Genomic DNA, 45271 nt, shown 5'->3' with positions numbered 1-45271 from the left:
TTCACGGCACGACGACCAGATCGATTCAATCGTTCAAGCGCTGGACTATGTTCCAGAAGAGCCTGGAGGCGTAATGCTTTTTCGGATGGGGCCGAAGGGATTTCAGTTTGTGAAGTAGCTTACCTACCCGGCCGACAAATGCGGTTTGGCACAACAATAGAACTTTGCCACGATATCAGATACCTATCAAATATCGGGCAAGACGATTTATGGAACTTACTTAATCCCGATCGGTGGCGGTTCCTGCGGTACCGTGCCTTGTTCCTCTCGCCTCGCACTCAATCCCAAGTCGAAGTATGTATCTGCGTCTACTTTGCTGGAGTTTGCCCATCCAGTGGCTCCAGGTTCGCTATTCTATGCCGTCGGACTAACTCGTTTCGAAAAATCCTCCGTGCGTCTTTCAAGTTGGATCTCCCGAGTATCTTAACAAATCTCGTGATCGTGCCTACGGAAACCCCGGCTTGAGCCGCTATTGCCACGGCGGATTCGAAAGCAAATAATTCCGGTCGGGCGAAGCATACCGCCGCAAGCTTCTGTGCCTGCGGCGGAAATCTAAACTCGCGTTTGAGGATGCGTTCTCGAATGTCGCGAAACTCACTGTCAGCCGGCGTAATATCGTTTGATATCGGCATGGCTTGCAAACCAACTACAGCAGGCCCGCAAGCTTCACGAATTCGCCGGATCTTGCGGAGCGTGTTGCGGCTTCCGCCAGTGCCAGTGCGTTGACGCCGTCGTCGAGTGTCACCGGCAGGGCTGCTCCGGCATTGACCGCCTGGACGAAAGCCGCCCATTCGGCCTGATAGGCGCGCATGTAGCGTTCGAGGAAGAAGAACTCGGGCTTCGCGCCGAGCACCCCTGACGCCGTGGCTTTCGAAACGGTGTTCTCCAGCACATTGCCGGCCGATAGCAGCCCTTCGGAACCGAGCAGTTCCACGCGCTGGTCATAGCCGTAGACGGCACGGCGACTGTTCTTGATCACCGCGACCCGCCCATCGGCAAAAGACAGCGTCACCACAGCCGTATCGACATCGCCGGCGGCGCCGATTTCGGGATCTATGATCGAGCTTCCGACGGCCGTGACTGTCTCCGGCAAGCCGCCCATAAGCCAGCAAGCCATGTCGAAGTCGTGGATCATCATGTCGCGGAAGAGGCCACCCGAAACCTTCACGTAGGAGACCGGCGGCGGCGCCGGATCGAAAGAGGTCACGGAGAGAAGCTCACTCTTGCCGATTTCGCCCCGGTCGGCGGCAGCCTTGAGGGCTGCGAAATTCGGATCGAAGCGGCGGTTGAAGCCGATCATGACAGGGCTGCCGGTGGCGGCCGCCACTTTCTGGCATGCGCGGGCTCGTTCCAAGCTGAGATCGACCGGCTTTTCGCAGAGGACGGCCTTCCCGGCCCTGGTTGCGGCTTCGATCAGGTCGGAATGGGTGTCGGTTGAGGTGGCAATCAGCACCGCATCGATCGAGGCATCATTGATGATGCGATCCGTAGCTTTCGCCTCAGCGCCATATTGCGCCGCGAGCGTCTCGGCCGCGTGCATATTCACATCAGACACGGCCACCAACTGGCTGCCAGGATGAGTGGAGATCGCCTTGGCATGCACATTGCCGATCCGGCCGGCACCTAAGAGGCCAATTTTGAGCATTTTTTCATTCCTTTCGATACGATGACTGTCGCAGCGCTGGCGGCGCTGTTGGCCTCTGAAACTTAGAGTGTGAAAGCTTGGCGGAAGCGGCTGAGTGCAAGCTCATCGTCGCCGGAAGGCCAGGCCTCCATGCCGATGGCACCGCGATAGCCCATCTCCGCGAGCGCGCGCGCCACGGCGGGGTAGTTGATCTCGCCCGTGCCCGGCTCCGTGCGTCCGGGAACGTCGGCCACCTGGATCTCGCCGATGTGGGGCAGCGCCTGCCGGCAGAGCTCGATCAAGTTCCCCTCGCCGATCTGGGCGTGATAGAGATCAAGGTTGAGCTTGAGCGAGGGCCGGTTGATTGAGGAAACGAGGGCAATCGTATCGGTCGCCTTGGCGAAGGGTGTCTTGGGGTGATCGACGGCCTCGTTGAGGTTCTCGAGCACGAAGGTCACGCTCTCCTTCTCGCCGAGATCGGCGATCCGGTTAAGCGTATCGCGCGCCTTTAGCCACATTGCGCCTGTCACCACCTCAGTCTTGACGACCGGCAGGCCCTGGCCATCCAGACCGGTGCCATGAAGGTTGAGCCTCGGGCAGTTCAATTCCTTTGCAATCGGAATGGAAAGCTTGGCCGTCCGGATCAATTCGTCCGCACCCGCATCGTCGGCGAGCGTACCGGTCACATAGCCGGTCATGGACGAGAATGTCGCGCCGGACTTTGCCAGCGCCGGAATATCGTGCTTGGTCCAGTCCCATATTTCGGCGACGAAGCCGAGCTTAGTAATCCGCTCGAGGCGTTCGAGGACCGGCAGCGATCGGAACACCATTTCCGCGCAAACGGCCAAGGTGAAGGGTCCCGTGGTTTCAGGGTTTGTCATCATTTCATTCCTGGTTCAAAGCTAGATCGTGCCGCCGAGTTCGCTGGACAGTGCCTGTAATTCCTTGCCGCCGGCCATCAGGTTTTGCAGTTCATCGATGTTGATCTCGCCCTTGGCGAACGTACCGAGCGTCTTGCCGCGATTGAGGATGGTGAAGCGGCTGCCGACGGCAAAGGCGTGGCGGACATTGTGGGTGATGAAGATCACGCCGAGCCCTTTCTGCTGTACCTGGTGAATGTATTTTAGCACCATCGATGTCTGCGCTACGCCGAGCGCCGAAGTCGGCTCGTCAAGGATCAGCACCTTCGCCCCGAAATAGACGGCGCGCGCGATTGCCACGCATTGCCGCTCGCCGCCCGACAGCGTGCCCACCGCCTGGTTCGGGTCGCGGATGTCGATGCCGATCTTCTTCATCTCTTCGCGTGTTACCGCGTTGCAGTGCTTGAAATCGACATAGCGGAAGGGCGGAATACCGCGGCGGGGCTCGCGCCCCATGAAGAAATTGCGCGTCACCGACATCAGCGGGATCATCGCCAGATCCTGGTAGACCGTGGCGATGCCGGCATCGAGCGCGTCACGCGGACTGCTGAACGCAACCGGCTTGCCGTTGACGAGAAAGTCGCCGCCGCTGGGGCGCACCACTCCGGACAGCGTCTTGATCAGTGTTGATTTTCCGGCGCCGTTGTCGCCCAGCAGGCAAAGAACCTCTCCCTGCGACACCGTCATCGATACGCCCGAAAGCGCGATAACCGACCCGTAATGCTTGACGATGTTCTTGACTTCGATGACCGGTGGCGTGGTCTCTGTCTTGCTATCGGTCATGATCAGCGTTCCCCTGTCACCTTGCGGCGGATGAAGTTGTTGAAGAGGACTGCCAGAAGCAGCATCGAGCCGAGGAAGACCTGGAACCAGTCGGAGTCGAACTGCGTATAGGTCAGTCCGATCGAGACCAGGCCGAAGATTATGGCGCCGAAGAACGCGCCGATCGCCGAGCCATAGCCGCCCGTCAGCAGGCTTCCGCCGATCACGGCCGCGATGATTGCCTCGAACTCCTTCTGGAAGCCACGGCGGGCATCCGTCGAGCCGGCATCGAGAACCGTGATGATGGCGACTAGTGCCGCGGCACATGCCGTGAGCGCAAACAGACCGGTCTTCACGCGATCGACCGGCACGCCGGAGTTTCTCGCCGCATTGGGATCGCCCCCAACGGCGAAGATCCAATTGCCCGCGCGCGTGCGCAGCAATATCCAGGTAGCGACCGCGGCAATCCCGACGAACCAGAGGACGGAAACCGGTACGCCGGTTACTTTTGGAACGCCGTTGTCAAATTTTTCGATGAGGTCATTCTCCGCCAGCCAGCCGAACAGGGACTGGAAGGCGACGCCGGAGAACATGCCCTTCAGGCCACCGTCGCTGACGACACTTTCGATGCCGCGCAATTGCGTCGATCCGCCCGTCGCCCATTTGAGGCCGACCAGCGTCAGGCCGCGCAGGATGAAGAGGAAGGCAAGCGTGACGATGAAGGACGGCAGACGGGTTCTGATCACAATCTGTCCGTTGATTGCACCCATGATGGCCGCAAGCAGCAAGGTCACGATGATGGCGATCCAAAGCGGCTGGCCGAAATTGATCAACAGCACGCCGAAGATCAGGCCTGCGAAGGCCACCATCGAGCCGATGGACAGATCGAATTCGCCGCCGATCATCAAGAGCGACGCGGCGATGGCGAGGATTCCCAGTTGAGACGCTGGCGCCATGATGGTCATCACGCCGGACAGTGAGAACATCGAGCGGTCGGCGGTGAAGAAGAAAAAGGCCACGACCAGAACAAGCCCGGCGACAGCGCCGAGTTCGGGTCGGCGCATCATATGGGTCAGAAAGCCCACCTGCTTTATGCGTTCGTCGGGCTTTGCCGCAACGACGGCATTCTGTTCGATCGGAGCCATAGTTCCTCCCCAAGGATACAATTTTCTCGCAGCGCTCAGGCGAGTTTTGATTTTGCCAAAGACCAGGCCGAATGCTCTCCCCGGAGCCGGGGAGAGACCATCGAAAATCGCGCCGTCGGCAGCTGTGGATCAGCGGATGCCCTGTGCTGACAGATCGACCACCTGCTCTGCCTTGTCCTTGGTGATCAGGTTCGGGCCGGAGGGCACATTGCCGCCGGGGATCAGACCATATTTGGCGTCGTTGGCCAGGAAGACCACCGACAGGTAGCCCTGCAGGAACTGTTGCTGATCGATGGCAAAGGCAGCGTCTCCGGCAGCGACCGCTTTCAGAAAGCCCGCAGAGAGATCGAAGGTTGCGACATGGATCTTGCCAAGCTGGCCGACATCTTTGACAGCGTCGAGCGCGGGTTCGCCCGCGGTGCTCGCTCCGAGCGCCATGATCGTATCAATCGCGGTATTCGAGCTGAGCGCCGCCTTGACCTTCGCACGAACGTCCGCCGGGTCGTTGGAGACAGGAAGCACCGTTACCGTGCCGCCGAAGCCATCGGCAAAGCCCTTGCACCGAAGATCGAGCGAGACATTGCCGACTTCCTGGTTGATGCAGATGCCGGTCTTGCCACCCATCTCCTTCAGCTTCTCTCCAGCCGCCTTGCCGGCGCTGTATTCATCCTGGCCGACATGCAAGAGAGCGCCGAGTTCCTTTGAGACGTCCGAACCCGAATTGATGGAGATGACAGGAATACCGGCTGCGACCGCCTTCTTGATCGACGGCCCGAGAGCAGAAGCATCCGGGATCGAAACGATCAGCCCATCCGGCTTCTGGTTCACAGCCGCGTCGATCAACTGGCTCATGGCCACCATGTCGAACGTCTCTGGCGCACGATAGTCGACCTGAATGCCGGTATCCTTGGCGCCGGCCGTCACACCGTTCTTGACCACGGACCAGAACGGATCATTGGCCTGGCCATGGGTGACCGCAATAATCTTGATGTCCTTTGCCGAAGCGATTTGTCCACCAATCGTAAGGCAGCCGAGTACGGCGACGCCCATGGCGAGCGTCTTGAATATCGATTTCATTTGATTCCTCCACAATGGGCGCGGCTTTGCGACGCCCCTCCTCGACCTGAGGCACACTCCCATGTGCCATCTCTTCCGTTTGCGACCGAAAATCTATTTGCTACCGGTAGCAAGCATGAATATTGATAATACGAAGCCGATAAATGTCAATCGTTCATTTCATTTTTTTCACAAATGGAATAGGCGTTCCGCCAGGACCAGGGAGGGAGCAATGGCAAAGAGGCCGACTTCACAAAATGTCGCCGACATGGCCGGGGTTTCCAAATGGACGGTGATCCGTGCGTTCACGCCGGGAGCTTCGATCACGGAGGAAAGCCGGGCCAAAGTGATGGCAGCTGCCGGACAGCTGAATTATCGGCCGAACCTTCTCGCGCGCAGCCTCGCAACCAACCTGACCCATCAGGTCGCAGTTCTGGTGGACGACTTCGAGAATCCAAGCAAGCTTGGCTATCTCGGGAAACTCACCCGCGCGCTGCAGGCCAATGGGCGGCTTGCCCTGCTGATCAACATAAATGATCAAGACGGCCATATCGACGCGCTGATAAACGCGGAGCAGCGCCAGGTGGACGCCGTCATTCTGTTTGGCACCGCCTTCCGCAACGACATGCTGATGGACAAGCGGCTTACGGGTGCGGCACCGACATTTGTTCTGGCAAGAGGCTCGCAGATCGAAGGCGTTCCGGCCATCAATTGCAACACCGACCAAGCAATGAGTGAGATTTGTGAGTACCTCTACGCGAAGGGTTACAGGAAGCCCGCCTTCCTTGCTGGCCCAAGGGTGCTGTCCACGGCTCTGGGTCGCCGGCGGAGTTTTCGTGAGCTATGGCAGGAGAAGAACATTGAACTCGTGTCCGGTGTGGTCGCAGAATCCTATAGCGAAGTGTCTGGTGCCGCCGCCGCACGCGCGTTCTTTTCCGCCCCCGAGGGCGTTCCCGACATTGACGTGTTGATGTGCGAGAATGACGCCCTCGCTTTCGGCGCGATCAGCTTTCTCCGCTACGAGCTCGGATTGAAGGTACCGGAAGATATCGCGATCGTGGGTTTCGACAACACAGCATTGGCGGCGTCTCCCGCCTTTGAGCTCACGACCTATGAACAGCCCATGGACGAAATGGTCATGGCGGCAGTCGACATGATCCTAGGGCGCCGGCCCGTGGAGACGGTGAGCTTTCCAGGCTCGTTGGTCGCTCGACGCTCGGCTTAGTCTGGTAGCGTACAAATCCCCGCATGCGTGCATGTCGCGCTTGGGAGCACTGCCGAGTTCGAACTCGTGCCGGTCATCGGCGGCAACGGGGTTATGGCTCCCCAACCCGTTCTATGGCGATTGCGGTAGCCTCGCCACCACCGATGCAAAGCGACGCGACGCCGCGCTTAAGGCCGCGGCTTGCCAGAGCGTGCAGCAGCGTGACGATCAGTCGTGCGCCCGTTGCGCCAATTGGGTGGCCAAGTGCGCATGCGCCGCCGTGAACGTTCAGACTGGCGCTCGGAATGCCGAGTTCCTTCGCCGCAGCCATCGCGACGACCGCGAACGCCTCGTTGATTTCGAAGAGATCGACATCGGCTACGCTCCAGCCAATCTTGTCCAGCAATTTGCGGATGGCAGAGATCGGGGCGGTGGTGTACCAACGCGGTTCCTGGCTATGTGTGGCGTGCCCACTGATCAGGGCAAGAATAGGAAGGTTCTCCCTTTCCGCGACGGAGCGGCGGGTCAGTACGAGCGCGGCTGCGCCATCGGCGTTGGCGGACGCGCTGGCGGCCGTGATCGTGCCGTCGGGCCGGAACGCGGGTCGGAGGCTCGGAATCTTCTCCGGCTGCACCTTGAGCGGATGTTCGTCCGTGTCGACAATCTTCTCGCCGGTTTTTAGCGTGACCGTCACAGGCGCGATTTCCCTGACGAACAGCTTGTTCTCGATCGCGGCGCGGGCGCGGGTCAGCGTCTCGATCGCATAGGCATCCTGATCTTCCCGTGTGAACTGGTACTTTTCCACGGCGAGTTCGCCGAAATCGCCCATCGCCCTGCCGGGCTCGTATGCGTCCTCCAGGCCATCCAGCATCATATGGTCAAAAATCTTGTCGTGGCCTGCCCGATATCCACCGCGGGCCTTGGCAAGCAGGTAGGGCGCGTTGGACATCGATTCCATGCCACCCGCAACGACGAAAGCAGCACTTCCGGCACGTATCAAGTCATAACCGATCATGGTGGCTTTCATGCCGGAGCCGCAAACCTTGTTGATCGTCGTGGCTCCGATCCCATCCGGTAGGCCCGCGCCACGGGCTGCCTGGCGGGCGGGCGCTTGTCCTTGGCCCGCCGGAAGCACACATCCCATCAGGACTTCATCAACACGATCGAACGGCAGTTGAGCGCGCTCCAATGCTGCCTTGATGGCCACCGCGCCAAGGGTGGCCGCTTGCACCGGGGCCAAGTCTCCGAGGAAGCGGCCAAGTGGCGTCCTGACGGCGGACACGATGACAATCGGGTCGTCGGATTGAGTCATGAGAGTTTCCTTTCCAGAGGCGGTTAGGCGCGGCCCGATCGGGTTTGCAGGTGGCTCAGGGCGGATTCAAAAGATTCGTCCGCCAGGGGCTTGCATTTTTATATTTAGTTTGACATCTAAAAGCAATATAGAAGTTGATCAACATCTATTTTGTCGAAGTGGCATGCACGAGCTTCGACCGCGGGCGGCACAAAATTCGAAAGAGAGGCTCACGATGGCTGGACAAAAAGTGATTGTAATTACAGGTGCATCTTCCGGCATCGGCGAGGCGACCGCCCGGCACCTGGCAAAGGCCGGGTATCTCGTTTACGGTGGCGCCCGCAAGGAGGGCACATCGTCGGTGCCCGGATTGAAACGCGGCGTCGTCGATGTCACCGATGATTCCTCCGTCGCGAGCTTCATCGACTGGGTGCTGTCGGAGGCTGGGCGCATCGACGTTCTGATCAACAATGCTGGTGCGTCCCTGATAGGGCCGTTGGAGAACACCTCTCCCGAAGAAGCGGCCGCCCTGTTCGACACCAACGTCCTTGGCCCGCTACGGTTGATCCGCAAGGTCTTGCCGGCAATGCGCGCCAAACGGAGCGGCCTCATCATCAATGTCAGTTCGGTACTCGGGTTCCTGCCGGCCCCATTCATGGGCGTCTATGCTGCCACCAAGCATGCGGTTGAGGGGATGTCGGAGAGCCTCGATCACGAGGTTCGCGATTATGGAGTGCGCGTTGTTCTGCTCGAGCCGACCTTCACGAACACGAAATTGGATGTGAATGCCGTCCATGCGGCCGCACCGCTCGGGGACTATGCGGCACAGTTCCAGGCAACCATCAACGCCGTGCAAAACCATATCAAGTCCGCACCACCGCCGCAGTTCGTGGCAGAGAAGATCTCCAAGGTCATCGACGGACCCTACAGGCTGCGCCAGCCTGTCGGCGGTGAAGCGGCCCTTCTCTCGCGGTTGCGCCGGTTCATGCCTGCCAAAGCCGTAGATGGCAGCTTGCGCAAAACCTTCGGCTTCGCCAAGCGCAAGTAGCCACAGCCTTTGGTACTCGGGCGGGCGCACAGGCCCTGCGGCCCTGCGCCAATGCTTCAGCGACGCCGCGGCCTAAGGTCGTAATGAGGGCTTCCAGCTGCTGTTTGGGCAATCTAAATAAGAGCGGAGGCCCTCTTTAGATTGCGCCAGAGTCCGCCCTCGCTGAATCCCGTCCTTCTCGGAGAATGCGACGCTCGTTACTCGTTTCAACCGAAAATGAAGGTGAGAGCTACTTGCTCGCAGACTGTCGCAAGCCACCATGCCGCAATTGATGCTCCATGCTCGAAGGCTTCTGCAAAAAGCCCAGCCACTACGCCGGCCGTTGACAGAATTAGAATGGTCGTCAGAAGGCCGTTGAGGTTCATTCCATCGTTCCTTGCCCTGGACCGCCTTCGGCACCGCTTCTTGTGCTTTGTCTCAGCGCCGCGGCTGCTATCGATATCAGTCGACATCGACAGCAGCGGCGGGCAATTGGTTCGACCGAAACCCGTTCGTCAGTGCCCGTTGGAATGCGTGACGTGCTTCACCGCGTTCGATGTAGCTCAAAAGGTTTGGGCTGCCCTCTAGAACATCATCGCCGCGTAGCGCGCGCAACACTGTCACCATCAACAGGTCACCAACACTGAATTGTCCCTCGAGCCAATCCTTGTCATCAAGCGCCGCAGAAAGTTCACGAAGTCGCTGATGCAGATGACCCACGTGGCCGGACGCAAAGCAGGGCTCGATGGTGTTCAATGCGGCAAACATCCACATGACTGCCCGCGACCTGGCATTCGGATCGAGCGGCAACAGACCGGGATGAGCCTGCGCAATGTGATGGACGATCGCACCAGACTCGAAAAGCACCAGGTCCCCTTCCTCATAAGTCGGCATTTGTCCAAAAGGGTGAAGCGCCCGGTATTCAGGACGACGCATTTCGGAGAAGGAAAGCAATCGCAGCCGATAAGGCTGACCAACTTCCTCGAGCGCCCACCGCACGCGCATATCGCGATGAAAACCTCGGCCACCGTCAGGAGGGTTCTTAAAAACTAATACGATCGGATACATTTCGATCCTCATTTTTCTTACAGTGTCGACAGTTGGCGCTGGGTCTCCGCATGAATGCGGGGAAGAACCGTCGTCGGTTTCCAGGTTCGAGCGTCCGCCGTTCCTTTGGACAGGACGGACTGGTGGTCTGGACACTCTCCGAGGCATCAGCGACCGCCCAGGAGAGTGTCGCCTCGCTATTCCGCTACCAGACGGATCATTGGTGCCGGCTCGGCAGCTTCATGGTCGTGCTGTCCCTCCTGCTCGTCCGTCGGCCTGATCCTGAACCAGGCCGCATAAAGTGCCGGAAGGAACAGGAGGATCATCAGCGTGCCGACAGCGGCACCGCCGATCAGCGTGTAGGCCATCGATCCCCAGAAGACGGAATGGGTCAGCGGGATGAAGGCGAGCACCGCTGCCAATGCCGTGAGGATGACCGGGCGTGTTCGCTGAACCGTCGCCTCGATCACGGCATGATAATCGTCGAGGCCTGCCGCCTGGTTTTCCTTGATCTGCTCGGTCAGGATCAGGGTATTCCGCATAAGGATGCCAGCCAGACCGATCAGGCCGAGGATCGCGTTGAAGCCGAAAGGCTGGTTGAAGAGAAGCAACGCCGGCACCGCGCCGGCGAGGCCGAGCGGGGCTGTCAGCATGACCATCGCCATGGTCGATAGGCTACGAACCTGGAGGATAATGACGATCAGTGTCGCAGCGATCATCAAAGGAAAGATCTTGAAGAGCGCGATGTTCGCCTTCAGCGACTCCTCGATGTTGCCGCCCATTTCGATGCGATAGCCGGCGGGAAGCGAGGCTATCAGCGGCTGCAGCGCCTGAAGGACTGCTTTGGAGACTTCCGGCGGCTGCGTGGCCTCGTTGATGTCCGAGCGGATCGTGATGACCGGAACCCGGTCGCGTCGCTTCATGATCGGCTCCTCGAAGCTGACTACCGAGTGGCCGATCTGGTCGAGCGGGATTGCCCTTCCGTCCCTGCTGATCAGGGAGAAGTCCGACAGCCTCGACGGATCAAGACGGTTTTCCCCGCCGCTGCGGGCGACCACCGGCACGTTGCGGATGTTCTCGCGCACTTCGGTGATGGGAACGCCGCTGAGCAGCAGTTGCAACTGTTGAGCCGCTTCGGCTGGAGAGAGACCGATGAGGTTCAGTCTCTCCTGGTCGGGCACGAAGCGGACAACGGGCGTACGGTTGCCCCAATCCCGGCTGGCCTGCCGGACGTCAGGCACGACTCTCATGATGGCAAGTGCCTCTTCGGAGATCTGATAGAGCGTCTTGGGATCCGGCCCCATGATCCTGAACTCGACGGGAAATGGCGTGTAAGGGCCGAATACCAGCTGGCTGACGCGCACGGATGCTTCCGGCGCGAGACCCTCGGATACCGCCGTCCGCAGACGGTGTTTCAGCGCCTCGCGCGCTTCGGCATCAGGGGTCAGGACGACGATCTTCGCGAATGCCGGGTCCGGCAATTCAGGTGCCATCGCGAAGAAGAAACGCGGAGCACCCTGGCCGATATAGCTGGTGACTATCTTCGATTCCGGCTGATCCTGCAGCCAACGCTCCAGCTTCGCGACCGTTGCCTTGGTCGTTTCGATGCTCGTACCTTCCGGCAAGCGAACTTCGATCAGGACTTCGGGCCGGTCGGAGGTCGGAAAGAATTGCTGCTTGACGCTTCCCATTCCCACGGCGGAGACACCCATGACCACGACGACGACAGCGCAGGTCAGGAGCTTGTGACGGACCGCGAACGCGATGAGAGAGCGAAGGCGCTGGTAATTGGGCGTGCCGTAAATGGCCGCATGGCCTCCGCTGACCGGCTTGATATCAGGCAGCATCTTGACGCCGAGATAGGGTGTGAAGACCACTGCGATGATCCACGAGACGATCAAGGCGAAGCCAACCACCCAGAAGATGTTTCCGGCATATTCACCGGCGGTTGATTTGGCGAACCCGACCGGCATGAATCCGACGATCGTGACGAGCGTGCCCGACAGCATCGGCGCGGCCGTGTGGCTCCAGGCATAGGCTGCCGCCTTGATGCGGTCCATGCCCTCTTCCATTTTGACCACCATCACCTCGATGGCGATAATCGCGTCGTCGACGAGGAGGCCGAGGGCGAGGATCAGCGCGCCCAGAGTGATACGGTCAGAAAAGCGGCCGGTTTCAAGCATGATCAGAAAGACAACGGCAAGCGTCAGCGGAACGGCAAGCGAAACGACGATACCGACGCGCCAGCCCAGAGCGATCAGGCTGACGAACAGCACCACGCCGAGCGCCATTGCGAACTTCATCATGAATTCGCCGACTGCCCCTTCGATGTTGACTGCCTGGTCACTGACCTTCGCCAGCGTCATGCCGAGGGGGAGAGACTGGCCAATGGTCGCAGATCTCTCCTCAAGCGCCTTGCCAAGCTCGAGGCCGTTCCATCCCGATTGCATCACGGCGCCCAGCATGATGGCCGGCTCGCCTTCGTGCCGAATGATGTAGGTCGCCGGATCCTGGTATCCGCGGCGGACTTCCGCGAAATCGGATAGTTTCAGCGTGCGGCCGCCCGCCACGATCGGCGTGTCGGCGATCGCCTGGATGTTGTCATAGGCGCCGTCGAAGCGAATGAAGACCTGCGGACCCTTGGTGTCGATGGAGCCCGCGGGTGTGACACTGTTCCGGTTCTGCAATGCCGAGGCGATGTCCTGAGCCGAGATGCCCAATGTCGCGAGCTTGGCGAACGAGAACTCCACGAAGATCTGTTCGGGCCGCTCCCCAAGAATGTTGATCTTCTTGACACCGGGTACGTGCAGGAGGTCCTGCCGGATTGTTTCGGCCTGACGGACGAGATCGCGCATTGGCATGCCCTTGGCCTTCAAGGCATAGAGGGCGAAGCTCACGTCCGAATATTCGTCGTTGACGAAAGGCCCGAAGACTCCCGGTGGAAGGCTCCTCGCCTCGTCGCCGAGTTTCTTGCGCGCCTGGTAGAATTCTTCCTCGACCGCGCTGGCTGGTGTACTGTCCTTGAGGGTGACCGTCAAAAACGCATAACCGGGGCGGGTCGTCGTCTCCACCCGATCGTACCAGGTTAGTTCCTGTATCCGTTTCTCAAGCGGTTCGGCGACCAGATCCTGCATCTCCCTGGCCGTTGCGCCCGGCCACACGGCCGTGCCGGTCATCGTCTTGATCGTAAAGGACGGATCTTCCGCCCTTCCGAGGCTGAGGAACGCGTAAACGCCCGCGGCGGCCAGGAGGACGATAAAGAACAAGGTGACCGCCCGCTCGCGCACAGCAAGTGCTGAGAGATTGAACGACATCAGTTGGCAGCCTCTGTATTCTCGCGATTGGTCCGGATGTTCTGGCCGTCAGTCAAGAGATGCGCGCCGAGCGCCACAACCGTCTCGCCAGGCTTTAACCCCGAAACGATCGCGTCTTCTTCACCAAGCTGTTCGACCTTGAGCTCCCGGAAGCGGACCTCCGAGGACTTTTCGTCGACGACCCAGATGCCCGTGCGCGTGCCGTCGTCGAGCAATGCGCCAACCGGGATCTTGGCATGCGCCTGGGTGTCTTTGTTGGGCATTTTTATCGTGACCGTCGCTCCCAGGGGTGCGTTCGCCGCCGCCCCTTGAAGCACCCAGCGGGTTTCATAGGTGCGCGTTCTCGGATCTGCGGCGGCAGACATTTGGCGAAGCACCGCTTTTTCTTCCACATCCCGGCCGTAGACGGTGGCTTGCGCAGTCGCACCAATCTCCGGGCGGAGGTTTTCCGGCATCCAGACAATCGCCTCACGCGCTCCCGCCTGTGCAAGCCTGACGACTGTCTGGCCGGCCGCAACGACCTGGCCCGGCTCACCGAGGGTCTCGACGATTATTCCGTCGGCGTCGGCCACGAGCACAGAGTAGATCGCCTCGTTCTCAGCGACCTTCGCCTCGGCCTCGGCCGCGGATAGCTGTGCCGTCGCAGTGTCCAATGCGGCTTTGGCCTTCTCGTACTGCTGCCTGGACGCAGCTTTGCTTTTCATCAGGCCGGCAAAGCGCTTTTCGTCGGCTTGAGCCTGCACGAAGATCGCATGTGCCGCCGCGACGTTGTTCCGCTTGGCGGTGAGTGCCAGCCGAAGATCAGTTTCATCGATCTTCATCAGTGGTTGCCCGGCCTTCACTTCCTGGCCGAGATTCACGAGCCGTTCGACGATCTTTCCCGGAACGCGGAAGCCGAGGTCGCTCTGGACACGCGCCGCCGTGGTGCCCGTGAAACTTCTGGACACCGAGTCGGGGGTCTTGGCCGCGACGATGCTGACGAGCGGCGTCCCCATTCTCGGATCGGCTGCGGCGGACACCTTTTCCTGAGGCCAAAAAGTGAAAACAGCGGTCGCTGTGGCCACGATCAGAACTGCGCAGGACAAGAGGAGTTTCTTCTTCATGTGCGTGGCCCTTTTTGACGGTCAGTATGTTTCAAGATAGATTGCACTCTAACTCTAAATCTGTTATAGATGTCAAGTCAAATCTAAAAGGAGACAATGATGCGCGTGAGCCGAGCACAGGCCGAAGCCAACAGGGAAAATGTTATCAACGTGGCAAGCCGCCTCTTTCGCGAGCGCGGATTCGACGGCATCGGCCTCAAGGATCTGATGAAAGGGGCCGGCCTTACTCAGGGCGGCTTCTACAAGCAGTTCGAGTCCAAGGACGATCTGGCCGCCCTCGCCGCCAGACGGGCGCTTGAAAGCGCAACACGCCGATGGTCGTCTGTCGCTGCCTCGAGCCCCGATCCTCTGCAGGCGGTGATTGATCTTTACCTGTCGGCCGGTCACCGCGGGGAGACGGGAGACGGATGCCCGCTCGTCGCTTTGGGCGCGGACGCCGCGCGCCAGAGCGAGGAAGTCAGGGCTCCGTTCAGGGACGGCATCAAGGCCCATCTCCAGGTACTGGAGGAATTGATGCCGCAGCCGGGAAAGGCCGACAATGACGAAAAGGCCATGGTCATGCTCTCACTCTTGGTCGGGGCGGTCACCCTGTCCCGAATTGCTGCGGGCACGGACATGTCCGACCGCCTGCTCGAAGCGGCGGCGAAAGAGGCGAAGCGCCGCGCGCGCTCCCCGGAGTGAAGCCTTCGTCCCAACTTATCGAAGTTTGGAGTCATCATGCGTCGTATCGTTGTTACAGGCATGGGAGCGGTCAGCCCGCTCGGTGCCAACGTCACAAGCTCCTGGACGCGCCTTCTGGCGGGAAAATCAGGAATTCGGCGGTTGCCTGAGGAGGTCGTGGGCGACCTTCCGGCCAAGGTAGGAGGCGTGGTCCCCGGCATTGCCGAGGATCCCGAAGCGGGGTTCGATCCTGATCGGGTACTCCCGCCCAAAGATCAGCGGAAGGTTGATCGTTTCATCCTTTTCGCACTCGCGGCGGCCGAGGAGGCGCTAGCTCAGGCACGCTGGAAACCCATTTCAGAAGACGACCGAATTCGGATGGCGACGATCATCGCATCCGGAATCGGAGGTTTCCCCGCCATAACGGAAGCGGTCCGGACGGTCGACGAAAAGGGGGCCCGGCGCCTCTCGCCTTTCACCATTCCGTCGTTCCTGGTCAATCTTGCGGCAGGGCATGTATCGATCCGATTTGGCCTCAAAGGGCCGCTTGGGGCGCCCGTCACCGCGTGTGCGGCGGGCGTTCAGGCAATAGGAGACGCTGCGCGGCTCATTCGTGCGAATGAAGCCGACATAGCCGTCTGCGGCGGAACCGAAGCCTGCATGAACATCGTGAGCCTCGGGGGTTTCGCTGCCGCGCGCTCCCTGTCGACAGGCTTCAACGACACGCCCGAACTGGCATCGCGCCCGTTCGACATGCACCGCGACGGCTTCGTCATGGGCGAAGGGGCTGGCGTGCTGGTGATCGAGTCGCTCAGCCATGCGCTTGCTCGTGGCGCCCAGCCATTGGCCGAACTGGTCGGCTACGGCACGACAGCGGATGCGCACCACATTACGTCGGGTCCCGAGGACGGCGCGGGTGCGGTAAGAGCAATCCAGATCGCCATCGCTCAGGCTGGCATTTCTCCTCACGAGATTCAGCATCTGAACGCCCATGCGACATCGACGCCGGTCGGCGACAAAGGAGAACTCGAGGCCATCAAGACGGTCTTCGGCAAGGGATCGCTGGTTGCCGTGAGCGGAACAAAGTCTGCGACCGGCCATCTTCTCGGCGCAGCCGGCGGATTGGAAGCGATCTTCACAGTGATGGCGCTCCGGGACCAGATTGCGCCGCCCACTTTGAACCTGAATACCCCGGATCCAGCAAGCGACGGGGTCGATATCGTCGCACGGGAAGCCCGACCTGTCCCGATGAAATACGCGATCACCAATGGCTTTGGCTTCGGCGGCGTGAATGCAAGCGCCCTCTTCAAGCGCTGGTCGGAAACCTAAACCCCGAAATCATGCGCGCGAACGGATAACGATATGGATCAACCACGTAGCATGACAGGCGCAAAGCCACGGATCGTCGTCGTCGGTGTCGGCGGAGGCGGCGGCAACGCGGTCGATAACATGATGGCGCAAAACCTGGCGGGCGTCGATTTCCTGGTCGCGAACACGGATGCCCAGGCGCTCGTGAAATCCCGGGCGCCTCGGATCGTCCAGCTCGGGGTCGACATCACCCAAGGACTCGGGGCTGGCTCACTGCCGCTGGTGGGACGGGCGGCCGCCGAGGAATCGATCGACGAGATCATGGACCATCTGGCCGGCTGCGACATGTGCTTTCTGGCGGCAGGCATGGGCGGCGGCACCGGTACGGGCGCGGCGCCCGTTATCGCGGCCGCCGCGCGCAAGGCCGGGATCCTGACGGTCGCCGTCGTCACCGAACCGTTCGTCTTCGAGGGATCCCACCGTTCGCGTCAGGCGAAAGAGGGAATCGCACTGCTTCTCGACGCCGCCGATACCGTCATCGTCGTTCCGAACCAGGGCCTGTTCAAGCTCTCCAGCCCACATACGACCCTTGCGGATGCCTTCGCGGCAGCGGATGCCGTGTTGCATTCGGGCGTCAGTTCGATCGTGGACCTGATCTTGAAGGAAGGACTCGTCAATCTCGATTTTGCTGATGTGAAAGCGGTGATGCGGGGCATGGGCGCGGCGGTCATGGGGACAGGAGAAGCCTCAGGCGCCGGCAGGGCCACCACCGCGGCAAATGCGGCCCTGGAAAACCCATTGTTCGGAGACGCGGTGCTCGGCCGGGCGCGGGGCGTCCTGGTCTCCATTTCCGCCTTTCAGGGCCTGACGCTGTTCGAAGTGGACGAGGCGGCCGGCCACATTCGCGAGGCGGTCGACGAGAACGCGGAGATCATCTTCGGTGCGACGATCGATAAGACACTCGAGGACAGGATACGGGTGTCGATCGTGGCGACCGGACTTGGGCTGGAGGATCCGATGTCCCTACCCGTCCAAAACGTCGCGTGACTCCGGGGCGAGAGTGCCACACGGCGGAGCCCAGCAACGCTATCCGATTACAACCAGAACCGTGAAAGACCGAATCATGATAGGCAGACGCATTCTCGAAAAGCTTAGGATTTGCGGAGAGGCCCTCGACGGCATAGACGACGTTCGCGGGCAGCAAATCATCAATCTCGAACGACGGCTGATCAATCTTGAACGTGAGATGGAGAGGGTCCGTGACCTGCTTCCTCTGGAATCTCCGATCGAGCGGGAACTGGCCTTGCACAACATGAATCGCGATTGTCGCCTGTCGTCTTAGATTCCATTCCAATTCTTAGGTCCGTGTCTCAGCTGCACGGCACTTTCTGTGAGCTCTTCGCAAGGCGCCGTCACGTGATTTCGGCTTTACGGTTGAGTGGTAGATCGGGCAGGATACGATGCCCGCATTACGGATCAAAGGGTGTAATGTCCTCCGCATGCCGGCCGTCTAGTAGGCCGACTCATAGATCGAGAGCGCATCGGCCTCTGCAATCGGCCGCGGATTGTTTACCAGCAGGCGCGTCTGGTTCATTGCATCGTGCGCGAGCTTCGGCAACCAGTCGCGGGTGACCTTCAAGTCGCGCAGCCGCTGCGGCAGACCGCAGTCATTCGAAAGCGACTGCAGGCGATCGCAGAAGGCGGCGACCCGTTCCTGGCCGACGAGACCGGCGAGATCGGGAAACACATGCGGGGCGAGATCGACATAGGCCTGGTGCGCCGTCAAGGCGTTGAAGCGGAGGACGTGCGGCAGCACGAGCGCGTTCGAAAGCCCGTGCGGAATATGGAAATGACCGCCGAGCGGGTAGGCAAGTGCATGGACGGCGGCGACGGGAGAATTGGCGAAGGCCTGGCCTGCCAGCATCGAGCCGAGCAGCATGTCGGCGCGGGCCGCAGCATCGCTTCCATCGCGTACGGCGCAAAGGAGCGCCGGCGCCATAAGTTCGAGCGCACGGATGGCGAGCATGCGCGACAGGGGGTTGTTGTTGGTGCTGGCCGAGGCATAGGCCTCGATCGCATGCACCATGGCGTCGATGCCGGTCGCCGCCGTTACATGCGGTGGCAGGCCATAGGTGAGCTCGGGATCGAGGAGTGCCATGTCGGGCAGGATGACGGGCGAGACGACGCCCATCTTCTCCGAGGCGCCGGTCGTTACGATCGAGATCGGCGTCACTTCCGAGCCCGTGCCCGACGTCGTTGGCACGAGTACGAGCGGCAGGCGCGGCCCCCTCGCTTTGCCGACGCCATAGACATCCGCGAGCGCCTCGCGGCCCGGCACGAGCAGCGCCACCAGCTTGGCAACATCGAGCGACGACCCGCCGCCGAGGCCGACCACCCCCTGGATGTCCTTCGTCCGACCGAGTTCGGTCGCCTTGTGGATCACCGCCTCCGGCGGATCGGCCTCTACTTCCGAGAAGAGCGTCGCGTCCACGTGGGCCTCGACCAGAATGGCCCGCGCCCGGTCGACGATGCCCGTCGCCATCATACCGGGATCCGTCACGAGAAGGACGCGGGTCCCCATCGTCTCGCGCACGAGGTCGCCGAGCCGGCCGAGTGCGCCAGCGCCGAACTGGATGCTTTTCGTGGTGTTGAAGGTGAAGGGCGACATGAGAATCCTCCGAATAGTCATCGTCCGAATGTGAGGGCGACGAGTACGATCAGCGAGAAACCGACTGCGATGGTAACGAGGAACGCGACAAGTCGGGTCCGTTCGGCGGCGGATTGATCCAGTCTCAGCTTCGACGGCCGCTGGTAGAAGGGGATGCGAACGGTGAGCGGGCTCGCCATCTCCATCTTATAGGCGAGGAACCAGACCAGCCCGAGTCCCGCGACCCAGAAGGCCAGACCCCAGGCCCAGAGCGAGGGCATGCCAAGCGGCCAGTCGCTATCGGCGCTGATGAAGGCATGGTTACCGAAAATCAGCCCGGGACCGACTGCGAGGAAAAGCCAGGCGAGGGCCACCGACCATGCGGTGGACCGGAGCGAGCGCACGCGCGGCGACGGCCTGAGCAGGATTGCGAGGACCCGCTGTGCCTCGTGTGCCTCTTCCCCGAAGCCGCGGCGCTGGGTGAAAGCCGATACCAGGAGCGTAACCGCGAGATTGGCGGCAATGCCCCAGCCGGCGGAGTGGATCGTCCAGGGCGCCCGGCCCCAAGGCAGATCGAGACCCAGGAACGAGAGGACGGCGATTCCGAGGGGCTCGGTCAAAAGCACACCGGCTATGCCGAAGCCGACGCCCGTGATGACCGCCGATCTGGTGAACCAGCGCAGCCAAGTCATTCCGAGGAGCGGCGTCCAGAGCTGGAGCGCCAACGGCATGGCGAGCGAGCCGAGCATCGAGAGCGTGACTGGGGTCAGTTGCTGCATCAGTGCGGAGACGAGCGCGAGTACGGCGACCACCACCCGAGTGATGGTGACGGTGCTATGGCTCGAAAGCGCGCTGTGGAACCAGGGCTTGTAAACGTGGCGCACCAGCGCCTCGCCCGCGACGAGGAGGGCGAGGCCCGCCATCAGCTGCACGCCGGCAAGCAGGCCGATGAACAGCCAGGCACCGAACCACGGCGAGAGCGAGGAGAGGAGGCTGCCGACGCCCTTTGCGGGATCCACGAGGCCGGCGGCACCGAGACAGGCCATGCAGAGCGCGATCAGCGCACCACCGGCGCCTGCCATGACCCAGGTCTGGCCGGCCGCGAAGCCGCGCGGCTCGCGGGTCGATAGCACCACTTTGAGCGCCATCGGACTCGCCTGCAGTCCCATCAGCGCCAGCGCCAGTGAGAAGCTTGCGAGCGCCGTGCCTTCATGGCCCGCTGCCGCCTCGCGCCCGGCACCCGCCGTGAACTGCACCACGCCCGCGACGATGAACTTGCCGGCGGCGGCGGGATCGGCGGCCATTTTCGCGAGGCCGGCATTGAGCGCGGCAAAACCGCCGGATTCGATCACGGCGAAGCCCGCAAAGCCGGTCACGGCCGCGAAGGCGAGCACCGCCTGCATCGCACCGAGATAGCCCACGGCCCGCATGCCGCCGATGATCACATAGCCGACCAGCATGAGGCCGAGAAGAGTAGCGGCGACCGGGGCGCCCACGGCGCCGTCGCTCATCGAGACCACAAGGCCGGTCATCGCCGAGAGCTGCATGCCGCCGAAGGCAACCGCAAAGACCGCCGCGACGACCGCCACGACCGCGACCAGGAACTCCGACTCCCAATAAGAGCGGACGAGCTCGGTCATCGAGGACAGGCGGAAATGCTGGCCTAGCAGCCAGATGCGCTTGAAGAAGAAGACGCCGGGCAGCGCGAAGGCCACGCCAGCCTGCAGCAGGACTGGAAAGCCGAAGCCCTCGCGGCTGATCCATGCCGAACCGACCAGGACCACCCAACCGGACACGCTCATGCCTGCCAGTACAAGGGACGAGATCCAGGGCGACAGTGAATGGCCAGCGGAAAAGAAGGTTCGGTAGTCACCGTTCAAACCCGCAGCAACGCGTGCCCAATAGAGCGTTGCGGCGGCATAGAAGAGACCGTAGAGCGGCAGCCAGGTCACGACGTGCCCTCCCCATCGGCCATCGGCTTGAAGTGAAAGCGTGAGAAGGCGCCCCTCAGACCATGGCGGGTGAAGAGATAGGCTAGAAAGCCGGCAGCAAGCGTCCCGAACAAGGTCAGGCCGGAATAATAGTCCGTCATCGTCATCGTGCCGCCGATCGCGGCAACCACGAAAATCAGGCCGAGAAGCCCGTAGGCGCCGATGCCGAGCACCGTCTCGCCCGGCGTGAAGCCAGTGTCGAAAACGCCGTTGACGACGATATGCGCGACGAAGGCCAGCACGATCACGGCGACGCCTGCGGCCGAGAGGGCCCAGAGGTCGCGCTCTAGGCCTTCGAGGAAGACCCCGAGCCCGAGAAAACCGAGGACGGCCCACGTGGCGAAGACCAGGATGGAGCGTTCGACATTGGGGGGGCTGGCGGGTGTCATCGGACCGGAATTCCAGGGTTACACGGCGGGGAGCGATGCCGGGGCGCATGGCCCCGGCAAGGCGTCAGTTGGCCCGTGGCTTGCCGCCGGAACGCGGCTCGGGCGGTGAAGGCTCGGTGTAGACGATCTTCGAGAGGTCGCTCAGCGTGTGACTACGGTGGATCGTGTCGCCGGAGAGACCGATTTCACCCAGCAGCGTGTCGACGAAAGGCGCCTGCGTGCGATAACGCAACGCCGAGCTCACGACCTGTTCGGCGAGATTGCCCTCGCGCGGCGGAGCACCGTCCGCACCCGCCGACAGCGATGCGCCGCCGACCGCGCCCGAAAGGCCCGGCAGGCCCTCGACATGCATGATCTTGATGCCTTCGATCCTCTCCATCGGCTTGACGCTTTCGCGTATGATCGACGGTAGGTTCTCGACGAGCGCCTTGTGGAGCGCGGACTTGCGGCTCGCATCCGAGCGCAGGTTCTCCGCCGTGTTGAGCTTCTCCTTGCCATCGGCCTCGACGCGCAGCCGCTCCTCGAGTGCTGCGACGGCGATGCGATCGGCATCGGCGCGATCCTGGGCCGCGGCCTTTTCCGCCACCGCCATGATCCGAACCTTGGCGGCGTCCGCCTCGGCGACGCGCTCGGCCTCGATCAGTTCGATCTTCTTCTGGCGCATGGCGATTTCGGTGTCGCGGATGGTCTGCACCTTCTCCTGCGCCTCGACCATGGTTGCCCGCGCGACCTCGGCCTTGGCCTGAGCCTCGGAGCGCTCCTTTGACTTGATCGAGATTGCGATCTCGCGCGCCTGCTCCTCGATCTGGACCGTCTCGCGACGCTTGATCTCGAGCATTTCGACTTCGCGTTCCATGTCGATGCGGGCCCGCTCGACGGCCTCGCGTTCCTTGATCTTCGAGGACTCGATCTCGCGCTCGCGAATCGCGTTCTGGGCAGCGATCTCCGACTTGCGTGTCGCCCGCTCGATCGACACCTGGGCGTCGTGCGACAGCCGGGCATATTCGCTGTCACGCTCGATCTCGAGACTGCGCTTTTCGGCTTCCAGGTTTTTGGCGCGTATGGCGACCGCAGTATCCTTCTCGATGTCGTTGCGCTTCTTCTTGCGGCTCTCGATCTGCTCGGTCAGGCGGGTCAGACCTTCGGCGTCGAAGGTGTTCGACGGGTCGAAGAGCTTGATGTCGGTCTGGTCGAGCGAGGTGAGCGACACGGATTCGAGTTCGAGACCGTCGAGCGCGAGGCTCTCGGCGACTTCCTGCTTCACTTCCTTGACGAAGGCCTGGCGCGTCTCATGGATCTGCTCGAGCGTCATCTTGGCGGCAGCACCACCCATCGCATCGACGAACCGGCCCTGGATGAGATCCTTGAGCTGCTCGGCATTCATGGTGCGATTGCCGAGGCTGCGCGCGGCAGTCGCCACCGCTTCCACGTTGGGGGCAACGCGGACATAGAATTCCACGGTCAGCTCCACCCGCATCCGGTCCTTGGTGATCAACGACTTTTCCCTCGCCCTGGTCACCTCAAGGCGGAGCGTGTTCATGTTGACCTCGGTGAGGTCGTGCAGGATCGGCAGCACCAGCGCACCGCCGCCCATGACCACCTTCTCGCCGCCGAAGCCTGTGCGCACGAAACTCACGTCCTTGGTCGAACGGCGATAGAGCCAGTGCAGAAGGTAGGCGGCGACGGCGATGACGATCGCAGCCAGAATGATAATGGCAATTACGTCTGCGCCCTTCATGGACATATTCCTTTTGAATGAGCAGGGATTTCAGTTGGTTTGCGGAGATCAGGCATGCCCGACCTCCTCGGAAACGGCGACACCCACTGAAAGCACGGCAACGCCGAACGCCATGCGGTTGAGAATGTCGGCGAGGTTGTAGGCGACGGACAGGCTGCCATCGTCCACCATCCCGGCAAAGGCGGTTAGGAAGTTGCCGAGCGGATAGATCGCCCAGCCGACGGTGACGATGAGGCGCAGCCAGAAATAGCCGCGGCGGAGCGCTTCGCCGGTCGAAGAGCGCACGGCATCGTCCATGCGCCCGAAATAGAGTTCACCGAGAATATAGAGCCAGAAAACCAGCCCGATCAGGAAAGCGAGCGTGGAGTGCATGTACTGCGCCTCGCCGAGATAGCGCACGAACACCATCAGCACCGAAACGACAACCAGCCGCCAGAACAGGCCCGGACCGAGCTTGCCGGCGGTCCTGGCGAGGAAATAGACCGCGAGCACCTGGAGCGGTATGGAAACGGACCAGCCAACATAGTGATAGACGACGGGCACGCCGCCGCCGGCGAGCCACGCCTCGCGCGCCTCCCATGCCGCGCCGACGCCGACCAGAGCCGCGATAGCGCAGAGCGTCACCGGCAGTCGCCAGATCCGGCCCACCCATGCGGTGCCGATGAGCAGCAGGACCGTGGTCGCGGCCAGGCCGAACAAGGCGACCGAATAGCTCGCCGCTGCCAGGTCGGTTGTCTGATAGACCGCCATTTATCGTCTCCCTTTGCGGATAGTCTTGTTGCTCATGCGGGCGTCCTCATATCTGGGTCCTGATGTGCGGGGAGCGGGCATACAGCGCCACCATGGGCAGGATCAGCAGGCCGAAGATGAACTGCTGCCATTTGAAATCGAGGCCGATGCCGACGAGGAAGCTCGACAGCACCTGCAGCACGAGCACGCCTATAACGGTGAAGCCGTAGCCGCCGGCGCCGCCGAGCAACGACGTGCCTCCGACCACTACCGCCGCGAGCGTCAGGAACAGGTACTGGTCGCCGACCCCGATGAACCCGCCGCCCGACCAGCCGAGCAGCAGCCCGCCGGTGAGCGCCGCGAAGAAGCCCGAGAGCGTGTACATGATGACCCAGTAGCGCATCTCCGAGATCATCACCCGGCTCGCCGAGGTGCGGTTGACGCCGAGCGCATAGAGGTAGCGTCCATAGACCGTCGTGCGCAGCCCGATGATGAGGACGAGTGCGATCAGAGCCCAGAGCGCGATGACCGGCGGAAAGGGCAGGCCGAAGGTGGAACCGTTCATGGCCGAAACATTGGAGAGCCAGGCCGGCACGGTCCCGAACACATTGCCGGAATAGGCTGAGCCGATGGAGGTGACGATCTGCACGCCGCCGGAAATCGCAAAGCCCGTGCCGAGCGTCACGATCAGCGCTTGACCCTGCAGCTTGTAGCTCAGCAGGCCGTTGATGAGGCCGAACAGCGCCCCGATCGCCAGCACGATGATCGACGCGAGCCAGGGGGGAACGCCGAGGCCGATGAGGTAGAGAAGGCCGACATTGGCGGCGCCGATGATGAAGGGGATCGAGAGGTCGAGGCCACCGAGCAGCGCCACCAGCGTCTGGCCCACCGAAGCGAGGCCGAGGAAGGAGGCGAAGAGCAGCATAGACTTGATGTTGCCGCCCGAGGCGAAGCCTTCGATATTCATCGAACCGACGGAGAACAGCCCCGCCAACACCATGATGCCGATGAAGGCCGAGCGGTTCTGCTGGAACTGGCGCCCGAGCGTGCGTGTCAGGATCAGGATCGCGAGCAGGATGATCAGCGAGATTACGTTCCAGATGTTGAAGAATGCCTCGACCGTCAGCGACAGGACCAGGAAAGCAAGGAGGATCAGCGCCAGGCCTAGAAGCGGCCAACGATACTGGACCCAAGCACGGCGAAGTGGACTCGGCCCATCAATGGCGGGCTCAGAAGGATCGAGGAACTGGCCGATGACATAACGCCAGGCGAAGACGAAGAGCGCCAGTGTCGCGATCGCCGAGAGGATCACCACCTGGACGGCGACTCCCTGGGCGAAGCCGTAGCCTGCGCCGATCACGGCAAGCAGCAGGCCGATGGCAAGGCCGAGGATGCGCGCAGGAAGGCTGAGTTGGGGCAACTTGTCCATCATCGGACCGCTCCGAGGTTGGACGCGATCAGCCCTTGGCTCATCACATAGGCGCCGGCAAGCACGAGAGCCGCGATGATGACTGCCACGGCCGGCGCGATGCTGCGCCGGCTCGACTGCCCGACAGCGAGCCTGAGGAAGACGGCGATCACCGCGATGAGAAGTGCGAAGAAGACGAGCGGCGCCGCCTCGATCCGCAGGGCCTGGGTCTCGGGCGAAAGCGTCGCGATTTCGAGCGGAGCCGTCATCGCGGCCTGCAGGTCGAGCGGGCCGGGCACGATCGCGCCGATGGTGCCGAGCGCAGCATAGTCGAATGTCGCATGCAGGATGACGCCAAGCACGATCACCGACAGCACGACGAAGTAGAGGAGCGGCGAGAAGTTGCGGAAATAGCGCTGGATGACGGGGATTAGCAGCGTCAGCAGCAGCGAGATGACCAGGATCGCGCCATAGGCGAGATTGGTGACGAAGCTCTGGACCGAGCCGAAGTTGAAGGTCGAAAGCACATAAGTGATCAGATAGAGATTGAGCGCGCCGAGCGCCGAGCCGAACACGCCGCCACGCCCGCCGCCGAGCGAGGCGCCGCCCAGCACCAGTGCCGTCACCGCGATCAGCGTATAGGTGGTACCCTGCGAGGGATCACCCGACGAGATCAGTGCCGTGAAGCAGATGGCCGCGAGCCCTGCGAAGCAGCCTGATATCAGATGCGCCCCGATGCGGACGATGGTGATCGGAACGCCGGACGTGTAGGCGGCGCGCTCGTCCGAACCCATCAGGCGCAGATGCGTATAGAAGGCGGTGGCGGTAAATAGCAGCCAGGCGGCCGAGGCGATCAGCACGATGATCAGGATCGGCGAGAAGATCGAGGTTCCATAGCCCCACTCGGCCATGAAGGGCGGCGACATGCCGCCAGGACGCGGCAGGATGACGAGATTGATGCCGCTCAGCGCCAGATAGCCCGAGAGCGAAACGATGATCGGCTGCACCCTGACATAGATGACGATCAGCGCGAAGATGAACTGGTAGAGCGCGCCGACCGCCATGCAGTAGAGAAACACCGCGATCGGGTTTTCGATCAGCCCGGCCGCGTGGAGCTGTATCATCGTGACGTTGATGAAACCGATCAGCGGCCCGACCGAAAGATCCACCGTACCGCGCCCTGAGATCGTCGACGCCATCAGCGTATAAGTCGCCAGAATTAGCGGCGTGACGACGATGATCGCAGCGCCGATGCCCGACGCCGTCATGAGATTGGGTGCTCTCATCACCGCCACCGCGAGCAACGCGAAGAACAGCGTGATCGGCATCAGCAGGAACGGATTGGAGCGACCGCCCTGTTGCTCCACCCTGGTGGCGGGCACACTGGTCGCGGCGATATCGGCAGCTGAAACGCTCATGGGCGTCCTCCTTCCCGCCTCTGGCCGCGATCGTCGAATTCGACGACGCGGATGGTCTTGGGCGCATGCCTGACCTCCGTGGCGCTCGTCGCCACCAGCCGCTCGACCGGCGTCTGCTTGTGGGCGAGACCGGCATTCGGCGCCTTCATTGCCGCCTTGATCTCCTCGGGCACCTCGACACGGACCCGCACGCCGTCACCCCCGATGACACCGCGATCGACAGGCACGACCGCCCGCTTCGGGGTGAGGCCATGGGCGGATGCCAGGCCGGCTCCTGCTGTCTGTCCGAACATCGCCTCGAGCACCGGCTTGGTCTCGAGACCGCGGCCTTCGAAGGCATCGAAGGGCGCACCGTCGCGGAAGACGATGACGCGGGTGGCAAAGCCGAGGAACTCCTCGATCTCGGAGGAGAGGTAGACGACCGCGCGGCCCTCCTCGGCGAAGGCACGCAGATGCTTGTAGAGTTCGGATTTCGCGCCGACATCGATGCCGCGCGCCGGATCGTTGAGCACGATCACGTCGGGACGGGTGGCGAAGCCACGGCCGATCAGCACCTTTTGCTGGTTGCCGCCCGAAAGCGAGGTGATGCGGTCTTCCTTTTCGCCGAACTTGATGAGGAGGTTATCTGCCTCGCGCTTGAAGATTGTGCCGAGCGTCGCGCGATCGATGAAGCCGAGGATGCCGCCGCGCTTCTTCTCGCGATAGAGCGGCATGACCATGTTCTCGAAGATCGACAGCGAGGCGAAGATGCCCTCGCGCTTGCGGTCACCGGATATGTAGGCGATCTTGCCCTTGGCCGCTTCGGCGAGGTTCCGCACCGGCGTCCAGTTGTCGTCGCGATTTGCGACCTGCACCAGCCCACCCGCCGCCGGCATCACGCCCGCCAGCACCCGCACGAACGCATCCTGTCCCTGGCCGTCGAGGCCAGCGATACCGACGACTTCGCCGCGCCGGAGATCGAAATCGAAACTCCGCGCATTCGGCCAAACCGAGAGGTTGCGGGCCTTAAGTGCCGGATCTTGCGTCTTCGGCACCGGTGCCAGGGCGGTGCCGTGGCTGACGCCGCGATCCTCCCCGGTCATCAGCGCCAGCAGGTTGCGCTCGGTGATGTCGGCCTTTTCGAGCACGCCAACGTCGCGGCCGTCGCGGAAAACGGTGGCGCGGTCGGAGATGCGGACGAGCTCGGCAATGCGATGGGTGACAATCAACACCGTCGTACCGCGGTCGCGCAATGCCCGCATCTTGGCGAACAGCCGCTCGGTCGAGTCGAAATCCAGTGCAGCAGAGCTTTCGTCGAGAATGAGAATCTTCGGTTCCGACAGCAGCGCGCGCGCGATGGTGATCCACTGCTTGAGCCCGAGCGGCAAGGTGCCGACCAGCGCATGCGGATCGACGGGCTCGCCGGAGAGTTCTTCCATGAGCTCAGCCGCGCGGGCCACCTTGCGCTCCTGCGAGAGGGTCTTGGTGAAGAGACGATCCGCGCCCATGAAGATGTTGTCGACGACCGAGCTTTCGTCGGCGACCAGCACTTCCTGGTAGACGGTGGAGATGCCCAATGCCCGGCTCTCGGCCGGCGTCGACGGCGTCTCGCCGAGGATCGACACCGTGCCGCTATCGATCGGCAGCACGCCGGAGACAACCTTGGCCATGGTGCTCTTGCCGCAGCCGTTGCCGCCGACAATGGCGTGGATTTCGCCGGCGCGCGCGGAAAAGGAGGCCCCGTCCAGCGCCCGGGTCGGACCGAAATACTTCTTCACACCGCGCACGAGGATTGTCTCCCGGCCCGCTGCTTGTGTGATTTCTGTCGAAGTACTCGCCATGGTCATCCCGTTGACGCCTGAAAGGCACTGGGCCGGAAACGATAGTCAGGAAAATGACGGGGGCCGGTGTCGGCCCCCGGCTGCGTCACTTCTTCTTGAAGGCCTTCGGATCGGCGGGGCGCAGGAAGAACTGGTCGAGATAGGCGGGATCGCCGCCCCAGCGGTTGGCACCAACCTTCACCCAGTCGGCGCTGTCGAGCGAGCAGTCCTCGTTCATCACCGCCTTGAGGTCGTCATGCGTCATCTTGACGGGATCGACGAGGATCGACTGGATCTTCGGTCCCTGGCCCTGGAGCGTGCGCATCATGATGTTCCAGATCAGCTGGATCTCGTCGGCCGGCGGCCAGACCTGGTATGAGGCGTTGATGTATTCTGGATGATTACGCCAGTAGCAGAGCGCGCCGAGCTCGCCGCCGATCGCCACCGGGACATCCGCCTTGTTGGACTGCTGGATGGCGCGCAGCACGCCCATTTCAGCCGCCGACTGAACCACGATGCCGTCGAGCTTTCCGGGATTGGTGGCGAGCCACTTCTGCACTTCGCCCTGTGCGACCTGGTCCGTCCACATACCGGCAACCGAGCCGACGACCTTGATGTCGGGCGAGCTCGCGAGACCCGCGAGGACACCGCGGTTCTGGCTGTCGGAGCCCGACGTGCCGGGAATGCCTTCGACCACGAGAACATTGCCCTTGCCGCCGAGCTGATCGACCATCGCCTTGGCGATCTCGTAGCCGGCGACCTGGTAGTTGACCGACGAGTTGATCGAGTATTCCGACGTCAGGTAGCCGGTCAGCGAGAACACCGGGACGCCATGGTCGGCGGCATATTTCACCGTCGCGTTGAGCGCGGTCGGGTTGGAGCAGCAGACGATGATCGCATCGACGCCCTGGTCGACGAGCTGGCGCATCTGCTGGATCTGCGTCGGGTCGTTGAGGTTGGACTGGGTGACCACCAGTTCCGAGAGCAGGCCAAGTCCCTTCCATTCCGGAATGATCGAGGTTTCAAGTTCGTTCATCACCGCCGCGCGCCAGGTGTTGCCGGCATAGGACGACGCATAGCCGATCTTCCACGGCGGCGGGTTCTTGGCGACGAAGTCACGCCACTTCGACGGGCCAATCGGCTGCATCGGATCGAGCATGTCCTTGTTGTACAGGCGCTTGGCGACATCGGGATTGATCTCGTCGAGACCCTCCGCCAGCACCCCGGTCGCCGCCACGGCAATGATCGCCGCAGCATAAGCTAGTCTTTTCAGCATGTTCACTCCTCCAGTTTGGCGTGCCCCCGGGCACCCGTTCATGCGTCAGTCGTAGAAGTCGTGCGGCGCCTTGCGGAAACCCTTCCAGGTCACCGGGTCGTGGCCGGTCACCACGGTCGCACTGGTGTCGGCGGCTATGCGGCGCAGCTTGGCGACGGAGTCGGCGGCCTGCGCGGACGAGACGACGAGGCCGGGCAGCGCCTTGTTCTCCCAGTGGTCCACGGTGTAGGCCGCATCGATGGTGAGCAGAACCGGACCGGTCTGCGGCAGCGTGATCAGGAAGGACTGATGGCCGGGCGAGTGGCCCGGCGTGAAGATCATCCGCACCGTGCCGTCACCGAAGAGGTCGTAATTGTCGGTAAATTCACCACCAAGGAACTTCCAGTTCAGGCCCGGCCGGTCGAAATCGGCGCGGATGTAGGCCCCCGCCGAGAACCAGTGCGGCTTGAAGGCATAGTCGTATTCGATGCGCTGGACGATGTACTGCGCCTTGGGGAAGCGTCCGATGGCGCCGGTATGGTCCAGATGGAGATGCGACTGCACGACGTAGCGCACGTCATGCGGGGCGATATCGATCATCTTGAGTTGGTCGACGCAGTTTTCCGACACCGCCATGACGGGATCGTAGGCGTCGACGACGGCGCCCCAGTGCCCGCGCTTGTCGATTGCAGCCTCCACCGCATTGCCGCCATCGATCACCACATTGCCCTGCGGGTGACGGATGAGGAACCAAGGGACCGGGATCTCGAACGGTTCGTCCCCCTGGTTCATCTTTATGAATTTGGTCTTGGTCTTCAGCGTTCCGGTCTGGAACATGTGCAGCTCGATGCCCGACGACTTGCGGCGCACCCGTGGCGCTTCCTTCGGCGCCTGGGCGAAGACCGGCCGGGGAGCGAGCGACGCGGCGGCGGCTCCCGCCGGCGCCGCCTTGGGGTCGGCCTCGACCCGGCGGCCCTTTTCGTCGAATTCGATGATCTTCATCGCGCAAGCCTCTGTTGTCTGGACCGGTCAGGTTCGCGTTTCGATGATGCGGAGGGCTTCCTTGAGATAGACCGCGAACAGCGGGTAGTTCTCCGACATCGGGAAATGGCCGATGTCCTCCATCTCGACATAGATGCCGCCGGGGATCTGACGGGCCGTGTTCTCGGTGGCTTCGGGCGGCGTCAGGTAGTCGTAGGTGCCGGTCATCATGATGACAGGGCAGCGCTTGGTATCGATGTTGCCGAGCTTGCCGCGCAGGTCGTGGTCGATCGAATAGAAGAACAGGTCTCCTTTGAAGGCTTCCGACCCTTGGGTGTAGTAGTGCCAGGTCAGCCAGCGATCCATGTCGGGGCTCTGCGGCGCCATCAGGTCCCAGACGCCGCTGGCGCAGACCTGCGCGGCATTGGCGTGTGGATGGCGCCACCAGTCGAGATAGAAACCCGGCGCGTGCTCGGCCGCTTCGACAGGAATCACCGCCCGGAACCGGTCGGGGTAATGGAGCGCCAGCTGCAGCGCGACATTGCCGCCAAAGCTCGACCCCATGAAGATCGGGTTCTTGAGCTCGAGCGCATCGCAGAGCGCGACGATGAAATTCATGTAGTGGCTGGCGGTGAGGGTATATTCTTCCTTCCACCATTCCTTGTTGAGCGGCGGATCGGACTTGCCATGGCGGGCGAGGTCATAGGCGATGACGTCATACTGGCTGGTGATCGACTCGTCCTCCAGCAATCCCCGCCACTGATGGTTATGACAGCCGGCCGTGTGCTGGCAGACCAGGGGAATGCCCTGGCCGTTGCGCAGGTAGAAGACCTTGTACTCGTAGCCGTCGACCTCGATGGTGACGTAGCGACCGATGACAGGGGAATGTTTGACCATTCGGGGCTTCCTTGAATGGATGTGGAGGCGGCGTCAGACGGGCACGCCGACCTTCCGCAACAGTTCGAACTGGACGGTGAAATTGCGCAGGTTCTGCATCATCACGAGGATGTTGCCCTCGATCTTTAGGTCGCGGCGGAAGCTCGCGGCCCAGATGCCGTGATACATCGGCTCGGGCACCGGCCGGGCGAATTCCCGCCATGTCGCGGGACTTGCGCGCAGCGCGAAGTCGTAGGCATCGAGCGGCTGCGGTTCGGTGTTGATGCGGTGGACCTTGCCGTCGATCATCTCGACGATGACCTTCTGCGTGCCCATGTCCCACATGTAGGAGCACGAAAAATACCGCGCCATCGCCCCGATCGTCGGGTCGCGATCGGAAGCCTCTCCGAACCGGATCGCCCAGTCGCGCACGCTCATCACCATGCCTTGCCCCTCCGTCCTCCGGCAGCGTGTCGCTTCACCAGTGGTGTTCTACGCTCAGTCCAGTGTTCAATATGCTGAACATATTTCAGTGGACTGGAACGTAATCTTTGGGCTAAACACCTGTCAAGAGGAAAACGGGCGCCAGATTTTCAGCCGGAATCGCTGCATGAACCCAAGGGACTCCAAGGCCAAGCCAGTGCCGGCTCTCGAGCGAGGAACCCGGATTCTCGATCTCGTTGCCCGGTCGAAGACGTCCTTGAGCCTGTCCGATCTGGCACGAGAACTGAAGATTGCTCGCAGCACTGTGCATTCGCTTTGCCATACGCTGGTCAACCTCGAACTGTTGCTCCGGCGCAACGACCAGACGTTCCAGCTCGGGCCGCATGTGATGCGTTGGTCGAACGCCTTCACCATCCAGGCCGACGTCGCGGCCGAGTTTGCATCGATCTGGGACCAGGAGACCGAATTTCCGGGAGCCACAATCACGCTCACCGTGCTCGATGGCGCCGAAGTCGTTTACATCGCTGCCCGCAACTCCGAACTCAGCCATCCCCTCCTCGACTTCCGTGCCGGCATGCGGCTCCCCGCGGCCTTCACAGCCACGGGCAAGGCGTTCCTTAGCCGGATGAGCGACTTCGAGATCCGCCGCCTCTTTCCCGACGGGTTGCCGACGGCGCGGACACCGAAGAGCGTCCAGGACGTCGACCAGTTGCTCGGGGAGCTTCAGGACGTGCGCCGGAACGGTTACAGCTGCGACGAGGAACAGGTGGCCGAGGGCATGGTCTGCTACGGCGCGGCGGTGCTTGACTCGCGAAATCGTCCAATCGCCGGCGTCGCGGTCAGCCTTCCCGTCGAAGCTATTAGCGAGAGCAAGCGCGAGCTGATCATCCAGAACGTCACAAGGATAGCGATGCGTCTTTCGCATCGCATGGGCGCCGATCTTGAGCGCGCCGGCCGAGCGGGCGCCTCGCCGGAAGCATTTCAAGCATAAAAATGAGATTCTTTGGCAAGTTCTTGTGCATCCAAGAGCTTATCGGAGGCCCTCACTGGTGCCATGATGACCTTAGGATGGCAGGCGAGGCACGGGGAGAACGACGCCGAATGTCCGTCCTGGGGAGAGGTCACATGCTACATCTCAGATCGGATGCAAGCCGGCCTACGGCTCGTGGTGCTAACCTGGCCATGGCACGCGCCAGGCTCGTCGACACGGACGTCGGCCCGATTGACGTCTACGAGACAGGATATGCCGGCGGCGACGCCATCATTCTTGTCACACACGGGCTCGGAAGCCTCGAATCCTTCGAGGAGTTGGCCGACGGGCTAGCCCTCCGGTTCCCCTGGCGGCGCATCATCACATATTCCCGACCGGGTCGCGGCCGCAGCCCCGCCCTCGGCAGGACCGCCGCATCAGAAGATCTCGTCGCCGAGGCGACCATGGTCCTGCCGGCACTAATGCGCACACTGGACATAGGCAGGGCCGATATCGTCGGCCACAGTGACGGCGCCGCCGCGGCCGCACTGGCTGCCTGCATGAATCCGGGACTCATCGCAAGCCTTGTGGCGATCTCACCGCAGGTTTTCGCCGACGGGCAATTCGTCCGAGCGACCAGGGACCTGCCCGAGGAAGAATGGCAGGTCGGGCTGACCGGGCGCCTGGGCGCGTTCCACCTCGACGGAGAAGGCGCCTATCGGCGATGGCGCGGCGCGCGCGAGGCGTTGTGTTCGAACCCGACCGCGGTACTCGATAAATTGGACGCACTCACCTCGCCGATCCTGTTGATCCAGGGCCTCCGTGATGAATTCGGCTCCAGCGCGCAGGTGTCGCTCGCCGCGTCGCGCGCGGCCGGACCGGTCAAGTGGGTGCTGCTGCAACGGGATGGGCATTTTCCTCATCTGGACAATCCTGGCCAGATGCTCGACCTCATTGACAGCCATCTCGCCAAGCCGTGCGCGCGGCAGACCGGCCGCTGGTCGTCGGCCGGCGGTGTCGCTCCCGCATGACGGATCGAGTCAAGCAACGGCCTGGAACGACTACGAGCTCAGGCAGCAACGTCCGCCCCGAGCCGGTGCGACAGGCGCGCGGCGAGATTGGCTACGCTCCCCGTCAGTTGGCGTCGTGTGGCGTCCGGCATCCCCTCGCCCTCGATACTCATCATCACGGCCGCAACCGGTCGGTTGAGGGAGTTGAGCACTGCCTTCGCAAGATTGGTGACCCCTGGCTCGCATTGACCGACTTCGATCGCCACTCCCAGGGCGCGGATTTCCCGGATTTCTGCCATCAGGTCTCCGACATTGTCGACAGACCGAGAGGTGAGCTTTTCAGGGAACCGGTCGCCGAACGTTCTAAGAATCTCGTAATCAGGCCAGGAGGCGATGATCGCCTTGCCAGCCGCGCAGAGCGGCGCCGGAAGGCGCATGCCGGGACGAAGCGGAAAGCGCCCGAGAGCATGTGTCTGACGCGCTGCGATGAAGACGACATCGGCCTCATCGGGGATGCACAGCGAGACGATCGTGTCGACCGCGACCTCCGTCTGGTCCCAGAGTGCAGCGAATTCGGCGGCAACATCAGTCTGGCGTTCGAAGGCATTCGACCACCGCAGGAGATGCGGACCGAGGAGATAGGTCTGATCGGGGCGCCGGATCAGCAGTCCAAGCTTGACCAGCGTCATGCAGAGAGCATGCACGGTGCTCTTGGGCAGCGCCGTCTCGCGCGCCAGCTCCGACACGGTCGGATAGCGCTTGGCAGCAGCCACGATGTCCAGGATGACCGACGCCCGCTCGACGGCGGGAACCAGCTTCTGCTGAAGGGACTCTTGCTCGCCCAACCACGTCCTCCCAGGATGCAATTCCCAGACGATGACGTTGCCATCGCTGCTTTCCGTCCCAAAGTCAAATCCCGCTCAGCGGGAACACGCAATTCTGACTTCCCCAAACTTAGGATCTTGGTATAGTTAAGGAATGACAGCCGCTGTCCGTGTCAAGTTGGGGTCTTTCGGCCGTATCGCACTTGTCGAGCTGGCTCACTGCCTGGTACGACATGCGCATCCACATTGCCACATGCTATTCAAGGTTGCGGGGGCAGACACCCATTTCGTCGTCGACGATGTGCCTTGCCCGTTGACGGACGATGTCGCGGTTCTCGTCGATGCTTGGCGTCCGCACGAATTCCTTCATCGGCCCGGCCAGCCGGTGACCCAGATTCTTGCGCTCTATCTCGATCCGGAATGGCTCGCCACTTTCCGACCCGACTGGATCAGAAGCAGCGAGTTCAACTTCTTCGACACGACCTACGGACAAATGACGGAGCCGGCGCGTCGACTCGTCATGGCGCTCTCTGAATGCCTAGTGGGCGGTACGGAGGCGCGGATGGACGCTGAAAGGCTTCTAAGCGATCTGGTCGTGTCAATGATCGATCGCTGCTCCGTGTACGGACGTCAAGCGCCGCGGCTGGTCGGCGCCCGGCCGGTCGACTGGCGCATCCGCAAAGCCATGGGGCACATCAAGGGCAAGGCGGGTGACTCTACGAGCATCGATAACATTATTGGCGAGATCGGTATGAGCCGATCCAACTTCTTCCGCCAGTTCAAGGCCTGCACGGGAATGTCGCCTGGTCTATTCCAGAATGTCGTGCGCCTCGAGCAGGCGGTGCGGCTGACCGTTACCTCACAAGAGCCCCTCGGCACGGCCGCGAGCAGGCTCGGCTTTGAGGATCAAGCGCACTTCAGCCGGTTCTTCCGAAATCATACCGCCGTATCTCCCCGGGAATACCGTCAAGGGGCGGCCGAATAAGGGCTCTGGAGCGGGTTAACGCGATCAAATAAGCTTTCGGCATGCTGATTGGATCAGGTTGCCGTTCCGGTGACGGCCTTTATCGCCGCCATCGGTTTCCAGCTGAAGTGATTGCGCATGCCGTGTGGCGGGCCTGTTGCAAAATCTCCAGCGATGTTAGAATGCCCCCTAACGGGGCTGCTTTCATGCTTTCTTGACCTTTTGAATTCGGAAGAGACGCACGAGCAGATCGTTCTGATCGTTGACGGTCCAATCGCCCGTGAAGCCGAAGCCCTTCTTCAGCCAGAGCATCGCTTCGAACCCAGCGATCGTTCGACGCGCCGTTCTGAAGGATCGGAAGCCGCCGATCTTCGGCATGTTCTTCTTCACTCTGAAATGGTCACTCTCGATGGTGATGTCATGTCTGGATGGCGCCCGACTGTTACAACCCCAGTTTTAGCTAGCCATGGCGCGAACAACGCCAAATTCGCTCGACAGCCTGTGCCCAATAACAACGAGGCCATCTAACTGATCGTATGGTCGCTGATCGACTGCCTAAGCCTGCGCACGTCGCGGACGGGCGGAGCCCCGAATTGCCGCAGATATTCGCGGCTGAACTGAGAGGCGCTCTCATAGCCGACCGCATAGGCGACGTCGGAGGCACTATGGTCGCCGGCGAGCAGCAACTGGCGCGCCTCCTGAAGGCGTATCTGCTTCTGATACTGGATCGGGCTCAATCCAGTCAGCGCGAGAAAGTGGCGATGCAGGCTCGCACGACTCATGCCAGCAGCTTCGCACAGAGCCTCGATCCGCAGCCGCGCATTACCGCGGTCGCGAATCCATTCGACCGCGCGGCGGATGCCGCCGATCGCGCCTTCCGGGCGGGCGATGTGGCGCAACAGTCGCCCCTGCGGGCCCTGCAGGAGACGATAAAGCAATTCGCGTTCGGCCATCGGCGCGAGCGCCGGGATGTCTGCAGGCGTGTCGAGCAACGCCAGCAGTCGCAGCAGCGTGTCGCGCAGCGGCGGCGTCATCGGGTTGATCGCGATGCCGCTGCCTGGCGCCTCCGCGTCGCGCACCGCCGGCATCGTCGATGCGACCTCGGCGAGAAGTGCCGGATCGAGGACTAACGAAATCGCCACATAAGGACTGCCGTCGTCAGCGTCATGGATCTGGCCGCTCAAAGGCAGATCGAGTGCGCTGACCAGATATTGAGACGCGTCGTAGCGCAGGAGGTCGTCGTGGATGGCCACCTCTTTCGATCCCTGCAGAATGAAGCAGATCATAGAGCGGTAGAGACACGGTGACGTTCCCGAGGTCGTTTGTCCTACGCCGATTTCCAGGCGCGGGATCGGCGTCAGGGTCATTCCGGTCCGCCCGTGGCGGAGCGCGATATCGCGATGCGGCTGTAGGTTGTCGGTCATGCCATGGAGTATGACACCATTTTTCCCATCTGCAAAGCGCTTGAGATAATTAGGCAAGCAATTGAGAGCATTAGGCGGGGCGCCGGACACAGCAGTCGCCTATCTGAGTGGCAGCGAAATGCGACGCCTCAGCGGCGTGCCGACCGATAATCAGAATCACAAGGAATGTAGCAATGACTCAGAAGATCGCACTTATTACTGGCACCAGCCGCGGCCTCGGTCGCAGCATGGCGCTGCACCTCGCCCGTCGCGGCGTCGGCATCGTCGGCACCTATCGCCAGGGCGCGGCGGAAGCCGATGCGCTGGTAAGCGAGATCGAGGCGCTGGGCGGCACAGCGGCGATGCTCGCGCTCGACGTCACCAAGGTGGCGAGTTTTCCGGCCTTCGCCGCATCCTTCGCCGAGACGCTCCGGAGCCGCTTCGGCAGCGACCGGTTCGACTATCTGGTCAACAACGCCGGTGCGGTCGTCCACGTGCAGGTCGCTGACGCAAGCGAGGAACAGTTCGATATGATGATCGACATGCACCTGCGCGGACCGGTGTTCCTGACGCAGGCATTGCTGCCGGTTCTCGCCGATGGCGGACGCATCCTCAACGTCTCGTCGGGCTTCACGCGCACGTCGATGGCCAGCTTCGGCCTTTATGCGGCGGCCAAGGCGGGGCTCGAGACGCTGACCCGGTTCATGGCGCTGGAGCTCGGCGCGCGACAGATCCGCGTCAACGCCATCGCGCCCGGTGCCATCGCCACCGATTTCGGCGGTGGTAGGGTCCGCGATGACGAACAGGCTCATGCCTTCGTCGCGAGCAAGATCGCGCTAGGCCGCGTCGGTCAGCCCGACGACATCGGCGGCGCGGTCGCAGCCATCCTGTCCGACGATATGGGTTGGGCCAACGGTACGACCTTCGATGTCTCGGGTGGTCAGTCGCTCTGATGCTGCATCCGGCTCCATCGGAGAAACCGTCATGACCGACACCGATCTTACTCTCATCAGCCATCCGCTGTGCCCGTTCGTTCAGCGCGCCGCGATCGTGCTTCTGGAAAAAGGCGTTCCGTTCGAGCGCGTCAACATCGACCTGTCGGTCAAGCCTAACTGGTTTATAGCCCTGTCGCCGACTGGCAAGGTGCCGGTGCTGAAGGTGCGCCAGCTGAACGGTGCGGAGGCGATCCTCTTCGAAAGCGTGGTTATCTGCGAATATCTGAACGAGACGCAGGGTGGCGCGGCGATGTATCCCGACGATGCATTGTTGCGTGCCCGGCATCGCGCCTGGATCGAATTCGCCACCCAGACCTTTACGGAGGGCTGGCGGTTCCTCCACGCCAAGGACATGGCGACCGCCGATGCCAAGCGGGCCGCCTTCCGTGATCGGCTGAGCAAGATCGAGGCGGAACTGGGCGACGGCCCGTATTTCGCCGGGGCGGCTTTTGGCCTGATCGATGCGGTCTACGCACCGCTGTTCCGCTATTTCGGGATCATCGATCCGGAAGTGGCGGACCCGATCTTTGTTGGCCTGCCACGTGTGACGGCGTGGCGCGCGGCACTTGCCGAGCGATCCAGCGTCAAGAACGCCGTGATCGACACCTATCCCGACCTGTTTCGCGACTACCTGCGCCAGCAAGGCGCGAAGATCGCCGCTTAACAACCAAAATCCCAAGGAGTTATATTTTGACTGACGCATCCAGGAGCGCCCTGATCCTGATCGAATATGTCAACGACTGGCTCTCGCCGACCGGTGGCATCTATCCGTCGTTCCAGGACCGCGAGTAGGTCGACACTGCTGTCGCCAATTCGAAGATCATTCTCGAAGAGGCCCGCCGTCGCGGCATGCATGTGATCCACGCCTCGCTGAAGTTCGAGCCGACCTTCAAGGTGCTGGGCGAGGCAAAATATGGCCTGCGCAAGATGATCCGCGACTATGGCTCGTTCCTCGGTGAGCAGGCCGATTTCTTCCCCGGCTTCGAGCCGGCGGCCGGCGAACATGTCGTTTGCGAACGCGCCGGCGGCAGCAGCGTCTTCGTCGGAACCACGCTCGACTGCTATCTGCGCAACAACCGCGTCGATGAGATCTACCTGTCGGGGTTTTCACTGCGACAGTGCGTCGAGTCTTCGATGCGCAACGCGCATGACCTCGGCTACCACACCATCGTCATCTACGACGCGTCGGCAGGCTATACCCGCAAGCAGCAGGACGACTTCGTGGCCGAGATCGCCCCCTTCTACGCCAACGCGATCACCGCGCAGGAGTTCGGGGCGAAGGCATAATCCGTCGCTGGACCCGGCCCGATTACAGGAGAGCCACATGAGCCTTTGTCAACCGCATTTTTCCGAATGCCTGGCCTCATCTTTCAGCCCCTCAGCCCAGACAGTGGGTGGCAGCGAAGATGACGCAAAGGGCGATGCTCACGATCACCGGCCAGCGCAGGATCGCGGGGATCCGTATAGGCTCATAGGTCCGGTCGTCGTCACACCGGGAATACGCCTCGTAGCCATTTGCCGTGTTGGGGGGGCGGCGCTGCGGCAGCGTCCGGGTTCATCGCCTGGACGGAGGGAGTTCTGCCCTTGGAGAAGATGACCTGGCCGGAATAGGGTACTTCCGTCTGCCTGCCACCCGCGTCGGTGACCTGCAGCGACGACATGCGCCACGTTCCTGTTATCTCAGATGTGCTGTCTTCAGCGAACGCCGGAGAGGATGTGAATAGCGTCATTGCCATAAGTGCGATCTTGAAGTTTTTCATGCGGTTAGTTCTCTTCGGATGGTGTCGTGGATAATTCAAATCCTCTCGATGCGCACGGGGTACGCGCCGCGAACCAGCAGAGGCTCGAAGTCCCCGTCGAAACGGCCGAGACGGATCAGCCCGTCCCAGCGGAAGTCGTCGTAGAACAGGGCGAGATTGCCCCATGGTTTGAAGTAGCAGAGGTCGCCGGGCCGCTCGTTTCCGAACGGACCGCTACCGTTCTCCGTTAGCTTGCGCGGCAGATGGACGATTTTTTCGTTCCCACCGAAGTCCTCGATCCTGAGGTCCAGAGGGAGCATCGAAGCGAAGTCGCGCGCTGACGGATTGTTATAGAGCGTGGCTACGAGCGACAGGTCGTTGAAGGTCATTCTGATCTTGACGTCGGTCGGCTCCTGGCTGGCCGGATCGCGGCCGTCCTGCCCACGTACCGCAAAGGGAGAAGCCGCGGCCGCCAGGGCTCCACCTGTGATATTCCTCCGGGTGAAACGCTTGGATGCAGTCGTCACGATTGCGGCTCCCGTTAAACCGGTTGCGGCGTGTTTGCGGCGAGTTCCTCGGCCAGCGCATCGATACGGTCACGCCGCCGGGCACCGAGCACCACTGTGGCACCTCGCTCGGCGAGATGGCGTGCCGTGGCTTCTCCTAGTCCGCTGCTCGCGCCAGTGATGACGACGACTTTGTTTTCTATGCCTTGAGACATGATGTTCTCCTGTTCGAGATTGTTGAGAGGTCAAACGCGGCGGCCAGCGAGCGCTCCGAATGCGGCGGAGCCAGCAAGAAGGAGGGCGGCCAGAAGGAAAGCGCTCCACCAGCCTGCGATGTCGAAAAGAACGCCGCCTGCGAATGCCCCGCCCGCAATGGCCAACTGGATCAGTGCGACCTGGATGCCGCCCGCCGCTTCCAGTTCATCGGGGACCAGCCTCGCCATCCAGGTGTTCCAGGCCACCGGGGTCGGGGTCGAGAAAAATCCCCAGAGCACGAGGAGGATCGCAGTGGCCCACGGTGAAGACCCAAAGCCGATCAGCAGGAGAGCGATCAGAGCGACCGTGCCCGGCAAGCCGATCAGCGCGGCGGTCAGGTGTCGGCGCAGGACGAAACCGATCAAGGAGGTCCCGGCCAAACCACCGAGCCCGACACCCAGAAGCATCAGCGAGAGCGCGTTGAGTTCCACCCCGGTGACACCTTCGAGAAACGGACGCAGATAGATCGAAAGCGCGTTCATCCCCATGAACACGAGACCCGTTGCCGCCATGCCGATCAGGAAGGCGCGGTTGCGCAAGAGGCGCAACATCCGGCCGACCGAGACCGTTTCCGTCGCAGGCATCTTCGGCAGGGCGGCAAATTGCCAGGTCAGGGCGACGAGAGCGATCGGAACCGTGATCAGGAAGGTGCCGCGCCAGCCGATCAGCCCACCGAGAAAGCTGCCGAGAGGCGCTGCGATGACGATGGCGAGCGCGGTGCCGCCCTGGAGCAGAGCGATGGCCTTTGGCAGGTCAGAGTTCGAAGCCAAACGTGAGAGGATGGCCGTCGACAGCGACCAGAATCCACCAATCGCGACACCGACAAGTGCCCGACCCGCGAGAAAGACGGCGAAGTTGGGAGCGAGGGCCACCGCCAGACTGGAGAGCGCCAGAACCCCGGTATAGAGCAGCACGACTGCCTTCCTGCCCCATTTTGACAGAAAGCCGTTGCCGAAGAGGCTGGCGATGACTGCGAAGATGCCTGAGATGGTAATCGCCAACCCAGCCTGTCCTTCCGATACCGAGAGGTCTCGGGCGATCGGGGTCAGGAGACTAACTGGTAGGAACTCCAATCCAACCAGCAGGAAGGTCAAGAGCGACAGGCAGGTCACGGCCGCCCATGGCGTTTCTCCGGCTTCCGTCGAGATTATGTCATTCGCTGTCATCTCACTGGCCATTCCGTGCTCTCCTTTGCAGTTGACGCAACAGATAGCCAAACGGGGTTAGACAGACTAGAAGGCATAATCTGCATGTCGAGGTGAAGGAGATTCAACAATGCGGCGCGACGAGTTCACCGAGATGAGGGCTTTCCTGGAAGTGGCCAGGGAACGGAGCTTCACCCGTGCCGCCGCCAAGCTCGGTCTCACACGCTCGGCGCTCAGTCACACGGTCAGCGCGCTGGAGGAGCGCCTCGGTGTTCAGCTTCTTTCCCGCACCACCCGGGATGTCGCCCCCACGGCGGCCGGCGAACGTCTCATGGCGAGCATCCAGCCGCATTTCGAGAGCATTGCCGCAGGGATCAACGCGATTAGCGCATTGCGCGACAAGCCGTCCGGCGACGTACGGGTGGTCTGCCCCGACGATGCGGTCGAGCTCGTGTTCCGCCGTCGACTTTCGGCATTCCTGCGGGACTTCCCAGACGTAACGGTGGAGATTATCGTCGACAATGGCTTCACCAACATTGTCGAGCGGCAGTTCGACGCTGGCGTCCGTCTTGGCGAGGCCGTTGCCCGAGATATGGTGGCGGTGCGCATAGGACCCGACGTGTCATATTCCGTCGTGGCCTCGCCCGACTATCTGGATCGACATGGGCCACCGTCAATCCCGCAGGACCTAACGGGCCATAACTGCGTCAACCTTCGGCTTCCAACGTCCGGGGGGCTTTATGCTTGGGAGTTCGAGAGGGACGGCCGTGAGTTCAGCGTGCGGGTGGAGGGCCAGCTCACCTTGAGCAATATCGCACCCGCGATAGACGCTGCATTGGACGGTATCGGTCTTGCCTACGTGCCCACGGACCTCGTCTTGCAGCATGTCGAGCGTGGGCGGCTGCGGCAGGTGCTTTCGGACTGGTGCCCGACCTTCCAGGGCTACCATCTCTACTATCCGAGCCGACGCAATCCATCGCCTGCCTTCTCGGCATTCGTCGATGCTTTCCGGCATAAACAGCGGAAATAGTGTTGGCCCCCACGGCCCGATGTATCCTGTTGGCGGGTAGTGTTGAAAAACTCCTAGAAATGCTGGCGAAGGCAATTTGCGCCGCCTGCCTTGGGAATGAAAATTCGCCATCGGCCATTCTCCGAAACTGATTTGCGCGGTTGAGCGGAATGCCTTGGGTTCGAGCAATTCCGTTTCAACTACCAGACACCAAAATGTCAGACTCGGAGTTCTTCAACACTATCGGCGCATCAGCGACGTGCGGTGCTGAGGCAAGCCCGTATCGGATCGTCGAGCTTTGATGACTATGTCTGATTTTGGGAAGGCTGTCCGGCGGGATGAACGGCTGACTTGTGAGGGCGCAAGGCAGCCGAAGATCGATTGGGTCTCGTTCCGCATGGAACCTCGGCAGCTCGCATTCAAAGTTTGCCATACTGGCACTGACCGCTGGACTTCCGCGCTGAAGGAAGCAAGTGGTGTCATCACGCCCGCAACCCGGGCTTCCGTCAGTACACGGACTGGATTGGCCAGTGCCCTGTACAACGGAGTCTAAGGTGATGATCACTGAGAATGACGATAACTTCCCCTCCACCCGCACCCTCCATATGGCTATCGATTCCTCCGCAAATTCTGGTGGAGAACCTTCTGCAAATCGGACGGGGCGCCGACGGATGGCTCAGATCACATCCATGCCATTGGAGACCACCACCGCTCCAAGTACAGAACCGAGTATTGCGGCAGTTGGTGTACGTCCGGCGACAAAATCAGACTTAGTACTGAATCTTCTGCGGCGAGCCCTCGGCGCGTCCCTCTCGGAAATCTCCGCGGCCACCGGCTGGCAAGCGCACTCCGTGCGTGGCTTTTTGTCGGGTACTGTACGAAAGAAGCTTGGTTTGAACCTGGTCAGCGTCATCACAGGCGATGGTGTCCGGCGATACACGATCGGCGAGGCTGCGGCATCGGTAGAGCCGGCTCTGCCGATTGATCTGCCGGCCTTCGGCTCATTCAGCGGCGCAGCGGCGGTCGAACAAGCTGATGCGACCCAGGAGGCCTGATTGTGGCCCGCCCGAGTATCCAACATAAGGTCGCCGCTCTCGATGGCCTGCCTCGACCTGAGCTTGTCGACCTCTGGATCAAACAGTACGGTTGCCCTCCCCCGTTTGGCGTCCGACAACCGCTCCTCGTTCGATCGGCAGCGTGGCACCTCCAAGAACGACGACTTGGCGGCCTCTCGCCGAATGCCAAACGAACGCTCAAAGTTGCCTTGAAGCAGCTCGAAACGTCACTGACAGGATTCAGCGTTGATGCAGACGAGGTCGTAGACTCATCGGTCGGCAGGATGCGGACTGATAGAGACGGCAAGCCAGCTATTGCAGGAGGACGTCGGGCCGGTCCACGTCTACAGCCGCTGCCCGGCGCCCGCCTCATCCGTGAGTGGAACGGACGTCGCTATGTCGTGGAGGTGGTTGACGGCGGCTTTGTGATGGACGGCAAAACCTATCGATCACTGACCGCCATTGCCTTCAGGATCACTGGCGCCAAATGGTCTGGGCCGAGGTTCTTTGGACTATGAGCGAGATAAGGAAACTCCGCTGCGCGGTTTACACCCGCAAATCCAGCGAAGAGGGTCTCGACCAGGCCTTCAACTCGCTCGACGCACAACGCGAAGCCTGCGAGGCCTACATCGCCTCGCAAGCCAGCCTCGGCTGGCGGCTGGTTCCCGAGCACTATGACGACGGCGGAATATCAGGCGGTACTTTGGAACGTCCTGGGATCCAGCGCCTGCTCCACCACATCCGCGCGGGCAGGATCGACGTCATCGTCGTCTACAAGATCGACCGGCTCACCCGATCGCTGATGGACTTTGCCAAACTGGTGGAGATCTTCGACGGACACGCGGTTTCTTTCGTCTCGGTCACCCAGCAGTTCAACACCACGACGTCGATGGGACGATTGACGCTCAACGTACTCCTCTCCTTCGCTCAGTTCGAACGAGAGGTCACCGCCGAACGCATTCGGGACAAGGTGGCAGCGTCGAAAAAGAAAGGCATGTGGATGGGAGGTGTCGTGCCCTATGGCTATCGGGCGCACGACCGCAAGCTGGTCATCGACGACAAGAACGCAGCCGCCGTCCAAGGCATTTTTGATCGCTATCTGGCACTGCGGTCGGTCCCTGCCCTGGTGCTCGAACTGAACGAGGAACAGGTCAGAGAGAATGTCGATCCCAATGTCGCAGACGCTCCAACGGTACCTCGCTATCCCCACAGCCGCGGCAAAATCTATCATATGCTCTCCAACCCAGTCTACATCGGCAA

General features: G+C 61.9%; 41 protein-coding genes and 3 pseudogenes (1 of these 44 cut by a window edge). 15 read left to right on the top strand and 29 right to left on the bottom strand.

Going from position 1 to position 45271, the window contains the following annotated elements:
- Positions 1–646: 646 nt before the first annotated feature.
- From iolG to AC2YI2_RS07705, 5 genes are all read right to left on the bottom strand, one after another.
- Positions 647–1645 (bottom strand): inositol 2-dehydrogenase, encoded by a 999-nt coding sequence (iolG, locus tag AC2YI2_RS07725; RefSeq protein ID WP_487385848.1) that lies wholly within the window; start codon positions 1643–1645, stop codon positions 647–649.
- Positions 1646–1707: 62 nt separating this feature from the next.
- Positions 1708–2505, bottom strand: coding sequence for a TIM barrel protein (locus AC2YI2_RS07720; protein ID WP_487385847.1), 798 nt, complete (start codon positions 2503–2505; stop codon positions 1708–1710).
- A 21-nt stretch (positions 2506–2526) separates the two neighbouring features.
- On the bottom strand, positions 2527–3327 hold the full coding sequence (locus AC2YI2_RS07715; protein ID WP_487385846.1) for an ATP-binding cassette domain-containing protein: 801 nt from the start codon (positions 3325–3327) through the stop codon (positions 2527–2529).
- Positions 3328–3329: 2 nt separating this feature from the next.
- The gene (locus tag AC2YI2_RS07710; RefSeq protein ID WP_487385845.1) at positions 3330–4451 is read right to left on the bottom strand and encodes an ABC transporter permease; all 1122 of its coding nucleotides are present in this window, start codon (positions 4449–4451) and stop codon (positions 3330–3332) included.
- A gap of 129 nt (positions 4452–4580) precedes the next feature.
- On the bottom strand, positions 4581–5528 hold the full coding sequence (locus tag AC2YI2_RS07705) for a sugar ABC transporter substrate-binding protein (RefSeq protein WP_487385844.1): 948 nt from the start codon (positions 5526–5528) through the stop codon (positions 4581–4583).
- A gap of 211 nt (positions 5529–5739) precedes the next feature.
- On the opposite strand from AC2YI2_RS07705, the gene AC2YI2_RS07700 reads away from it, so the two are divergent.
- Positions 5740–6732: a LacI family DNA-binding transcriptional regulator gene (locus AC2YI2_RS07700; RefSeq protein ID WP_487385877.1), complete on the top strand. Its 993-nt coding sequence runs from the start codon at positions 5740–5742 to the stop codon at positions 6730–6732.
- A gap of 91 nt (positions 6733–6823) precedes the next feature.
- On the opposite strand, the gene AC2YI2_RS07695 is transcribed toward AC2YI2_RS07700, so the two are convergent.
- The gene (locus AC2YI2_RS07695; protein WP_487385843.1) at positions 6824–8023 is read right to left on the bottom strand and encodes an acetyl-CoA C-acyltransferase; all 1200 of its coding nucleotides are present in this window, start codon (positions 8021–8023) and stop codon (positions 6824–6826) included.
- Positions 8024–8237: 214 nt separating this feature from the next.
- Here AC2YI2_RS07695 and AC2YI2_RS07690 point away from each other — a divergent pair, with 214 nt between their 5' ends.
- Positions 8238–9050: an oxidoreductase gene (locus AC2YI2_RS07690; RefSeq protein WP_487385876.1), complete on the top strand. Its 813-nt coding sequence runs from the start codon at positions 8238–8240 to the stop codon at positions 9048–9050.
- A 206-nt stretch (positions 9051–9256) separates the two neighbouring features.
- On the opposite strand, the gene AC2YI2_RS07685 is transcribed toward AC2YI2_RS07690, so the two are convergent.
- The 4 genes from AC2YI2_RS07685 to AC2YI2_RS07670 form a co-directional block, all read right to left on the bottom strand.
- Positions 9257–9415: a hypothetical protein gene (locus AC2YI2_RS07685; RefSeq protein ID WP_487385842.1), complete on the bottom strand. Its 159-nt coding sequence runs from the start codon at positions 9413–9415 to the stop codon at positions 9257–9259.
- A gap of 76 nt (positions 9416–9491) precedes the next feature.
- Positions 9492–10097: a glutathione S-transferase family protein gene (locus AC2YI2_RS07680; protein ID WP_487385841.1), complete on the bottom strand. Its 606-nt coding sequence runs from the start codon at positions 10095–10097 to the stop codon at positions 9492–9494.
- Between the two features lie 176 nt (positions 10098–10273).
- Positions 10274–13390, bottom strand: coding sequence for an efflux RND transporter permease subunit (locus AC2YI2_RS07675; protein ID WP_487385840.1), 3117 nt, complete (start codon positions 13388–13390; stop codon positions 10274–10276).
- Entirely contained in the window at positions 13390–14493 is a 1104-nt protein-coding gene (locus AC2YI2_RS07670; RefSeq protein WP_487385839.1) for an efflux RND transporter periplasmic adaptor subunit, read from the bottom strand. The genes AC2YI2_RS07675 and AC2YI2_RS07670 overlap by 1 nt, the downstream gene beginning before the upstream one ends.
- 99 nt (positions 14494–14592) lie before the next feature.
- Between AC2YI2_RS07670 and AC2YI2_RS07665 the strand changes: the two genes are divergently transcribed.
- From AC2YI2_RS07665 to ftsZ, 3 genes are read left to right on the top strand one after another with little or no spacing between them, the layout of a single operon-like run.
- A complete protein-coding gene (locus tag AC2YI2_RS07665; RefSeq protein WP_487385875.1) occupies positions 14593–15174 on the top strand; it encodes a TetR/AcrR family transcriptional regulator in 582 nt (193 codons plus the stop codon).
- A gap of 36 nt (positions 15175–15210) precedes the next feature.
- Positions 15211–16482 (top strand): beta-ketoacyl-ACP synthase II, encoded by a 1272-nt coding sequence (fabF, locus tag AC2YI2_RS07660; protein ID WP_487385838.1) that lies wholly within the window; start codon positions 15211–15213, stop codon positions 16480–16482.
- Positions 16483–16515: 33 nt separating this feature from the next.
- A complete protein-coding gene (gene ftsZ / locus AC2YI2_RS07655; protein WP_487385837.1) occupies positions 16516–17508 on the top strand; it encodes a cell division protein FtsZ in 993 nt (330 codons plus the stop codon).
- Between the two features lie 463 nt (positions 17509–17971).
- Here the strand turns inward: ftsZ and AC2YI2_RS07650 are convergent, their stop codons facing one another.
- The 12 genes from AC2YI2_RS07650 to AC2YI2_RS07595 form a co-directional block, all read right to left on the bottom strand.
- On the bottom strand, positions 17972–19129 hold the full coding sequence (locus AC2YI2_RS07650) for an iron-containing alcohol dehydrogenase (RefSeq protein WP_487385836.1): 1158 nt from the start codon (positions 19127–19129) through the stop codon (positions 17972–17974).
- Between the two features lie 17 nt (positions 19130–19146).
- Positions 19147–21060, bottom strand: a complete 1914-nt coding sequence (locus AC2YI2_RS07645) for an SLC5/6 family protein (protein WP_487385835.1) — start codon at positions 21058–21060, stop codon at positions 19147–19149.
- Complete coding sequence (locus AC2YI2_RS07640; RefSeq protein WP_487385834.1) at positions 21057–21488, bottom strand: hypothetical protein; 432 nt, start codon at positions 21486–21488, stop codon at positions 21057–21059. The genes AC2YI2_RS07645 and AC2YI2_RS07640 overlap by 4 nt, the downstream gene beginning before the upstream one ends.
- 64 nt (positions 21489–21552) lie before the next feature.
- Positions 21553–23226, bottom strand: coding sequence for a flotillin family protein (locus AC2YI2_RS07635; RefSeq protein WP_487385833.1), 1674 nt, complete (start codon positions 23224–23226; stop codon positions 21553–21555).
- Positions 23227–23274: 48 nt separating this feature from the next.
- Positions 23275–23976 (bottom strand): bacteriorhodopsin, encoded by a 702-nt coding sequence (locus AC2YI2_RS07630; RefSeq protein ID WP_487385832.1) that lies wholly within the window; start codon positions 23974–23976, stop codon positions 23275–23277.
- 46 nt (positions 23977–24022) lie between these two features.
- A complete protein-coding gene (locus AC2YI2_RS07625) occupies positions 24023–25387 on the bottom strand; it encodes an ABC transporter permease (RefSeq protein WP_487385831.1) in 1365 nt (454 codons plus the stop codon).
- On the bottom strand, positions 25384–26781 hold the full coding sequence (locus AC2YI2_RS07620) for an ABC transporter permease (RefSeq protein WP_487385830.1): 1398 nt from the start codon (positions 26779–26781) through the stop codon (positions 25384–25386). Before AC2YI2_RS07620 ends, AC2YI2_RS07625 begins: the two co-directional genes overlap by 4 nt.
- Positions 26778–28601, bottom strand: a complete 1824-nt coding sequence (locus AC2YI2_RS07615) for a sugar ABC transporter ATP-binding protein (protein ID WP_487385829.1) — start codon at positions 28599–28601, stop codon at positions 26778–26780. The genes AC2YI2_RS07620 and AC2YI2_RS07615 overlap by 4 nt, the downstream gene beginning before the upstream one ends.
- An 85-nt stretch (positions 28602–28686) precedes the next feature.
- Positions 28687–29856 carry an ABC transporter substrate-binding protein gene (locus AC2YI2_RS07610; RefSeq protein WP_487385828.1) on the bottom strand — a complete coding sequence of 390 codons (1170 nt, stop codon included), beginning with the start codon at positions 29854–29856 and terminating at the stop codon, positions 28687–28689.
- 45 nt (positions 29857–29901) lie between these two features.
- Entirely contained in the window at positions 29902–30672 is a 771-nt protein-coding gene (gene attM / locus AC2YI2_RS07605; protein ID WP_487385874.1) for an AttM family quorum-quenching N-acyl homoserine lactonase, read from the bottom strand.
- Positions 30673–30864: 192 nt separating this feature from the next.
- Entirely contained in the window at positions 30865–31713 is an 849-nt protein-coding gene (locus AC2YI2_RS07600) for an alpha/beta fold hydrolase (RefSeq protein ID WP_487385827.1), read from the bottom strand.
- Between the two features lie 33 nt (positions 31714–31746).
- Entirely contained in the window at positions 31747–32136 is a 390-nt protein-coding gene (locus tag AC2YI2_RS07595; RefSeq protein WP_487385826.1) for a hypothetical protein, read from the bottom strand.
- A 166-nt stretch (positions 32137–32302) separates the two neighbouring features.
- Here AC2YI2_RS07595 and AC2YI2_RS07590 point away from each other — a divergent pair, with 166 nt between their 5' ends.
- Positions 32303–33127, top strand: coding sequence for an IclR family transcriptional regulator (locus AC2YI2_RS07590; RefSeq protein WP_487385825.1), 825 nt, complete (start codon positions 32303–32305; stop codon positions 33125–33127).
- A 134-nt stretch (positions 33128–33261) separates the two neighbouring features.
- Positions 33262–34137: an alpha/beta fold hydrolase gene (locus AC2YI2_RS07585; protein WP_487385824.1), complete on the top strand. Its 876-nt coding sequence runs from the start codon at positions 33262–33264 to the stop codon at positions 34135–34137.
- A 38-nt stretch (positions 34138–34175) separates the two neighbouring features.
- On the opposite strand, the gene AC2YI2_RS07580 is transcribed toward AC2YI2_RS07585, so the two are convergent.
- The gene (locus AC2YI2_RS07580; protein ID WP_487385823.1) at positions 34176–34961 is read right to left on the bottom strand and encodes an IclR family transcriptional regulator; all 786 of its coding nucleotides are present in this window, start codon (positions 34959–34961) and stop codon (positions 34176–34178) included.
- Positions 34962–35094: 133 nt separating this feature from the next.
- Here AC2YI2_RS07580 and AC2YI2_RS07575 point away from each other — a divergent pair, with 133 nt between their 5' ends.
- Positions 35095–35925 (top strand): helix-turn-helix transcriptional regulator, encoded by an 831-nt coding sequence (locus AC2YI2_RS07575; RefSeq protein WP_487385822.1) that lies wholly within the window; start codon positions 35095–35097, stop codon positions 35923–35925.
- A 183-nt stretch (positions 35926–36108) separates the two neighbouring features.
- Here the strand turns inward: AC2YI2_RS07575 and AC2YI2_RS07570 are convergent.
- Positions 36109–36315 (bottom strand): annotated as a pseudogene (locus tag AC2YI2_RS07570) (DDE-type integrase/transposase/recombinase); the annotation flags it as partial.
- A 113-nt stretch (positions 36316–36428) separates the two neighbouring features.
- Positions 36429–37328, bottom strand: a complete 900-nt coding sequence (locus tag AC2YI2_RS07565) for an AraC family transcriptional regulator (protein WP_487385873.1) — start codon at positions 37326–37328, stop codon at positions 36429–36431.
- Positions 37329–37501: 173 nt separating this feature from the next.
- Between AC2YI2_RS07565 and AC2YI2_RS07560 the strand changes: the two genes are divergently transcribed.
- The 3 genes and pseudogenes from AC2YI2_RS07560 (at position 37502) to AC2YI2_RS07550 (ending at position 39589) form a co-directional block, all read left to right on the top strand.
- A complete protein-coding gene (locus AC2YI2_RS07560) occupies positions 37502–38260 on the top strand; it encodes an SDR family NAD(P)-dependent oxidoreductase (RefSeq protein WP_487385821.1) in 759 nt (252 codons plus the stop codon).
- Between the two features lie 31 nt (positions 38261–38291).
- Positions 38292–38966: a glutathione S-transferase family protein gene (locus tag AC2YI2_RS07555; RefSeq protein WP_487385820.1), complete on the top strand. Its 675-nt coding sequence runs from the start codon at positions 38292–38294 to the stop codon at positions 38964–38966.
- Positions 38967–38992: 26 nt separating this feature from the next.
- Positions 38993–39589 (top strand): annotated as a pseudogene (locus tag AC2YI2_RS07550) (cysteine hydrolase family protein).
- Between the two features lie 200 nt (positions 39590–39789).
- Here the strand turns inward: AC2YI2_RS07550 and AC2YI2_RS07545 are convergent.
- The 4 genes and pseudogenes from AC2YI2_RS07545 to AC2YI2_RS07530 all read right to left on the bottom strand — a co-directional run bounded on the left by AC2YI2_RS07545 (position 39790) and on the right by AC2YI2_RS07530 (position 41980).
- Positions 39790–40062: a hypothetical protein gene (locus tag AC2YI2_RS07545; protein ID WP_487385819.1), complete on the bottom strand. Its 273-nt coding sequence runs from the start codon at positions 40060–40062 to the stop codon at positions 39790–39792.
- Positions 40063–40097: 35 nt separating this feature from the next.
- A complete protein-coding gene (locus tag AC2YI2_RS07540; RefSeq protein ID WP_487385818.1) occupies positions 40098–40568 on the bottom strand; it encodes a cyclophilin-like fold protein in 471 nt (156 codons plus the stop codon).
- A 35-nt stretch (positions 40569–40603) separates the two neighbouring features.
- Positions 40604–40762 (bottom strand): annotated as a pseudogene (locus AC2YI2_RS07535) (SDR family NAD(P)-dependent oxidoreductase); the annotation flags it as partial.
- 30 nt (positions 40763–40792) lie between these two features.
- On the bottom strand, positions 40793–41980 hold the full coding sequence (locus AC2YI2_RS07530) for an MFS transporter (protein ID WP_487385817.1): 1188 nt from the start codon (positions 41978–41980) through the stop codon (positions 40793–40795).
- Positions 41981–42077: 97 nt separating this feature from the next.
- Between AC2YI2_RS07530 and AC2YI2_RS07525 the strand changes: the two genes are divergently transcribed.
- From AC2YI2_RS07525 to AC2YI2_RS07510, 4 genes are all read left to right on the top strand, one after another.
- On the top strand, positions 42078–42977 hold the full coding sequence (locus AC2YI2_RS07525; protein WP_487385816.1) for a LysR family transcriptional regulator: 900 nt from the start codon (positions 42078–42080) through the stop codon (positions 42975–42977).
- A gap of 536 nt (positions 42978–43513) precedes the next feature.
- Complete coding sequence (locus AC2YI2_RS07520; protein ID WP_487385815.1) at positions 43514–44011, top strand: DUF3489 domain-containing protein; 498 nt, start codon at positions 43514–43516, stop codon at positions 44009–44011.
- Between the two features lie 2 nt (positions 44012–44013).
- Positions 44014–44529, top strand: a complete 516-nt coding sequence (locus tag AC2YI2_RS07515) for a DUF2924 domain-containing protein (RefSeq protein ID WP_487385814.1) — start codon at positions 44014–44016, stop codon at positions 44527–44529.
- Positions 44526–45271 carry the 5' portion of a recombinase family protein gene (locus AC2YI2_RS07510; RefSeq protein WP_487385813.1) on the top strand. Its footprint extends 175 nt past the window's final position, so the window shows 746 of its 921 coding nt (coding positions 1–746); its start codon is at positions 44526–44528; the stop codon falls past the right edge of the window. Before AC2YI2_RS07515 ends, AC2YI2_RS07510 begins: the two co-directional genes overlap by 4 nt.

Source organism: Rhizobium sp. SRI_017 (assembly GCF_057586295.1).
The sequence above is the reverse complement of the archived record's forward strand: the minus strand, read 5'-3'. Positions and strand labels throughout refer to the sequence as shown.

What these genes read in the sequence shown, in the direction of transcription:
- iolG (WP_487385848.1), bottom strand. Translation starts at nt 1,645, where the DNA reads ATGCTCAAAATTGGCCTCTTAGGTGCCGGCCGGATCGGCAATGTGCAT.
- AC2YI2_RS07720 (WP_487385847.1), bottom strand. Translation starts at nt 2,505, where the DNA reads ATGACAAACCCTGAAACCACGGGACCCTTCACCTTGGCCGTTTGCGCG.
- AC2YI2_RS07715 (WP_487385846.1), bottom strand. Translation starts at nt 3,327, where the DNA reads ATGACCGATAGCAAGACAGAGACCACGCCACCGGTCATCGAAGTCAAG.
- AC2YI2_RS07710 (WP_487385845.1), bottom strand. Translation starts at nt 4,451, where the DNA reads ATGGCTCCGATCGAACAGAATGCCGTCGTTGCGGCAAAGCCCGACGAA.
- AC2YI2_RS07705 (WP_487385844.1), bottom strand. Translation starts at nt 5,528, where the DNA reads ATGAAATCGATATTCAAGACGCTCGCCATGGGCGTCGCCGTACTCGGC.
- AC2YI2_RS07700 (WP_487385877.1), top strand. Translation starts at nt 5,740, where the DNA reads ATGGCAAAGAGGCCGACTTCACAAAATGTCGCCGACATGGCCGGGGTT.
- AC2YI2_RS07695 (WP_487385843.1), bottom strand. Translation starts at nt 8,023, where the DNA reads ATGACTCAATCCGACGACCCGATTGTCATCGTGTCCGCCGTCAGGACG.
- AC2YI2_RS07690 (WP_487385876.1), top strand. Translation starts at nt 8,238, where the DNA reads ATGGCTGGACAAAAAGTGATTGTAATTACAGGTGCATCTTCCGGCATC.
- AC2YI2_RS07685 (WP_487385842.1), bottom strand. Translation starts at nt 9,415, where the DNA reads ATGAACCTCAACGGCCTTCTGACGACCATTCTAATTCTGTCAACGGCC.
- AC2YI2_RS07680 (WP_487385841.1), bottom strand. Translation starts at nt 10,097, where the DNA reads ATGTATCCGATCGTATTAGTTTTTAAGAACCCTCCTGACGGTGGCCGA.
- AC2YI2_RS07675 (WP_487385840.1), bottom strand. Translation starts at nt 13,390, where the DNA reads ATGTCGTTCAATCTCTCAGCACTTGCTGTGCGCGAGCGGGCGGTCACC.
- AC2YI2_RS07670 (WP_487385839.1), bottom strand. Translation starts at nt 14,493, where the DNA reads ATGAAGAAGAAACTCCTCTTGTCCTGCGCAGTTCTGATCGTGGCCACA.
- AC2YI2_RS07665 (WP_487385875.1), top strand. Translation starts at nt 14,593, where the DNA reads ATGCGCGTGAGCCGAGCACAGGCCGAAGCCAACAGGGAAAATGTTATC.
- fabF (WP_487385838.1), top strand. Translation starts at nt 15,211, where the DNA reads ATGCGTCGTATCGTTGTTACAGGCATGGGAGCGGTCAGCCCGCTCGGT.
- ftsZ (WP_487385837.1), top strand. Translation starts at nt 16,516, where the DNA reads ATGGATCAACCACGTAGCATGACAGGCGCAAAGCCACGGATCGTCGTC.
- AC2YI2_RS07650 (WP_487385836.1), bottom strand. Translation starts at nt 19,129, where the DNA reads ATGTCGCCCTTCACCTTCAACACCACGAAAAGCATCCAGTTCGGCGCT.
- AC2YI2_RS07640 (WP_487385834.1), bottom strand. Translation starts at nt 21,488, where the DNA reads ATGACACCCGCCAGCCCCCCCAATGTCGAACGCTCCATCCTGGTCTTC.
- AC2YI2_RS07635 (WP_487385833.1), bottom strand. Translation starts at nt 23,226, where the DNA reads ATGAAGGGCGCAGACGTAATTGCCATTATCATTCTGGCTGCGATCGTC.
- AC2YI2_RS07630 (WP_487385832.1), bottom strand. Translation starts at nt 23,976, where the DNA reads ATGGCGGTCTATCAGACAACCGACCTGGCAGCGGCGAGCTATTCGGTC.
- AC2YI2_RS07625 (WP_487385831.1), bottom strand. Translation starts at nt 25,387, where the DNA reads ATGATGGACAAGTTGCCCCAACTCAGCCTTCCTGCGCGCATCCTCGGC.
- AC2YI2_RS07620 (WP_487385830.1), bottom strand. Translation starts at nt 26,781, where the DNA reads ATGAGCGTTTCAGCTGCCGATATCGCCGCGACCAGTGTGCCCGCCACC.
- AC2YI2_RS07615 (WP_487385829.1), bottom strand. Translation starts at nt 28,601, where the DNA reads ATGGCGAGTACTTCGACAGAAATCACACAAGCAGCGGGCCGGGAGACA.
- AC2YI2_RS07610 (WP_487385828.1), bottom strand. Translation starts at nt 29,856, where the DNA reads ATGCTGAAAAGACTAGCTTATGCTGCGGCGATCATTGCCGTGGCGGCG.
- attM (WP_487385874.1), bottom strand. Translation starts at nt 30,672, where the DNA reads ATGTTCCAGACCGGAACGCTGAAGACCAAGACCAAATTCATAAAGATG.
- AC2YI2_RS07600 (WP_487385827.1), bottom strand. Translation starts at nt 31,713, where the DNA reads ATGGTCAAACATTCCCCTGTCATCGGTCGCTACGTCACCATCGAGGTC.
- AC2YI2_RS07595 (WP_487385826.1), bottom strand. Translation starts at nt 32,136, where the DNA reads ATGGTGATGAGCGTGCGCGACTGGGCGATCCGGTTCGGAGAGGCTTCC.
- AC2YI2_RS07590 (WP_487385825.1), top strand. Translation starts at nt 32,303, where the DNA reads ATGAACCCAAGGGACTCCAAGGCCAAGCCAGTGCCGGCTCTCGAGCGA.
- AC2YI2_RS07585 (WP_487385824.1), top strand. Translation starts at nt 33,262, where the DNA reads ATGCTACATCTCAGATCGGATGCAAGCCGGCCTACGGCTCGTGGTGCT.
- AC2YI2_RS07575 (WP_487385822.1), top strand. Translation starts at nt 35,095, where the DNA reads ATGACAGCCGCTGTCCGTGTCAAGTTGGGGTCTTTCGGCCGTATCGCA.
- AC2YI2_RS07565 (WP_487385873.1), bottom strand. Translation starts at nt 37,328, where the DNA reads ATGACCGACAACCTACAGCCGCATCGCGATATCGCGCTCCGCCACGGG.
- AC2YI2_RS07560 (WP_487385821.1), top strand. Translation starts at nt 37,502, where the DNA reads ATGACTCAGAAGATCGCACTTATTACTGGCACCAGCCGCGGCCTCGGT.
- AC2YI2_RS07555 (WP_487385820.1), top strand. Translation starts at nt 38,292, where the DNA reads ATGACCGACACCGATCTTACTCTCATCAGCCATCCGCTGTGCCCGTTC.
- AC2YI2_RS07545 (WP_487385819.1), bottom strand. Translation starts at nt 40,062, where the DNA reads ATGAAAAACTTCAAGATCGCACTTATGGCAATGACGCTATTCACATCC.
- AC2YI2_RS07530 (WP_487385817.1), bottom strand. Translation starts at nt 41,980, where the DNA reads ATGGCCAGTGAGATGACAGCGAATGACATAATCTCGACGGAAGCCGGA.
- AC2YI2_RS07525 (WP_487385816.1), top strand. Translation starts at nt 42,078, where the DNA reads ATGCGGCGCGACGAGTTCACCGAGATGAGGGCTTTCCTGGAAGTGGCC.
- AC2YI2_RS07520 (WP_487385815.1), top strand. Translation starts at nt 43,514, where the DNA reads ATGATCACTGAGAATGACGATAACTTCCCCTCCACCCGCACCCTCCAT.